Genomic DNA, 57,671 nt, shown 5'->3' on the forward strand with positions numbered 1-57,671 from the left:
GCAATTTATTCTGGAAAACTAAATGCATATCAAATTCTTCAAGATCCTATAAAGTCAATCATAAATATGATAACAGCATATCTTTTACTTCTTATGTTTACATTGTATTTTAAAAAATCAATTAAGGAATTTAAGTAATAGACATACATAAGTAAAAGAATCATAAAAAGACAAGTTCTTTATGCTTTGTTTATCTAATACATTATAGAACATGTAAAATATAAGTATCTTTAAATCTAAAAATAAATATAGAGACCTGAAGAGACGAGGTCTTCGATCAACTTATAATCGATGACTTTGCCTCTTTTTTATGTGCCAAAAAAGAAATAAACATTCTAGAGCTGTTATATTTACCAAGTGTAAATAAGATGATAACCTTATTAACTGCGAAGGGGCTATGAAACTTGGAATTAATGGAGTATTGCTATGTAGAAATAAGTTACATTATTTCATACAGAGATTGTTAAGTATAGGAAAAGATTATGTAGTAATTAAAGATCTTAAAAATTTGAAATACTATTTAGCCCCCTAACCATTTCACACGATTATAGTAAAATATAGCCAATACTAGAGGTTCAGAATAAACAAATTATTCGTCATATTTGGGTATGATAATTAAAAGTTTCAGTAGGATGATCAGAATACTACATTATTGGAGGAGGGGCTATGGGGTCAAGGATAATTCATTATTGTGTAGGCGATGCTATACTGAAAAGAGTGAAGTTTGATGAGCATCAATTCATGTTAGGTAACCTAGCGCCAGATGCATATAGTTCGGAACTAGGTGGATATTTAGTATCTCATTTTCGTATACCTGAAGAGATAATGGAGTATGAATGTGTTGATTTAGAGAGATTCAAAAATAAGTACAAACATCAAATAAAAAACGATTTTGTGCTGGGCTATTACTGTCACTTAATAACTGAATGACCGTTCATGCTGGCAGGACAGGCTCTAGAGCAGAGTCAAGGGAAGTTAAGGGGAAGTTTTGATTGACATGTTTTTAAAAGCATGACAAAATAAAAATGAATGAAAAAGTGGCAATAACTGCTATAAGAAGAGAGGATGAAAGCTATGAAATACGAAATTATACATTTACCAAAAGAAAAGTGGAAAGGAACTATTATTCCAATAAAGTATACAACAGATAAGTATTATGATGTTAATGTAAATAAAGCAGATAAAGGATTCGTTATTGAGATAGAAAAGAAAGCTTTTACAGAGCCAGTAACTCATACACCAGAAGAATATGATTTTCCAGATAAGTTATATGAAGATCACTGGGAAAATGCTTATGCTTGGGGAGTATTAGTTGATGGCGAATTAGTCGCTGCAATTGAAACTGATCAAGAATTATGGTCTAATCGTCTAAGAATTACAGAACTTTGGGTAGCAGAAAAATATCAAAAGCAAGGAATAGGTCATACGTTAATTGAAATGGCGAAGGAACAAGCAAGGAGAGAGCGTCGTCGTGCTATTATACTAGAAACACAATCTTGTAATGTTAATGCAATAGATTTTTATCAGCATGAAGGCTTTAGCTTGATTGGTATGGATACTTGTTGCTATAAGAACAATGATTTACAAAGAAAAGAAGTAAGGTTAGAATTTGGATGGTTCCCAGAAGAAAAGAAAAGATTAAATAGAGAAGATATAGAAATTAGAATGGAAACAAGATCAGATTGGTATAATGTAGAACTAATGACACAGCATGCATTTTGGAATAAACATCATCTTGGATGTGATGAACACTATCTTGTACATAAATTACGTCAAGATAAAGACTATCTTCCAGAGCTAAGTAGAATAGCGGTAAAGGATGGAGAGGTAATAGGATGTATAATGTATTCAAAAGCACGAGTTGTTGATGGGGCAGATACACATGAAATTATAACCTTTGGACCTCTTTGTGTAGAACCTAAATGGCAGGGATGTGGAGTTGGTGAGCTGCTATTAAGAGAAACAATGAAGTTAGCTGCAAATAAAGGGTATAAAGGAATTGTAATTTTTGGAGAACCAGATTATTATCCTAGAATAGGATTTAAAACATGTGACAACTTTAATATTACAACTGCCGATGGTAAAAACTTTGATGCATTTATGGGGATTGAATTAATAGAAGATGGTATGAAAGGCATAAAAGGAAAATTCTATGAATCAGAAGTTTTTGAAAATCTTCCAAAGGAAGAAGTGGAAGAATATAATAAAAAATTCCCACAACTACAAAAACTAAGATTTCCAGGACAATGGGATTAATTAAGTATTAAAAACAGTTTACAGAATTTTATTAATATAAAACTTCAATTTATCTTTACAAAAGTATAAGAATCTCTCTATTACCAATACAGAAAATAAATGAATTAAGATATCAAAATTTTTGGTGCTTTTATTTTTAGATCAAGGGCAGGTACATTGTAACCTAAGCAAATATTGTATAAACAAAACTTGTCGAAAGGCAAGTTTTGTTGTGTTTAAAATGGACAAATGTGGCAATAATTGCGTTTTTATTAGGCTATTTTAGAGACATAGAAGACTTTAAAGCTTATACAAAATAAAAAACACAGGACAGTGTTTAGAATATAATCCTAACGCTCCATACTGTCTATATTTTTAGAAAAACGACAGCATTTCCGTGATTTTCTATAATACTTTGCAAGTCTCGTGGAGAGAGCCATAATGTAGCTGTGTTTTCATTTGGATGGATTCCGACAGTATGGAGTTTCATTAATTCTTCGTCAATGACAACTTTAACTTTTCGTTCCATATCGTTCAGTATACCAAAAGAGGTAACTGAGGCTTTTTTTAAACCAAGATAGCAGAACAAATCATCTTCTGATGCAAAGCTAAGGGGGCGTGAACCAAGCAAGCAACGTAATTCTTTTAAATTTACTACTGTAAAATGAAAGTTTTTAATTAGAGTTATGACGTATTTGCATATCTCATTTTGGAGAAATGATAATGGATACAAAAAAGTTTGAAACTCTGTTCAATGTAATTAAGCATGTGAGTATAACAAAGACTGGTGAAGGTGCAAGATAATTAAAAAGTAAAGGAGATATTCCTCCCATCACAAACCTTACAACAACTGTAAGTGTTAAATGATATTTTTTTGTTGTATGGTATTAATATAAAGATATACGAGGGAGGATATTACATGAAAATTTCAGATAAGTTGCTTCAAGTTAAAGAAATTCATAAGACATATGGTGAGGGACAAAGTGAAACTGCTGCATTGAAGGGGATTACCTTTGATGTTCTTCCAGGAGAGTTTCTTGGAATTATGGGTGCAAGTGGGTCAGGCAAGACAACATTACTTAATTGCATTGCAACCATGCTAAAGCCAACATCTGGACAAATCTTGTTGGAGGGTAAGAATATATCTTCATTTAAAGGATCACAACTAGCAAAATATAGAGGAAGTAAAATAGGATATTTATTTCAAGAATTTGAGTTGATAGATAACTTAACTGCTAGAGAAAATATTATTTTACCTTTGTCAATACATGGGGAAAATCCTAAAGAGCAAGAAGAGCAGCTTCAAAAATTAGCGAAACAATTTGATATTGAGAATCTATTAAGCAAATTTCCTTCTCAAATGTCAGGAGGTCAGAAGCAGAGAGTTGCAGCAGCAAGAGCATTGATTTCTAATCCAAGCATTGTATTGGCAGACGAGCCGACAGGAGCTTTAGATACAAAAAATGCAAAAACCTTGATGGAAAAGCTATATTCTAGCAATCAGACAGAAGGGACCACAATTTTGATGGTTACTCACGATGCTAATGCAGCAAGTTTTTGCTCAAGAATCTTATTTATTCAAGATGGAGTAATCTTTCATGAACTTAGGAAGAAAGTGCCTGGAGAAACTCAGAATTCCTTCTATGAACGGATACTAACTGTTATGGCACAATTGGGAGGGGGTAGCTCCAATGTTCTTTGATTTCATCAAGCGAAATAGTCGTAAGAATCGAAAGGAAAACGGGGTTTATTTCGCTTCACTTATAATTTCTATTATTGCTTTTTATGTAATACTCTCACTTGGTGAACAAGATGTTATGGTGTATCTTAAGACAGTTGAGAGTAATGCCGTAGCTAAGCTATTGCTAATGGTCCCAATGCTCTATGCCGTATCGCTATTTTTTGTGTTTTTCCTGGTATATTTTGCAAATAGATACCAATTACACCATCGTAGCCATGAATTTGGAATGTATTTAATGATGGGAATGAGGCAAAGTAAGTTGTTTGCAATGATTATGGGAGAAACACTATGGAATGGTTTAGTTGCTTTATTCATTGGAGTTCCAGTTTCCTTATTTTTAACAGAGTTAATTAATCTGGTGACCTCTAGGCTTATTGGAATGGGCATTATTGGTCATCAATTTCATATTTCCAAGGTTGGTCTAGGATTAACGGTATTTGGTTTCATTGTGGTCCAACTATTGGCTATGTTTATTCTTAGTTTGAAAATGAGTAATAAGGAGCCTGTAGATTTGTTGAATGAACAGAAGGAAGAGTCGCAAAGAATTCTTTCGCCTGTAAAGGGTTTAGTTAGTTTGCTTACAGGAGCGGTTTTGCTACTTGGAGCAGTTTTGTTGTGTATAGCTTATGTATTGGCTGTATTATATTTACGTAGCCTTAATTATATGATATTTGCATTAATACTGTTCATGGGAATCAGTGGGACTTTTATATTATTTCGAGGATTGGGAGGTTTGATTGGAGCATGGATAAAACGTAAAAGCAGTTCATCTACTGGTCTATTCGTATTTACGGGAAGACAGCTTCAAGAGAATGTTCTGCATCAATGGAGTTCTCTCGCTATATCATCACTTTTAATTCTTATGGCAATGGTTTGTTTTGCTTATGGTATCTCTACTGCACTAAATGAAAGTGCAGCATATGAAAGAACTGTAGATTTTACTTTTAGAGGAATAGAAAAAGAAGTTGTTTCTGTACTTACCTCTGATAAATTGAAGCCTTATGTAAAGGGTTATTATGCTATGAAATTAGGAAATTTTCAGCCTCCTGATGAAGAGATATCTGAAAATACAGCTTCACGTACTTTTTCCTGGTCAGGATTAGAACAATTCATCTCTAGGGAAAAAAAATCTGAAGAAAAAGAAAATCTATTAAGGGATTTATCTACTCGGGATAGACCTTATTTAATTTCTCTTTCTAGTTATAATGCATTGCTTAAATCTATTAATAAAGCTCCTATTATATTGGAAGACGATGAGGTTGCAATGTATTCTTATGAAGAATTTTCACACTCTCACGATATATTGAGGAAAGTATTGCAGTCTAATCCAACCGTTAGTATGGGTGAAAAGCAATATAAATTGGCATCAACATTATTTACAAGCAATATTGTTGCAGATAGAGCTATTACTCTTTCATATGCTCTGATTGTGCCCGATGATATTTATGATACCTTTACAGGAGGTTCTCAGGAGTCGTACCTTTGGAATATGGTCCTAACTTCTGATTTTGTTCAGGAGAAAGGATTGATGCAGGCCATGTATGAAGTAGATAATCTGATAAGTTCACATGGCTTAGACTATGAAAGCTATCTTTCTAGCATGGGAAGACAGTTGTTTTATATAGTTGCAGGAAGCTATACCACATTCTATTTAGGCATAATGTTCCTTATTATAGCAAACACTGTATTAGGCTTAAAGTTTCTTATGCAGCAAAGAAGTACGAGACATAGATACTATACAGTAGCTATGCTAGGAGCAAGTATTGAATCTTTGTGTTTATCAGCAAGGATACAAATTTGGTGGTATTTTGGTTTAGTTATATTGGTAGCATTGATTAGTTCTATTTTTGGCATTTGGTCCATGTTGGATTCCTTCCCATCAATGACATTAAGTATAAAAAATGGTATAGTGATAGCAGTTGTTCTTATTATCTTTATTGTTTTTGAGCTCTGCTATATATGGATGATACAGCGAAAAAGTGATGAAGAAATCAAGAAATTAAAAGAAATTGAATAGAGGGTGAAAGTGTGGAAAAGATAGTCATTGTTGAAGACGACATTCCTTTACGCGCAGAATTACAAAGTATATTAGAGAAAGAGGGATACTCTGCAGAGTGTATCTCTTCTTTTGATACTTCCTTGGAAGATATCGTTTCAGCTTCTCCTTCATTAATTATATTAGATTTAAATTTACCAAAGCTATCTGGATTCGATATTTGTAGTGCACTAAAGGCTAGGGGAATAGGTCCTATTTTGGTATTGACTTCACGCAATCAACTTCGTGACGAATTGCATGCATTGGATTTAGGGGCAGATGATTATTTAACGAAACCCTGTCATCCTAAACGTCTGATTGCTAGAATTCAAAAGCTGCTTCGCCTATATTCAAATATTCATGTTCTCTTAGATGCTGGTGATTTTCAGTTAGATGAGAAGACAAATGTATTGTATGTTGGCGAGGATTCTATTTCATTATCGGAAAATGAAGGAATTATTATGAAGGCCTTGGTAAAAGCTGCCCCTTCTGCAGTAAAAAAAGAAGAACTATTTAATCTGTTGTGGGGAAGCAGTGAATATGTGGATGAAAACATACTACAAGTGAATATGACTAGACTACGTAGGACTCTTGATGAGGTTGGACTACCTAATAGAATCAAGACTGTCAGAGGAATTGGTTACCAATTAGTAGGAGGCGATTGCCAATGAAGCTAGGAGATTGGATAAACATTCTAAAGGAATCACGTCCTTGGATATTACTTATTTGTATAAGCAATGCCTTTTTTATTTTTCTGGCTTGGGTAGCATATCCAGAAGCATTTGGGCTCCTAGTTGGTATCATGATTATTTTTTCTATAGCTACCATTATATCCGGCTTGCTGCTTGTTTGGAAGTGGCAGAAGAAGAAAGATAAAGCCTTTTATGATTTTGTCAGGGAACCCTCCTCGGAACATGAATATGGATTGATAGAATCCGTTGGTGAATTGCATAAAGAAAGGGTAAGTTATCTAGCTAATAAATTACGGATGCTAAATGATCAACTGGATGAGTCCAAGCTGCAAACTATAGATTATGAGGAATTTATTGAAAGTTGGGTCCATGAAATAAAGACACCTATTTCTTTATTAACCTTGGTTTTGGAAAATCGTAAAGAAGAAATGTCAGAATTGGTGTATCAGAGACTTGAGCATGCAAGAATTAATATCAGTGATGATGTTGAACAGATACTATTTTATGCAAGATTACAAGCATCTCATGTTGACTATCGATTAGAGAAGATTTCGCTCAATCTCTGCTGTGAAGATGTACAGCTGGAGTTTCAGGCATTTCTAGATGAAAAAGAAGTTAAAGTCATTTCTCAGATGGAAGATGTCCCGATTGTATCAGATAAAAAGGCACTTCAGTTTATTTTTACACAAATTTTCGTTAATGCAGTTAAATACTCCAATGAAAAAGTTGATAGCTTTATTTGGTTAAAAACTGGTTTTGATAGCATAAAGAATCGGTATTATTTAAGGATTTCTGATAATGGTGTTGGGGTGCTGGATTCTGATCTTCCTTTTATTTTTGATAAAGGATTTACAGGAGATAATACCAATAGAAAGCAGTCCACTGGCATAGGATTGTATCTTGTAAAGAAATTATGTGATGAATTGCAGATTGAAATTGAAGTTGAGTCTGGATATGGGAAGGGATTTTCAATTCAATTATTGTTTCCAATAATTGAGACTCAGAAGACATTGTCCACTCGATTTTAGATTATATTGTTCTAGTCTTCCAATATGATGAACATCTTATGATAAAATGTATTTTGTTTGGCGGACAAAGATATAAATGATATAGTGAAATTAATTCTCGATTTTGATGCATAAAATAACAGCTTAAGTATTAAAGCTGCATAAAAAAATTAATGAAATAAGCAATAGGGGGCGCTTAAATGGGGTTGTTATCGGATTTCAGTCAATCCAAAGATAGAGCAGAGCTTTTCTTTATCTCAGAAATGAAGAAAGAAGCTGGTTCAAATTTCTACTATGAGGATTTATGTACTTACATGCTTGGTCGGATTGTAGAAAAAGTGAGTGGCAAAATAATGTTGGATTATTTAAAGCCTCGTATGTTCGATATGTTGGAAATTGTAAATCCCCAATGGAATACCTGCCAGCATGGTCATACATCATGTTCAGGCGGCTTGTATCTGAATACTGAGGAATTTTCTCGCATTGGGATAATGTTACTATAAAATGGGGTATACAAGGATAAGCAAATCATTCCTAGCGGCTATGTAAATCGCATGCATACTGAATGGGTAGATACCACATCCAAAAATGATGCCGAAACCAGAGGTGGTTACGGTTATCAGGTTTGGAAATGTACTCCACCAAACACAAGGATATACTGCGCGCAATGTGGAGTGATATTCTCCCAAAATTGTAGGATGAAAGTTGGAGGTGTAAATAGCGCAAGGGAATTGAACCATATCTGTTAGTCTTTTTGATTTTCTATGTATAGCTTAATAAAACTTTCTATGTCAAATCTACTTAGTTGAGATAAATCATCTTGAATTAAGTGAAAGAAACAGCTTGGGATTTCTCCTTGCTTTAAATTTTTCCTAATACATGGATCACATCCTAAATCGTGATTGTGAGGGTTCAATTTGCAATTTAAATCTTTACAGGTACAAAAATGAGTATGTTTTTCCGTCATCAATACATCTCCTATCTTATAGTTTTTATACTCTATTTACTTAGACAGTTATCTATATTTTTAATTTTATCAAAACTTTTAGAAAAACAAAAGGAGTTCTCTATGGACTAACAGGTTACTACCTATCGCATATGGGTAATGATTAAGAGGCCTTTGTCCAATGGTTTAAAAAAAACAATATGAAAGAATAAGTAGAAAATAGCAAGTCTTTTATTGGTTAATAGTATATATTGTATTATATAATAAAAGAAGGAGTGCGGAAATGAAGAGAGTATTTCTAATCTGTCTATGTATACTTTTGAGTGTTTCAACTTTTCATGTTGCAAGTGCTGTTGGCACAAGAGATTTGGCTTTTGAGATGGAATTAGCTTTAAATTTAAAGAAATTGGGCTTATTTAAAGGTGTTGGAGAAAATGAAAATGGAGAAACAGTGTTTGAGCTTGAAAGAAAAATGAACAGGGTTGAAGCTTTAGTTATGCTTGTTCGTGCCCTAGGGAAGGGAGCAGAAGCCGAAAAATATCCTAAAACACATCCGTTTACAGATGTACCAGCTTGGGCTGATGGTTATGTTTCGTATGCTTATGACGAGAGGATAACTAAAGGTGTTTCTAGTAATATTTTTGGTATAGAATCAGATATATCTTTAGAAATGTATTTGACCTTTATGTTAAGAGCATTGGGTTATAATGAAGGAGAAGGTAAAAATTTTGTATGGACTGAACCTTGGATTTCAGCTTCAGTAAGCGGAATATTTCCAGTTCAAGTACAAAGTGATTTTCTACGTGGAGATGCTGTTACTGTGACTACAGCTGCATTATACTCAAATTTAAAAGATTCTAAAAATAAGCTTCATGAAAAGTTGATATGGGATGGAGTTTTTTCCTTAGATCAATTTCAACATGAATATCCTGTAAATCCTCTTATCAAAGATTCTTTTTATGAATATGAGAGTTATAAAGAGGCTATTATTGAGACTGAAAAATTGATGACTGTTGTAAAAAACAAAATTGAAACCGAAGAAGTTACCATTCTGCACGGCGTGACAGACACTCCACATGGTCAGAGTACAAGGTTATATCTTGTTTATAAAGATAACTCCGAAATCAGTGGTAGTATAGTGGTTAGATTACCTTTACCGACAAAAAATTTTATTGGAGAAACAGCAGATGTAAGAGAAATTAGTTTAAGTGAAGATGGCTTAGTATTAAATTACTCTAGTTATTTTGAGGAGCGCTTAGTAGTCGAAGTTGGTACTCCAAATGAAAGAGTTATACACGAGGCTGGTACATACTCTTATACAACTGTTTTAGAGACAGGAATAACCTCACTTGTAATTATTCCTAAGTAGTTTTATAAATTTTAAGGCTGACTTAAGTGGTCAATCATATCTTAGTTAACAAAATCAGCGTTGAATTTGCAGGGTGAGAAAGAGGGAAAATAGATGGAGTATATTGGCATATCTGAACAATTTGTAGTGATGTTTGGGGGTGAACAAAATGAATATAGCCATTCCCACTATGGAATTCAACTGCTTATTCCAACAAATAGGTTAGAGATAAATGGAAACATGACAAATGGATTGGTGTTTATAGATAGCAATGTCCAACATCTTGTTTATGGAGATGGAAAGATCCTATCCCTGATATTCAATCCAGAATCAGAGATCGGACAAAAGATTAAACAATACTATTTCAAAGATAAAAGTATTGAATATTTTTATAACCTTGAAATATCTAATGCTATGAAAAGAATTGACAACATTATTACAGATATAGAGGCAGTAAAAAGACTTATAATAATGATTCTAGAGCAATTAGTGGGAGATATTGAGCTTGCTGAACAATTAGATAAAAGAGTAAAGGATATGATTAATTATATTAAATTCAGTGACTTTGAACATTTAAGATACGAGGATGTTATTAATAATGTTTTTTTATCAAAATCACGGGTAACTCATTTGTTCAAAAAGGAAATGAGGATTCCTCTTATGAAGTATATAACTTGGAAAAGATTAATTAATGCATCTAAGACATTGATTATTTCTCAAAAAACTATTACAGATACTGCCTATTTATATGGATTTGCTGATTCAGCACATTTCTCTCGTGTATTCAAAGAAAACTTTGGAATTAGCCCCAGTCAAATAATTCAGAAAAAGCAAAAAGATAGCCGTCTCGTTCATGTTTTTAATATGGATTTCCTTTAAGATAGATATTAAAGGAGAGGATATTATGTCATTTGAAAAAATCTTTGAAGATATTAACTTTAACTTTCAGGTGAACCGTGTATTGTCCTTTGGAGATGTAGCTTGTGATAGGGAAGAAATATATAAAGCTGCCACAAAAATATATGACTTTTACATGGTATATAGAATGGCGGAATATTGCAGAGATTGCTGAAAGAGAAGGCAGATATATGCATAGCATGTATTACTACAGAATGTCAGAATTTATGTTAACAGATGATAATCCGGATAAGGATGCTATGTATTATAAATGTGTTGAAGTATTTGATAAAGCTATGCCTAAAGCTATTAAGCATAAAGTCCCATATAAAGATGGATATTTACCATGTCTAGCAACTGAATTACATCCTTCTAATAAAACAATAATAATTCATGGTGGATATGATTCTTTTATTGAGGAATTTTATATTGTAGCTGAATGGTTTGCACAATCTGGATATAATGTAATTTTATTCGAGGGCGAAGGACAAGGGGGGACTCTTAGGCAAGGCATGAGATTTAATGAAAAATGGGAAAACTCAGTAGGAGCTATATTAGATTACTTTAAGCTTGAGAAATCAGCATTAGTTGGAATATCATGGGGTGGGTATTTTGCTTTAAGGGCAGCAGCTTTTGATAAACGCATTACTCATGTAGTATGTTATGATGGACTAGACGTTATGTTCCACCTAGTAGATGAACCAGTAAGGACTTTGTTTAAGTTCATGTATAAATTGTAGCTTAAAGCTATTATAAATAGTTTAGTCAAAAGAAAAATGGCAAAAGATAGTTTAGCAAATTGGGGAATATCTCATGGTATTTATATTACAGGAACCAATACCCCTTTTGATTTTAGTTTTTGGCATATAACAAGGTATTTTATTTATCAATTCAAGGAAATTGGCGGGAGTATTTTCTAACGAAGATACCCCGTTTTTTATGCCCTTTTTAAAAAATGCTTGGATACAATCTTAGGGAAAACCTTAGATTCCTAACACATATAAACAGTAGTAAGGCTTGAAAAGATAATAGAATAAATATTATATTAAGGGATGATATGTCAATATATGCTAACATCTTCTTTTTTGCAATAAGAATAATTTTTAGCATGTAGTACAATATGATTAGATAAATATTTTAAATATATTTATTATTTTTGAAACTTTTAACTTTTGCTATACGAATATAATTAGTAAGAGGATAAAGAAGGGGAAGATGGTGCTTTGGTTAGAGAAAACAGATTAATAAGTAGTATACAAAGAACAGGAAATAGAAAATCGGCTGATGAACTGATTAGAAAATATTATGATGAAATCTATACTTATGCATATAAACAGATTTTAGACAAGCATACTGCCATGGATGTGACTCAGAATATTTTTATATCTATGCTCCAATCCCTTTCAACCTATGATGAAAAAAAGGCCGGATTTCGTACTTGGCTTTATAGAATTGCTACGAATAAAATCATTGACTATTTTAGAAAAAATTCAGCTGAAAGAAAAATGATAGTTGATATAGGAGAATATGAAATACAAGATCAAATTATGTTTACATTAAATATTGAAAATAAGGAATTATTATTTAGATTGCAGGATTTTATTAATTCATTTGACATGAATTCACAGCAAATTTTTCGGTTAAAGATATTTGGAGAATACAGTTTTTCTCAGATTGCAGCAAGCTTATCCTCGCCAGAATCAACGATAAAATCAAAGTATTATAGATTGTTAAAAATAATAAGAGAGGAGTTTAAGGATGAATATAATTAAGCCTACAAATAGTGAAAAGGATAGGGCTATAGAAAATATTTTATCAGAGGGATTATCTAAGCCAGATAGTATTTGGCATTTCTGCGACAGAATGTATCATTCACTTGGACTTAAGTTTATTTTCTTCGATATAATACAGGCAATAATAATGGCAGTTGCTGTAACAATTGGATTTAACCTGCTTTACCCTCTATCTCCACAGCCAAATATGTACTCAATATTATTTGCGATATCCCCATTGTTTTTTATTACAGTTGTATTCTTTACAGAATTTATTGAGAGAAATGACAGTCTTTATGAACTGAAAATGACGCTTAAATATACTATTCAGCAGGTAATTATCTTTCGGATTTTGTGCTATTCACTGATAAGTATGTTAATATGCATTTTCATAAGCAGTAGCATACCAGATACCTATAATTTTCTTAGAGCAGTTTCCATTGCTCTAAGCGGATTATTTATATGTGCTCTTATGACTATCTATATTATGAGGTGCTTTAAAGGACGCTGGATTCATTTTACTTCATTGGTGGCATGGGGAGTAACTGTATTTTTGCCGGTTTTGATTTTTGGTGAAGGCTGGGAGTTATTATTATCACAAATTCCCATAGGTATAACTATTGTCGTAGCTGTAATCGGATTTTATTTGTATATTAGTGAAATAAAAAAACTAATTAATATGAGCAAAAAGGAGGTTGAATATTATGTTGGTAGTTAACAATGTTACAAAAGAATACAATGGATTCACTGCACTTGAGGATATAAATATTGAGTTCCAAAATGGAGTATATGGTCTTCTTGCACCAAATGGAGCTGGCAAGACTACTTTGATAAAAATGATTACCACTCTTCTTTTCCCTACAAAGGGGCAGATACTTTGGGAAGGTACAGATATCAGGGCGCTAGACGAAAAATACAGAGATATTATTGGATACCTTCCACAGGACTTTGGATATTATAAAAACTATTCACCAAGACAGTTTCTTGAATATTTGGCAGCATTGAAAGGTATTGAAAGGCATATTTCAAAGAGCAGGATAATAGAACTTCTGGAAGTGGTTGCTTTGGGGGATGTAATTGATAAGAAAATGCGTAAGCTTTCAGGTGGGATGATTCAGAGGGTTGGCATTGCTCAGGCACTTTTAAATGATCCAAAGATTCTTATATTAGATGAGCCAACAGCAGGTCTCGATCCAAAGGAGAGAGTTCGTTTTAGAAACATGATTTCCAGTCTATCAAAGGACAGGATTGTTATATTATCAACTCATATAGTTTCTGATATAGAAACAATTGCAAACCATGTAATCATGTTTAAGGATCATAGACTGTTTTACAATGATTCTCCATCTAATATATGCAATACTCTCATGGGAAAAATCTATGAGACCTGGGAAATCGAAAATGTTAAAGTGCCTCATATTATGTTGACTCAAAGACAGGAGGGTGACAATACTCTTGTAAGATTTGCCTGTGATACAAAATATACTGGGGAAGCACGTAGAGTTACACCTACATTAGAGGATGTATTTTTATATGTGTATAATGATGGGGTGTAAGTATGAGAATTTATAAGCTTGAATTTAAAAAGTTACACTCATCATTCACATTATGGGCCTTAATCATCCTATTTTTGACTTTCAATATCCTTTTGGTGGTTAACAGCTCGTGGAACAGGTATCCAGATTTTATAGGAAAAACATCTTATAAAACAGGATATGTATTAAATGAAAATTTTTATGACAAATTATTGCAAACACAGGCAAGTGATATGGAAACTAGCTATTTAGAACAGCTTAAGCTAGATGTTCATCAGATTGGAGATGTATTTGATGATTATATAATAACTGACGTGGGTGAGAAGTATATAGCAGCATCGGGTGCACCAGATAAATTTGCAGAAACCATACGCAGCAAATACTCTGAATTACAAAAGGTAGTGGATAAAAAAGCAGAAAGTAATGAATCCATGACACTGTACTTTGCTACTGCTACTTACAATATGCATCAGCTATTATTTAAAAATCTTACAGGTTGGTTGATTATTGAAGGAATACTTATATCAGTACTTTTGATTTTACTTTCATTAGGATATGAAAATAGCAACAGGACAGAAAGCATAGTATATTCAACAAAGACAGGAAGAAATATCCTAAGGGCTAAATTTGCTGCTTCAATATCGGCTGGGCTGGGTGTTTATTTGCTTTTAGCTATTATTACTTTTGTAATATATTTCAGTATCAATGATTATAGTGGAATTTGGGGCAGCAGTGTTTCAAGTGCTTTTAATTATAGATACGATATGATTGCAGGATTAAGACCCTTTGTTACATGGCACAGCCATAGTGTTTTTACTTATTTACTTGTAACCGTATGTATGAGTGTAGGATTGATTTTTTCTTTTGCCCTCATGGCTTTTATCGTGGGAATTATGATAAGAAACAGCTATATAAGCTTTTTTGTATTTCTAACTGTAAATACTTTAATGGTTGCTATACCTTTAAGGATATCAAATGCTACATTAATTAGCTATTTTATTAAATACTATTCAATGCTTTCACCAGTCTGGCTGTGGCTTAAGCATAGCCTGTGGTTTACTGACGGAGATTTTGATATCCTGTGGAAACATTTTGAGACTAAGGGACTAGGTATATCAACGCTTATTTTAATAGCTATTACTATACTAGCTGTTAAATTATTTAAGAGGAGGGATATCACATGAGAATAATTTTAAATGAGTTTAAAAAAATATGGAATATAAAGCTTCTTCTTGTAGCTATTATAATTGGTGCTTTATTTTACATGATCTTTATGGCAGATTTTATAGAGGGATTTAAAAGAAACCATTCCTCGATTGAAGAAGCAGAGTATGCCATGAAGATGACACGAAGCTATGGTGCCATGATTACAGATAAGCAACTTTTCGAGTTCATGAAAAAAGAAAGAGAAGCTCTCATATCTGAAGCAGAAGGATATATAAATACATTCCCTATTTTTTCTGAAGTAGGCATATATAAATTTAAAGATTATGAAGATACTTATAGTAAGGAGGATGTAACAGAAAGAGAGTATGAGGCTATTTGGACATTGCTTAGAGAGAAAGGTAATTTTGTAAGATTTAAATTACAGGCATTGGACGTACTCGAAGAGCGATATTATAATTATCCTAAATACACATTAGAAAGAGCTTTAAATTCGCAAGATACACCTAAAAGAGAATCAGTTCGTTTACAGGAGATAAAGGAAAAAGAGGAATATAGAAATATTATGGATGGGTATTCCCTTGAGAATACAGTCTCATATTCAATCTATTTAGCTATTTTGACTGTATTAACAGTACTTGTGTTAGTTTCGCCACTTATTGCTAATGATCGTTCAATTAACATTAACCTGCTACAATACAGCTCCAATAATGGAAGAAGGATTTTGCTCCAGCAGTTTATTTCTATTATTATCTCAGCATTTATGGTCACTACATTATGTGTTTTAATTTTTGGAGCTATTTATACTAAAAATGGTACATTTGTTTTCTGGAACAATGGACTTACCTCATTTTTGAATTTTAGAGCAGATTTTTTCTGGTTTGATTTATCTTATGGACAATATATTATACTTTATATTTTACTCTTATATACTTTGGCTATAGGATCAGCAGCATTGGCATTTGTCGTTTCAAGATTCAGTCAGAATCTGATAGCAGTGATAATGAAGCTTATTCCAATATTTGGCATAATTGCATTTACTAGCTTTGCAGTATTTCTTTATACCTTCAGCGATAAAAATTTCTTTTACAAATTTACTGGAATTCCATGGTTGGAGCCAATTGCATGTGGGATTATACTACTAGCAGGATTGACTTTATCCATGTATATATTGCATAGAGAGAAAGAAATTGATGTATTATGATATAATGCCAGTAAGATTAGTATTCTTCAGGGATTCATATAAAAAGGGAATAAGGAATGACAAAGATTTTAAACTGAACAGAATAGGGTGAAAAATCAATATCGAATGTTGACGTATTCTAATATGAAAGGATAAGGAGTGCTTTGAAGCCCCTATTTTTAAGTTCAGGGAAAACATATCAAGGGCTTAAGCGTATGTGATTATGTTGACAGATAATATAATAGCTGTTTTATAATAAGTCATATGATGATGGATTATTTGCAAACAACTTACTATGTATTATATTCTTGAATACAGATGAAGAATTAAGGAGGTGGTAACTTGGCACAGCAATATACCAGAAAAGTGATACGCGAGGCATTCACAAAGATGTTGAATGAGCGTCCACTTAACAAAATCACAGTTAAAGATATTGCTACAGCATGTGAGATCAATAGAAATACCTTTTATTATTACTATACAGATGTATATGCACTTTTGTCAGAGCTTTTCCAAACAGAACTTCAGACGGTCATTGATGAATACAATGACACGCTTTCTTGGGAGGAGAGCTTTATTGTGGCTACTAAATTTGCTTTAGAAAACAAGACAGCCATTTATCATGTATATAATTCTATGCAAAGAGAAGAATTAGTAAATTATATATACAATGTATCAGGAAATGTCATGATCCGGTATGTTGAAAAAGTTAGTGATGGTATTTTAGCTTCCTCAGAAGATAGAAAGCTGATTGCTTCCTTTTATCAGGGTGCTCTCACTGAAATGGTACTGCGATGGATTGCTTCTGGAATGAAGGAAGACCCTAATACTATAATCAGACGAATAGGGCAGCTTTTCGATGGAAACATTGAATTATCCCTTAAGCGAAGTGCTGATTTGAATGATGACTAGTAAAAACAATAGGAAATTCCTTCTTATTAGACATTTTAACCTAAATGCCTAAAGATTAAGCAAATAAACTGCGGTGTTCAAATTTTGGACACCGCAGTTTATTTATCTAATGAAAAAGGCATAGAAAAACTATATTATAGATTTATACAAATCCTACAGATAATAAGTACTTACAAAGTTAAAGAAAAACTTATTATTTATTTACACCATGTGGGCATACTAAAGAGTGGATATTAAAGAACTCTAAACATATATAGTAGCCTTTAGAAGACTATTAAAAATTAAGAAAGAGGGAGATAAAATGAAATTAAAGACACATGATGATAGACTTACGCTTACAAATGGAACTTATCATTCTTTAGTAAATGCGAGAAAGCCTAAAGGAATTGAAGACAAAAAAGCTTATTTAATTGGTACAGGAATTGGTGCTTTGGCTGCTGGTTGTTTTTTAATTCGTGATGCTCATATGGATGGCAGCAAGATTACTTTCTTAGAGCAATTAGATATTCCTGGTGGATCTTTGGACGGTGAGGTTCGTCAAAATATGAATTATGTAGCACGTGGCGGACGTGAAATGGGTCATCATTTTGAGGTTTTATGGAGCTTGTTTAGTTCATTACCATCTACAGAAGATCCTAATATGACTGTTTTAGATCATTTTTATTATACAAATTATGATGATCCAAACTTTAGTAATTGTCGTATTACTAAAAATCAAGGTGAACGCTATGACAATGGAAAATTTAATCTGGGTCAAGATTTAGCAAAAGAATTAGCTGCTTTTGTAAGCATAAGTGATGACGAACTTCAAAATAAATCTATTGAAGATGTTCTTTCTGAAGAACTTTTAAACACTGATTTCTGGACATATTGGAGAACAATGTTTGCATTTGAAAACTGGCATAGTGCTTTAGAGATGAAATTATATATGAATCGTTTTATTCATCATGTTGGAGGCCTACCAGATCTTTCTGCTTTACAATTTTCAAGACATGATCAATATACTTCATTTGTAAAACCTATGGTTAAATATTTGGAAGACAATGGTGCTAAATTTGAATATGGAATTACTGTAGACAATGTTGAGTTTTCAATTTCAGATGATAAAAAGGTTGCAAAGAAAATAGTTGCAACAGATAAAACTGGAAAGGATATTTTTATTGACTTAACAGAAAATGATCTAGTATTTATTACTAATGGTTCTATGACTGAAGGTTCTGGATATGGTGATGACAATACTCCTGCTCCATTTAATAGGGAACCAGAAGGATGTTGGAGGTTATGGAGAAACATAGCGGCTCAATCAGATGAATTTGGAAACCCAGATAAATTCTGTACAGATACAGAAAAATCTAATTGGGAGTCTTGTACAGTAACCTGCCATGATGAACGTGTTCCTAAGTATATTGAAAAGATCACAAAACGTTCGCCATATGGAGGACGTACTGTAACAGGCGGTATAGTTACAGCTATTGATTCTTCATGGTTGATGAGCTGGACAATAAACCGTCAAGAACAATATTATGGACAACCCGAAAAAGATGTTGTAGTTTGGGTATATGGTTTGTTTTCTGATGTTCCTGGAGATTACATTAAAAAGCCTATGAGAGATTGTACTGGTAAGGAAATCACAAAAGAGTGGTTATATCATATAGGTGTTCCTACTGATCAAATTGAAAAGTTAGCAGAATCATGTAGTTCAGTTCCTGTTATGATGCCATTTATTACATCTCAATTTATGCCTCGTGAATTTGGAGATCGTCCATATGTTGTACCAAAGAATGCAGTAAATTTTGCTTTTCTTGGACAATTTGCTGAAACATTGGATGATCCGGGACGTGATACTGTGTTTACCATCGAATACTCAGGACGTACGGCCATGGAAGCTGTATATGTTTTGACTGGAGTTGAAAAAGGAGTTCCTGAGGTATTTTCTTCGAGATACGATATCCGTTATTTGTTAAATGCGGGTAAGTGCTTACTAGATGGAGAAAAACCAGAAATTAATTTATCACCATTAGCTAAGCGTAAAATTATAAAACAAATAGCAGGAACAGATATTGAAAAGTTGTTGAAAGAATATGAAATTATTTAACGACATTCCGAGTTAGATAGCTTGATTAAAATCCCGATTGTTTTAAAATTCGGGATTTTAATTTATATTTATTTATTATTCATATTGTAGCTTGATATGTTGATAATATAATAGAATACTATACAAAGGAGGAAGCTTCTGTGAAAGAGCAAGAAAGTATGAAACAGGCTCATATTCCTACTATAGAAGAAATGCAAAGCTGGTATGAAGAAGATTTGCGAAGAGAAGCCTTAAAATCATCGGGATATGAGAATGATAAAAGAATAGATGAACAGGGAGCATTTTTTAGGGCTTTTCGAAAATTTGAAAAAATGGACAGCAAAATCCTTTCCGATTCTAGGAAAAATAATTTGTATTACGAAAAATATAAAGCATATGTAGAAGAGGAAACAATCAATAAGGGCAAAAAGATACAGGAAGTTGAAAATTCGATTGAATATGAAAGGTTTTTTCTCCGTTGGGAAAGGAGGGTCAATAGCGAGAGTAACAATTACAGTCATTATGGCAGTAATTCAGCTACAAGATATCGAGTTGACTGCATAGAAAAATTGGAAAAAGAGTTAGAAATAATCCTGAAAAACTCTCCAGAAGCATGGGAATTTTATTATAGACGTCAATTGATAAGCGATATAGAAACTCAACACGAGCAACGTCTAGTAACTGTTCCTTACGTAGTTAAAGCAAAACAAAAAGTAATAGAATCATTAAATTTAGGTGTTCCTGTATATATTGTAGGACATTTAGGAAGTGGCAAAACACAATTAGCAACTGAGGCAGCCTTGGATTTTACTATTCAAAATAAAATACAAAGAGAATTAGAGGAAAAAATGGAGGATTGGTTTTCTGCAAATCCAAATGCTACAGAAAAAGATGCCATTCAAAAATTTAGAGAATTTAATGAAGAAAGAAATCTCTACTATAAAAATATTTTAACTAATGGAAGTAAAGAGGAAATAAAATCTTTACAGCCGTTGTTCATATCTGGTTCGCATAATTTAACTTACGAAGATATGTTCGTAGAAAAAACCTTGTCTCTCAAACACAGTTTTTCTCAAGGCTCCTTTGCAGATTATCTGAATATGATTATAGGAGATTTTTATGAGTGGATGGATGATCACAGAACAAGACTAGAGCAGATGACTGATGAGGAGCAGTTGCAGCTTAAGATTCAAATATGGAAAAGCTTTTCTGATTTATTGGTAGCAAGTAACAGTGCTTTTGGTACTGAAATCAAAAAAATAGAAAGAGAAATTTTGATTGCAGTAAAAGAAGGTCGTCCCGTAATTGTAGACGAATTAAATACAATTGCAATGCAAAACTTAATTGCTTTGAATGATATATTACAACGTCATGCAGGAAATACAGCATACATTACAGGTGTTGGTCCTGTTTTGATTAAATCAGGATTTGGATTTATTGGTACAGGAAACCTGTCAACTCAAATGGTCAATTATGAAGGAACAAATGAGTTAAATCCGGCCTTTAAGTCACGTTTTGTAACTATTGAATACAATTATGTACCTCAAAAGATAACTGGTTCCTTAGAAGACCAAGAGTTTCCAGAAGAAAATGAGCTTTTTAGAATAATAATGGCACAGTTAGCTGATAAAAATGGAAATATTCATATTCCTGATTCCAGAAGGACACTAGAAGAGTTATTTCGCCTCTCTCAGCTGTGCAAGGTTACTCAAAATGTTTTTATGGGTAAGTGGAGAGATAATGAAGTTCAAAAAGAATCTGGAATGGATGAACTAGAGTTGAGAGAATCTGTATTATCAATCCGAAATATTTTACACGTTTTAGATAATTGGAATCAAGGCGAAGAAAAAGATTTGAGCAAAGCTTTATGGGATGGTTTTATTAGTTCAATAACCTATCCCGATGATCAAAACTATATTCTCTCACAAGCGGTGCGTTTTGGATTTTTCCCTATAGAAGAAGGGTGGAATATTGAAACTAAAGGTATAGGAGAGGCAACCACAACCTATGACGAGATTCGTACTCGTCCATATCACTATGTTCGCCCATCAATGGAAACTTTAAGCTATTTGGATGTAGTTCATCTGATATTTGGGAAGGGAACCCCCAGAAGAACTTTGCCAAAAGAGCTAAAAGAAACTTTTGAAGCTGAAATTGGTGATTCAATACGAATTGATGTGAAAAAATATCAAAAATTAGACCAACAATTATCTCATTTAGAGCATTCAAAGGATATACTTGAATACTTAGAAGATAATGGAGGAGAAAAATGAAAATGAATTTTTCAGTAGATGGAAAGAGCTTTAAGAGTCAAGTTAAGGCTCTAAGAGAAAAACTAAATGAATGCCGAAGAAATGGAATTTTAGATGATGGCTTTGAAGAACAACTAGACAAACTTTCACAAATAGAAGAAGAGTTATTGGCTGATTTAATTCCGTATTACCGAGTTTATGCAAATAATATCAAAAAGACTTCAATGCAAATAAATTCGATAAAGCAATTAGGTGCTTTTACTTTTGACAGTTTTTTAAAAAGTACATTGAGGATTAATAAAAATCTTTTTATTACAAGTGGTATAGATGGTAAAGTTCAATTTTTTTATATAGATATTGGAGATGATTTTTCTAATCACAATCGAATTGAAGTGGAGTGGAGCCCTCCCATTAAAGAAATAAAGGAGACAATTTCGTTTATATATAAATTGAGTGATAAAGAAATTTTGATTTTAGGAGTAAGAGGGGGTTGCTATATACTTTCAAGCAATAACTTTGATAAAATACCCGATTTTAATGAAGAAATCAAAATTAAAAGGATTCAAACAGATAATGATTTTGACGGATTTGGAAGATGTTTAGCAATTAGAGATAATTTATTTGTAGTGGAAAATGGAGAAGAAAAGTTAAATCTATTTGAAATTATAAAAGAAAGTAGTGAGTATCGTTTAGTTTTTCATAAAGAAATATATTGCACTATCCCAAACTGGACAGCATTGGAAAAAATAAATGATGATTATTTTGTAGCTGGGACAAAGATGGGGGAATTCTATTTTATAGAATATGAGAACAAACAGCTTACTATTAAAGAAAAAATTGAATTTCTAAATTATGAAATAAGACAAATTAGATGTCTAGAGGATGAAAATGGCAATAGAAATTCTCTTATAGTGACAGGCAACAACGGTAAGCTTAATATATTTTCTTTATATGAGGATTCAAAAACTATAAAAATAGAATTGAACGATTTGAGAGGAAATTTATTTGATGTTCAATCTGAAAGAGGCACAGCTGTAGTTTTAAGTGAAGATGGAATTATATATTTACTTGAGGAGAATTTTGGGGATTGGTATCTAAATGAAGAGGTGACTATCAAAGATATCTTTTTTACAAATATCTTCAAATTAGATATTTCAAAATACTTGCTCATGGATATAGAAGGTAAATTAAGTTTGCTACACATTGATAGAATTGATACACCAAAAGCTTTGTGGGATTTACCACTTTATCAATAGTCAGGAGGGATGAGTATGTTTGACTTTGATGAACAAGCTCTAGTTGAAGAATCTAAAAAACATTGCGAAGAATTTTTGCAAAAAGAAAAGCGTTCATTAGCCACATTTACTGTAGATTCTAGTTTGCTGTATATTCCTGATTCAAAATTACAGAGATTTCTATTAGATCCTTCCAAAGGAGTTTTGTACTTGCCCTTGGAAAGTTTTTTGGATAGAAAATTAGATGACAATCAAATCATGTGGCATATTTACTATGAGCTAGCATTATATCATGATTGGAAAAAGCAAACTAAAAAATACCTTAATAGAAAAAAAGATTGGCAGAAAGAAATTGATCGCATGACAAGCTATATTCTAGCTAGAATAAAAAAAGAAGGACTGGAAAAGGATCCTGCATATCAACCTAAAATTATTTCGAATTATGTGAGAAAAGAAATTCTAGATTTTTTATATCTATTGGATAAGTATACATCTTTTTTGAGAGTTTTCCAGATGTGCCCTATATACAGAGATAAAGAAAACTTTGAAAAAGTTGTTTCACATATGAAGCAAACAGGCAAGACTACTGAGTCAATTTCACAAAAGCCTAGACATAGAGCTTTTGTGAACAGCTTTTTAATTATTGAATTATATGAAATTGAACCTAAAATTGAAGGATGTGTTGAAAATCCTTTTGATAGAAAAGTTTTAAATCAGCCTTTTTTTGAGTTTATTCATTATCAATTAATCAGACAGATAAATAGTGATGAAGGAATTTTAGAAAGAGATCCATTCATTCGCTCTTTTATATTTCCAACTTTTGAGCAATTATGGAAACAAGAAATTGATGAAATGATGTTTTATAAATCAAAAGGACAGAAAGAAGAGCGAGTTGAAGGAAATAAAAATCCTTTTGAACAGTCTAAAGCAGATGAAATACCAGATTTACTAGAATCTACCCAGGAAGAAGTGGAGAAGATTTTAGAAGAAATGCTAGATCAGCAGGATAAAATAAGTACCAGCGTACAAAATATTATGCAAGGTAAAGTAGATTTAGAGCCTTATGGGATTAGTCAAACAGATCAACAATTGTTTCAATTTTATTCGAATAAAATGAAATCGGAAAGGGAACAAATGCGTCAGTTTTGGAAAAAGCTAATAGGAGATGCTAAAAAAGAAATAAGTGTGAAAAAAGATGGTCAAATAAAGGGAAAGCTAGATATAAGTAGCTTTATTAACTATTATCCAGATTTTGTGGAAGCTGAAAAGAAGGGAAATTACAAAAACCTTCCGATTTTTAATAGATACTTATTAGAGCCTCAAACAGATATATTGCCTGAAAGGATAGAGATTTCTTTTGTAATAGATAATTCAGGCTCAATGAATGTGTCAAAAATTGAGGCGGCGAGAAAAGCTTTAGCAGTGACATTGCTATCAATAGATGATTTTAATCGATATTTGAGAAGCAATGCAGAACAATTGAATCAAAAAGTAGAAGTTTTAAGTGAAACCTGGTTTTATGGAAGTAAGTACTATAATGTTAAAGAATTTAACGATAAAAATGCGAAGGTAAAAGAAAAAAGCGACATAATTCGCTCAATTGTAAAGCTAGATGCAGCAGATGGAGCAACTGACGATGCAAGCTGTCTTAAAGAAATATCTAATAGAATTACGTCCATGCAGGAAAGTGAACTCAAAAAAGGAAAGCAAATAAAAATAGTATTTGAAATTACAGATGGTGCATCAAGTTTTCCAGGATCAGCAAAGGAAGCTGTACAAGAATTATTATCTAAAAATGTCGAAGTCTATGCATTTCAAATAGGAAAAAATAGTGAAACAAATGAAAAGATTTTTAATTTCGTATGGAATGAAGGATACAAACAACCGCATGGAGTAATTATTGGTGAACAAGTAGAAAAACTACCTATAGAATTGTTAAAAGCAGTAGGGAAAAATATGCAATCTATTTTCAATAATTAGTTGGGTAAACGTAAAATCTAACCCGCATTTACTGTTCCCTGTGTAGCAGGAATTCTTGCTATAACAAGCCTTTCTGTAATACAATACACAAAGATACTTTTCTCATTTTATAAAATTTCTATCAAAGCTGTGTTTTTATTTGTTGATATCATGCTATAAATAGCAGCTTTTTTAATCGTAATTATACAAGTTTTGACTGCAGATATTCGAAATGTAGAGAAAAATAAGGAGCAGTTCATATGAATCGCTCCTTATCTACAAACCACATTATTTCTTAATCTGCTGTAAGATATCAAACATTGCCTCTGATGAAGCACCTTTTATTCTGAGTTCCACTAAGATATCTCCATACAGTACACTGAATCGCATTCGCGGACCTGGCTCATCGCCTGAGTCTGAAACCTCATAAGTTCGTGACTTCACTGCCTCAAGTGTCAGCTCCTCACTAAGAAAGATAGGATTATCTACGATCTCCCGTAATTCGTTAGGAACAGAATCTGCACGAGGAATAGGATATAGTGAGAGGTCATAATTGCCTGTGTCTTCAATAGAGGTAATTCTCATTTTGTCGCTTTCATCTAGTGTTGAAACATGCCAGTCTATATATCCCATGCCTTTTACCCAATAGGCGCTCAGTTCATCCCCCTCTTGATTGATAAAGCGCAAGGCCTCCTCGAAAACAAACCCGTCTGGGATTGTTGCCGGTAAATACTTTCCGAAATCAACGTCTGCACGAGCCTCATCCAGATTGAGTTGATCGTTGTGCAGCTCGGGTACGATAGGATGGAATACGCTTAGATCAGCTGTTCCTCCCTTAATGAGTGTGCCAATGAGGGCGGAGAATTCTTCCTTAAGGGTTTCCTTTTCTGTTTCTTTGCCGCCAAGCTCTACATAATAGGCTATATCCGAAAGCTTGAAGGATGCAAAATAGATGATGTTTTTCTCACCCTTGCTGTTCGGCTTGGTCTCAAAATATCCTGCTGCGACTGATGTTCCAAAGACATCTGAGTTTTTAATATCGCCCTCCATTATATAATCAATTATTATCTCATTAGGTGAAATCTGGATATACGTCTTAAGGCCAGATGCAGATACTGCGTGAGCATCAATATTAAATAAGGAGACATCGCTTTCATTGCTCTGAAAATTTGCAGTGGCTGTAACGCTATGTGTATCTGATAGGTCGGGAAAAACAGCCTTAAGTTCATCAATAGTTAGCTCTTGCCAGAAATGTCCCTGTATTACACAGTTATCGGATGTGGAAAATAGATTGTTAGTTTTATTGAAATACAATTCGTAATCCTTTGATGTATCAGGTGTATATATATTTAGGTCAGATTGTGAAGCTAACAGATTATTTTCTGGCGTAAGTTCTGCATTACGTTGCATTAATTGAGGTATTACAATTACGCTCAGCAAGACTACAGCAAGGCAGGCAAAGACTGTGGCGTAACGCTTAGCCATGATATGGCTACGAATAGGTCTGGTATTGGTAGTGCAAGACACAAGTTTCTGGTGCAGTGTGTCTGAAACTGATATTTTATTCATATATTCGTTATATGCTTTCATAGTCATCCTCCTTTAAAACAGATTTGAGCTTTTGACGTGCACGAGTCAGGTGGCTTCTGATGGTAGATTCCTTTCGCCCGGTTAGCCCAGAAATATCCTTAATAGAATAACCTTCGTAATAAAACAAATGGATAACAGCTCGGTATTTAGGTGGTAAGGCCATAATCTGCTCCAACAATTCATACTGCTCTGCTTCCCCAGCAGGATATGAATCGAGAAGCTGCACCGTGCGTTTTCGCCAAGGAGATCGCAGGAGGCTATTACAGAGGTTCACTGTTACCCTGATAAGCCATGCTTTTTCATGATCTTCTGACTCGAATTCTGGAGTCTTCTCATAAGTACGAAAAAATGTCTCCTGCACCACGTCCTCGGCATCAGATACGTTTCCCATAATAGCTAGTGCAGTACGATAAAGTCTATTTTCATGTTTTGTTACAAATGCTTCAAAGTCCTTCGGCCGATAGGACTTATATGCCATTTGTATCACCTCCTTTAACTCTTTCAACCTATATACGCTTTAGACGATAAAAAAGCTGCAAAGTATCCTGAAAAAATATATTAGCTACAAATATTGACCTAGAAAGAATGACTATAAACTGAAATTCTATTTTGCATAGATATGATAGAATGTTTTAGATTGTATGTCCTAATTATGAAAGTACTATGGCTATATTTCGTTGAGCTGTCCTCCTGTGTTATATTTATACTATTTTATATCATTTATCAGCATTCCTAAAGGTATAAATAAATAGGTTAGTATCAAAGCTGCAGCTATTGTACCTGTATCATTAAATAAGAAGATAGCTATTCCGCCTAATAAAATCACAATAAATCCTTTAAATAAATTAGGATAGCTCTCACGGATTTTTATTAGAACTTCATTTTTACGTCTATATAATAAAATCGTTAAAATAGCTTGCAAAAATAAAATGATATTCCACGAAGCATGAATTAAGTTCCAAAAGACTTGACCTAGCTTGGAACCAATTATCTCAAAAAACTTACTCCAACCACCTGCTATTAAAGATTCCAGTGCTTTTCCTGCATGAGTGGGGCTTGGATTAAATAAGGCATCCAATGCGGCTAGCATAATGATACCTACAAAGACTCCAGCAACTATAGCTGTTATTTTTGTTAGAGAAATTTTTTTATCAAAGATTGCCAGTAAAGCAAATAAAGAAATTAACATAGCGGACAATGTTCCACCCATATTAGCTCCTAAGAAAGGGCTAAGAGCTACTATTACCAAAGACATATAAAAAGTTATAAATACAGCCATAATAGATCTATTAATTTTATATAGATGAAACAATGAAAATATACTTAATAAAGTAGAACCCAGCAATATCCCCATATAGTCGTTACCTATGCCATAAAACCTTCCGCCTGCAATAGCATCTGATCCCAAAGGAGAAATAATCATCAACTTTTCCACAAAATAAATATCTATCAACAGCAGTACGCTAGTTGATAATCCTAAAATAGCCATAGCCATTAAATTTTTTCTGAAGATTTTATTTGAAATATAAGCTATAATAAATGCACCGCCACAGACATAGATAAGATCAAAAATTATGGATTTATAGCCAAACAGCGAGACAGTCATCATTGTTAAAGGTGTTGCTATTATTGCTAGACTTAGATAATTAAGAATCTTATCTGGCAATCCTTTCCACCTTGTAAATCGAGGTAAGTAAAATCCAATTAAAGTTATACCTGTTAAAATAATAAAAGACCAGTGAAAAATACTTCGATATTTCCTCAAATATAAAAATTGCGCTTGATTGCTAAGTAAAATTTGTATGGGATTTTCATTGCTTACTGCTTGCATTGGTTCTCCAATAAAACCTTCAGGTGAAGTAATGTCAAAAAAATTTAGAATAGTAGGTCCAAAATCAAAATTGGTGACTAATCCTTCTCTACGAGTTGTGATTGAGGTTAACAATCCTTTTTTGGTGTTAGTACTTGACATAATGACAGGAGTTAAAGCAAAGTTACCTTGATTAATCATTTCTCTTGAAGGATTAGGGGCTATGACCATAAATAAGGTTTTTTCTAGATCGACTTTTTTGATAACTTGACCAAGGAATGTATCAGCTCTCTCAATAGCTCTAATCTTTTGTTCCTCTCTAACATAATCCGTAGTTAATCGGTCAGTTTTCTGTATTCTTGCAGTATCCCCATAATCTATAAATAACATATCCACGTGGGGTAAAATACGCTCTAATTCCTCTAATAACTTCTCCTGATTCAACTTGATTCCACCTAAAACATTAATATCACTAATTAATAGGTCAGAGCCTACAGAGCCAAAGGGAATTACACCATTTTCATCCATAGCCAGCATGGTGACTTCTCTGGCTGGTGTATTTAAATCACTATTTCCTGCAACACCAATGACAAGACCTTTTTCCTTAGCTATTTTACCCAGAAGCCCAACCTGGTTATTAGGGGTAATATCTAAAGCAGTTCTTTTTATATCTCCAATGGCAACATTTATTATTTCACCATCTGGAGGGGTTTTACCAGTATATAATTTGTAAAGGTCGCTAGCTGCAATATATTCTGGTGTCGAGTTATAGTTCGATAGAGGATACATCTTATTCCTTTCGAAAGCTAATCCACCCTGAGTAGATGCCAAGGTTCTTACACCCATCCCCAAGCTAAGATAGGTGCTTCCTTTATTAAGTGAACTTGATCTTGCTCGTGTATTCATAAGCCCTATAGCTCCATGTTCAAGCAATAGGTCAATGCTTGGAGTGTTGCTATTAAGTATTTCTTCCAAGCTGACTTCATCCAATATTAATATAATGACTTTTTTGCCTTCGATATTATCAGAGGCAGCCACTGTTTGGGGAATTAGCATACCTAAAACAAGGCACATCATTAAAGCTAAATGCAATGTATATTTAAAGATAATCTTCCAACTTTTTTGCAAACTAATGTTCCTCCCTTAAAGTGATTTATATAAGGCAATCTATTTGAATCAACTTAAGATTAATATGATATCTGAGACAATAATTATTGTAGTATTAATAGTTTTATCAAAATCTTCAGTATTATTTTCAAGATTATTAATTTTAAAATCACCTAAAATTATACTAGGATAAAAAAATATCTTGAACCCTAATGAATCAAGACATTCACTTTTGTCTTATAATTTTCCAGAATCGTTTAAAGAGCTAAAATTATATTAGCATAAGATAATTTCCATTTCAATTTGCTATTTATTATTAGAGTTTCTCCATTTTTGGGAAAGTTAAAAGCTAAATCACAAAAATTTTCATATTACCCGTTTTTTAGGAGCAAAAGACAATTGATATAAGGTATTTTGATGATGATAGCCTTGGTGTCGTTGGACAAATGAAAATATTGAAGATATAATAAGGATATTATATGATAAATAAAGAAATATTAGTCATTTTAGCAGTTAATACCGCGATGCCCTTCTCAGTATGAAATATAGTAAAATAATTTAGTCTAAATTTACCCTTAATTTCAATATTAAGAGGCATATACTATGAAAAAGAAACTACACATTGATGATTATATTTCTTTTTATATAGATGAAGAAAAAATACATATATTTGATTATGAGACAAGCATGAGAATTTTTAATAAACAAGAGGTGTAAAACAATTTACAATAAGAACATGGAGATATAAAATGACCAGATTTAATCGAGGATATCAGGTTAAGAGAAGGGAGTTGTAAACTAAATTGAAATATAAAATAATACGGAAGATTATTGTAGTCTGTATGGTAGTAATTATATTATCTGGATGTTCAAATGATGTAAAGATAGACAATAATCATCCTGTTATAAAAAGCAATAATGAATTAAGTGGAAAATTGACAGTAACGACTGTTTTCGATGGATATATTGACATATTTGCAGAGGAATTTATGGATATGCATCCTAACGTGGAGATTGTAGTAGAACGACCAGATGAGAATAAGGCTGCATATATGTATCGAGTCGCTATAGACTTGTTAAGTGGTACAGCTAGTGATTTGATAGATTTAAGCGGTCTAGATATCAACTATAAAGCTCAAAGCGGTCTATTAGTCAATATATACGACTTTATGGACAATGACCCGGACTTTGATAAATCTGATTATTACACCAATATTTTTGAAGCTATGGAATATGAAGGAGGCTTATATGCCATGCCTTTATCATTCAATTATGATATGGTGTATATTAGTAAGCCTTTATCAGAAAGTATAGGTTTAGACTATGAAGGATATAAGAACATAAGCTATACTGAAATGCTTGATATCTATGAAAATGTAAAAAAGATCCATCCTTCACCAGAGGAATTTTATCTTATGCCTGGTGTTTCAAAAGAATCTTTTTTTAAGTATGAATCTGTTGATTTTTTCGATATTGAAACTGGAGATGCTAATTTTGATAGTGAGGAATTTATCCAGCATTTAAAGCTTACAAAAAAGCTGAATACAGTTTATCATCCAGACACTCAGGAGTGGGATTTTACACGTGTAGGAGTTAGAAATGAAGATTTTTTAATAAGAGATTTTATGTTCGCTAAATTTACAACTACTGACATAGATTTGAAAAATATGATGGTTGAATTTGAAAATACCATAAGTCCTATACCATTTATAAGTAGTAAAGGAAAGGCGCCATTCAGCAACTTACTTTCAACATATGCTATTTCTAATAATAGTGAAAATAAAGAGCTGGCATGGGAGTTCTTAAAATATTGTGCATCTGCTAAGGAACTACCTGTATTTGAAAGCGAAGAAGATGAATACAAATACTCTTTTATGTTTTGGGGAAATATACCAATAAATATTGAGAATTTTTATACCCATTTCAGACATAGTTTTGAATCCGAGATTAAGTGGTATAAAGAAAACGGACTTGATGGTAATTGGAAATTTACAAATGAAGAAGAGAAGGAAAAAATGTTTCAAGATACTTTAGATCAAATACATAAATGGAATCAAGAAAGAAATGTATTAGTTGGAAATCTGGAATTAACACATCTACTAAGAGAAGAACTGGATAACTATTACTATTATGACTTAGCAACGGCCGAAGAAACAGCGAAAATTATTCAAAACAAGGTTTTTACCTACCTTAATGAGTAGAATTTTATATAGTGGGGAGGAGAAGCATATGAAAATAAAACATATACTCAGAGAGATTGCCGTTGTTTGCATTGTAACAATTATGCTGTCTGGATGTTCTTCTTCAAAAAATAATACAATAACAAATGATAATATGATGACAAAGGACAACAACGAATTAAGCAAAACGATGACAAAAGACAATAATGAATTAAGCGGAACATTGACAGTCACAACCTTTTATGACGGATACATAGATATTCATGCAAACAATTTTATGGATATACACCCTAATGTGGATATTCAAATTATAAGCCCAGATGAAGATGGATTTGAGACATGGGAGGGGTATGCTAATAGAGTAGCCGTAGAGATTATTACAGGAAAATCAACCGATTTAGTAGATTTATCCAGTTTAGATGTAAATCTATATGCTGATAGTGGATTATTATGTAATTTGTATGATTTTATGGATTATGATTCTGCATTTAACAAATCGGATTATTATACTAATATATTTAAAGCTTTGGAATATGATAATAATCTTTATGCAATACCCTTTACATTTTTTTATCATATGGTGTATATAAGCAAGCCTATGGCAGAAAGATTAAAATTGGAATTAACAGACCAAGTAGGGATAGATTATAAAGAAATGATAAATATATATAAAAAAGCCAAAGAATATCATCAGTCGCCAAATAGTTTTGGACTTATGCCTGGTGCCGTGAAAGAGAGCTTTTTTAACTATGAAGTTATAGAGTTTTATGATGCAAAAAATAAAACGGCTTGGATTGATGGAGAGGATTTTATACAGCATTTGAAAGTTACAAAGGATATCTATACGGGATATTCTCCAGACAATCCAGGAGGATGGAGCATGACACGTATAGCGAATGGCGATGATGATTTTATGAAATCAGACTATATGTTTTCAAAATTTGAATCAAATGCTATAGATTTATATAATATGATGATAAAATATGAAAACGTAAGTAATCCTCCTATACCCTTATTAAATAGTGCTGGCAATTTACCATTTACTACTACTTTTTCTTCTATGTATGTAATACCTCAAAGTAGTTCAAATAAGGAACTGGCTTGGGAATTTTTAAAATACTGTATATCTGAGAAGGAAATATCGGATTTTGAAAATGAGGAAGAAGAAATGTTATACTTTATGATGTATCAAGGATGGATACCTATAAATATAAAGAATTTTTATACATCTTTTAGATATAATTTTGAAAAAGAGATAGAACTTATAGAAAAAGCAGGATTTGATGTTAAATGGAGATCAGATAATAAAGAGAAGTTAATAAATGAAACTTTAGACCAAATTAACAAATGGAACTCAGAAAGAAATAAACTGATTTCGGATTTTGAATTCTGGACTTTGTTAGAATCAGATCTGAGAAATTATTACTATTATGATTTAACGACAGCAGAAGAAACAGCCAAAATCATTCAAAATAAAGTAAGTTCTTATTTAAATGAATAAAATTTAAATAAATGAAAGGGAAAGCATATGAAAATAAAACGTGTGAAAAAAGATAGGCTATTACCATATATATTACCTAGCTTATGTGGGATATTGTTTTTTTATGGTATCCCCTTTATATTGTCCTTTTATTATGCCCTATTAAATAATATGGGTGAGAAAAAGCTTATAGGTCTAAAAAACTTTTCAAATACATTACAAAATCCAATGTTTCAAAGGGGTTTAAAAAATCAAAGCCTTTTTATAGCTATTGCCGTTCCTTTATGCTTTATTTTAGCTTTATTTTTTGCATTGCAAATAATGAAATTAAAAAAAGGTAAAAAGCTTATATTCTTAATATCAATAATACCCTTTGTTATTCCATCAGGTACAAGCATATATTTTTGGAAGTGTATTTTTGATGTCAATGGACTTGCTAATAAAATTCTTTATTCCTTAAATATCCCTATGGTTAACTGGTATAATAGCAAATGGGTCATGGCTATTGCTGTGATTATATTTATTTGGAAAAATGTAGGGGCTACAAGTTTGATATTGTATGTAGGTCTTAATCAAATACCTAAAGAGTATTATGAAATATCTGATATAGAAGGAATAAATAGATTTCAGAAATTCTATAAAATTACTTTAGTATATCTTACACCGATTATTTTTATTTCTATAATATTGTTAGTAGTTAATTCATTTAAGATTTTTAAAGAGATTTACTTATTGTTTGGGAACTATCCAGGTGAGAACATATATCTGTTACAGCATTATATGAACAATCATTTCTTTAGATTAAATCTACAGAAGTTAACTACAGCAGCATATCTTCTATTTGTAATAATTGGAGTTTTCATATGCTTAATGTTTTTATTGCAAAAACGCTATTCAGATACTTTTAATACGCTTAATTTTGACGGGAGCTATAAAAATACATATAGTAAAAGAAATAGCTACTTTGCTAGTAGCTTCTCAATTATAATGGGATTACTTTTTTTATTGCCTATAATATTTATTATATCTAATTCATTTATGGGTGAATTAGAGATTATTAGTAGGTATACAAAAGATATTACACAATATAATGTGACTGATTTGACAGCAAATGGTATGCATTTTGTCAATATAGGATTTATTTCAGATAATCCTACTATTAGCAGCTATTTAAATGTATTATTTAATAATCCTAAATATCTAAAAGCATACCTGAATTCTATACTAATCATTGTGCCTATTCTAGTAGGTCAGAGTATTATTTCTCCATTGGCTGCATATGCCTTTGAGTATAGTAAATGGAGGTATAAAGAAATATTATTTTTTATTTATATATTAATAATGCTAATGCCTTTACAAGTCCTTTTAGTGCCTAATTATCTTGTCGTAGATTGGTTAGGGCTTGTAGATACACATTGGGCAATTATACTTCCTGCTATTTTTAATCCAATAGGTGTGTTTATTATACGATTACAATTAAAAGGCTTTCCTAAAGAATGTATTGAAGCAGCACAAAATAATGGAGCTACACATTTTCAAATATTTAAATATATTGTTTTACCAAATATGAAGTCATCCATAGCAATATTGGTAGTATTAATATTTACAGAGTATTGGAATGTGATAGAGCAAGGAATTGTATTTCTTAAAACTTCGAGCTTAGAGCCGTTATCAATATATTTATCGCAAATTGTAGATGAGAATCTAGGTGTGTTTTTTTCCACTTCATGCTTATATCTGATACCTGTTTTCATAATTTTTTTTATTGGGAGCAAGCTTTTGTCAAGTAATGATAATAAAAGTGTTTTATAATAGTGTATTAAAAAAGAATTGAAAAATAGAGAGGCATAAAATATGGATTTTATTCATCTAAAGAAAAAGAGGTGATAGTATTGGCTAAACATGAATTAAGTATATTAAAATCTAAATGAAAGTAAATCATTATCCAAAATAAAAATTCTAATGCACCTCCAAAAGCTAAAAATTATTGTCTAACTTTTGGGGCGCACTTCAAAAGTAAATATACTTGATACCATAAAATATATATTATATCTTTAAGTTCTTGCTAATAAGATTTACTAAGGCTTCGGCCCCCTTAGAATTTAAATGTACACCATCTTGTCCAAAATATTCAGGATGTTTAGAAGCTATAGAATACCAGTCAATTAAGGTTACATTTTTTCGTTCTTCAGCTTTTTCTTTTAAGGTTTTGTTGACCTTACTTTCCCAGGAACGTGGCACACGGGTATTTATTAAAAAGATATGTGACTTTGAGAAAGAGTCAAGCAGTTTATTAATTTGTTTACTTGTAAAGTAGCCATTTGCTCCTAGTTCAATGATAACTGCTTTATCAGAAGCATTAAATGCAGTATACTTAGCAGCTAAAGTTATTGCTTCAGACATTTGCCTTCCAACTTTTCCATCGATTGTGATGTTGTTATACTTTTCATTAAGGCTTTGAGTAATATTTAGCATAATAGAATCTCCAATAGCCAATATTTCCTTATAAGCTTCAACTGCTGTTGATGAAGTGTCTTCATTATTATTATTATTAGAAATTACCGAACTTTGTTCGTTAGAATTTACTTCTCTATTCTTACTAGAACTCAGTTCATTTTTTTCAGTAGATATGCTTTTATCTTTTTCATCAAAACTTGTATTAGAAGCTTTGTCTTCAGAAACTTGATTTGTATCTATCTCAGATGGATGTGCTTCGGCTTTCCCAAAGCTTGGCCTTACTTTTGTCATATTAACAACGCCAATCACAAGTGATATAGCCACTAGTACTGATACTACAGCTGTAGTTTTTTTTGCAAAGGTTAAAGATCTCCTCTTGATGAAATTTACAGCTAAGTAATTACAATATTTTCTAAACCCAAGCTTTCGTATTGGAAGCTCTATAAAACGGTATGAATACTCTGCAATGATACATGTAATAATCAGCTGAAAAAAGACACGTAAATATGATGGATTTCCTATTTCATAAATAGGAGTACTTAAGACCATAATAGGATAATGCCAAAGATATATTCCATAGGATCTTGTACCAATCCAACGCAGAGGCTTCCATGAAAGTATAGGGCCTAAAATCCCTTTTGGATGACACACACATGCTATAAGTAAAGCCGTGTTCAAGCTAAACAAAAACAATCCACCTCTATATAAAAAAGAGTTATATTCATCTATAAATATAGCGCTAAAAATAAAGATAGAAAAAGTAACAATACTTATGAGCTTTAACGCATTTTTGTGCTTTATAGAAGCTTCCTTAGTGAAAGGTTTACTGTTTGCCAAAACAGCTGCTAGGAAACCCCCTATTAATAATTCAAAAGCACGAGTATCTGTCCCATAATATACACGGCTTGGATCAGCAGTTGGATTATAAAGTATACCCATCAAAGTTGCTGAAACTAAGGCTCCGATAAAAATCATATTTGAAAGCTTGTTGGCTTTTTTACTAATTCTTAGTCCTATTATGAGTATAAATGGCCATAAAATATAAAATTGCTCTTGTACTGCCAAAAACCAAATATGCTTCAAAGGAGATGGAGAGCCAAAGCTATCAAAGTAAGAAAGCTTATGATAAATAAACCACCAATTAGTTGTGTATGAAATAGAAGATATTGTATCACCTAAGAGGTTTGCTAAAAGTCCATGGTTAAAAAGTACCACCCATAAGAAAGTGACTATAATCATTAAATAAGCAGAAGGTAATAGTCTGCGAAGACGACCTTTCCAAAAAGTTATTACTTTAAAGTTTTCTTGTGACAATAAAATCTTAGAGGTTACTAGATAACCAGATAAGACAAAAAAGATATTAACTCCTAAGAATCCTCCTCTAGCCCAGCTAAAGCTGAAGTGATAAAAAACCACAAATAAAATTGCAAAGGCACGAAGCCCATCTAATCCTGTTATATAACGACGACTGTGTATAGTACTCAATATAGACATCTCCTCCTACTTCCTTAATTTGAACAGATATTAGAGATAAGCAATTTCAAATTTAAGCAAAATATTTAGAACAATTTGTGATTTTAGTAATAAAATTCAAAAATGTTTAATTAAATTGTGAGGTTGCTTATCTATAGTTATAATCTCTAACTTAAGTATACTAGTTTAAGGGTTAGAAGAAGTTTCAAATAGGTTATATAAGGATTACAATACAGTTACAAAAATATTATTGCTTGATTATTCATCTAAGTAATGCCCTGAGCATATATAATATCTTTTGAGGTATAAGATTATGGCGAGATTTGACAATAGACCTGTTACGACAAATAACATTCTGATTACCATAGAAGAGCTACTGACGAGAGTAAATGCACAAATTAACGGGCATATCAGAGATATAAGTTCTTCCTAAGAATAGAGACGAAGCAATTCAGAAACATTTTTCAATATCTGTACCATGTGTAGGCATTTTAAAAATATTTAAGTTGTTTACTATATATGACGAAAATGGCAATTAAATTATTTGTTATGCAAAACACGGATAAACAGCGAGACCATATTTGCGATGGTTCGCTGCTTATCTGTTTATCTCTAAGATGTTTATAAGTGGACGTTCTTTTTTGTTACTAGATAAAGAATTACATCCTTTTTGAATAATAGTTACTAAGCGTAATGGCCAACATAATTTCTAACAACAAAACCGAGGTTATCATTATTATAGCAATGATATTGACTTGTAAAAAAACCATAGCCATAATATCATAGTAATAATTTAATATCAAGCAAGCTTTCCATTTAAAAAAATACCCGCACATTTTACATTGCTTAACCGTTATACATATTGAAAGGAGGTTTTTTCGTGTCTTTAGAGCTCAAAGACCAGTATGACAAAATATATAAATACTGCTATTTCAAAGTGAAAAATTTACAGCTTGCAGAAGATTTGACACAGGAAACCTTTCTTAAATTTTTTAGCCAAAATTCCTATATTAGTCGTGGAAAGCCACTTGCATATCTTTATACAATAGCTAAAAATTTATGCATCGATACATATAGAAAAACTGAAATGATGCCATTAGATGAAAGTATTTCTTCAGAAAATACACTTGAAGATTTTGAAACATATTTTACTATAAGACAGGCTATATACACTTTACCAGAGGATTTGCAGGAAATTGTGTTCTTACGGTTTGTCAATGAATTGCCAATGGTAGAAATCAGTAACATCATAGGTATCTCACGATTTAGTGTGTATCGAAGAATAAATAACGCATTAAAAGAATTGAAGCTTATTTTAAGAGAGGAGGATTTTTCTTGAATAAAAAATTTAAAATGCAAATAAAATCGGCATTTAATATACCATCGCCTGCAAGAAAAGATGAATTTTTGCAAAGTATCAATTTCCCGAAAGCAAAATATAGTGATTTCATTTTCAGTCAAATAGGTTACATCAGAAAACGTATTTGGATAATGTCAGTTTCCTTGGTAATAGTTGTCTTGCTTGGCTTGAGATTAGTTCATATTGAGAACATATTCAAGCTTCTATGGATCATATCTTCTGTGCTACCATTTATAGCCTTGGCTGCTGTCATGGAGATTTCTCGAAGTACCTCTTATAATATGGCAGAATTGGAGATGAGTTGTAGGCATAGCTTGGCTGATATTGTGCTGGTACGTTTAGGGGTAATAGGGAGTTCAAATTGTATTGCTTTTTTAGTGCTTTTATTACTATTAAACGGAAGTACAGATTATAGCTTCTGGCGTTTGGGAATCTATATGCTTGTTCCCTTTATGCTAACCTGTACACTATCACTATCTATATTAAACCATGGGAAAGTAAAGGAAACAGCCTATGTTTGTGGAGGTATCAGCTGCTTTGTCAGTGTGTTAAACAGTGTTTTAGTATATTTAACACAGGATGCATTTACTGATCGATACTTATATTTATGGGAGATTATATTCTTTGTTTTACTCATCCTAACTATTTTACAGACAGTTAAACTTATTAAGAATATGGAGGAATTACAATGGAGCTTGCAATTGACCGCTTAACAAAGCAATATCAAAATAAAATTGCCGTTGATAGAATTTCTTTGACATTAACGAAAGGTGTTTATGGACTTTTAGGTGCGAACGGTGCAGGAAAAACAACCTTAATGCGGATGATGTGTGGGATTTTAAGACCAACAAATGGAGAGATTAAATTTAATGGAATAGATGTAACTCACGAAGACTATCGTGATGTACTCGGATATTTGCCACAGGATTTTGGATACTATCCTGAATTTACAGCAACAGAATTTTTGTGCTACATGGCGAGCCTTAAGGGCTTAACAAAGCATAGGGCAAAAGCAAAATCGGCAGAACTTTTAGAGATTGTATCCCTATCCAATATGGCAAAACGAAAAATCAAAACCTTTTCAGGAGGAATGAAGCAGCGTCTTGGAATTGCTCAGGCAATGCTTAATAATCCTAAAATTTTGATTTTGGACGAACCAACAGCAGGGCTTGATCCCAAAGAGCGTGTACGTTTTCGTAATATTATTTCACAGCTTGGGACTGATAGAATTGTATTGTTGTCAACTCATATAGTGTCTGATATTGAAAATATTGCAGGAACTATTTTAGTAATGAAGGATGGTCAAATTATCCACCAAGGCAGTTTAGAGGAAATTATCAAGGCTATTGATGGCAGGGTTTTTGAGTGCATTGTTGATAGTAAAACAGCAGAAAAATTAGCAGCTATATATCCAATTATCAATATAAGACAAGAGAATGACAAAACGTTTTTGCGTATTGTATGTGATAAAAAACCTTCTGAAGATGCTATTTGTGTAAAAGCAACCTTAGAGGATTTATACCTATACTATTTTAGTGAGGTGAGTCAAAATGAGTAGTTTTTTTGATATAATAAGCTTTGAGTATAAAAAGCTTTTTAAAAGAAAAAGTACTATGATTAGTTTATTTTTGCTTTTAGTTGTTGTAGTGTTTTTAGGCATTATATCGGTTAGTGGTGCCAGCTATTGGCATTCAGAGAGTGGAGTATCCGCATTTGAAGCTATGAAGCTAGACAGAGAAGTTATTCGTTCAAAAGCAGGACTAATGGATGTTGCTTTTATAAAAGAAGCAATTGAACAAAATGCTATTATGATTGCTAACGATGAAAACTATATTATTAACGATTATGGCAGATATTTAAAAGGCGATGCCTATATAAAATATGTTTTGCCATATAAAAATGCTGTTAATATGTTAAATATCATGTACGAGGTAAACACTGAAAATCTTAGTACGGATGGCTTGCAATTCTTTAATATGGACAATGTAAAGCCCATAGATACACTTACAGTTAAAGATGCTGAAAGCTTTTATGCAACTATAAATCAGGCTTCGGCTTCATATATTAATAGCTTACCTAATTTGTCTCAAAACGAAAAAGGAAGGCATATTGATATGCTCTCACAGGTAAAAATACCTTACTACAATGACCATTATGACGGATATTTGAATTTTTATAAGCGTTTAAAAGTAATAGCTTTGATTTTGATGATTGTTATTGCAATTTGTATTTCACCCATTTTTGCAAATGAATATTATTTAAAAACAGACCAGATTATATTGTCATCAAAATACGGAAAAAGCAAAGTTATCTCTGCAAAACTGTTTACAGGAGTGACATTTTCATTGAGTGTGTCAGTCGCTACACTATTTGGTTTTCTGCTATTGATGTTATTGATACATGGCTTTAGTGGAGCTAATATGGCAATTCAGACAATAGCTTTTTATTCAACATATCCTCTTACTATATTACAAGCAAGTTTAGTAGCTATTGTTGTTACTGTTTTTGTAATTTTGTTTTTTGGAATGTTAACTATGCTATTTTCATCTTGGTTTAAATCTCCATTTTTTGTTATTACAATGTCATTTTTACTTTTATTTATACCTGGATTATTTAATGTATCCCATAATAACCGATTAATATATCAGATACTTCAGATATTTCCTGCAAAGGCAACTGAATTTTCTAATATTTATTCTAAGTATTTGTTTGAAATTTTGGGTTTTGTGTTTATTCCAGCAACATTCTACATTATCTTTTCACTAATTAGCTCACTATTGATTATTCCGCTTACTAAGCGTGCTTTTAAAAATCATCAGATAGAATAACGAAAAAAAGCGAGGGTGGCAAATGAATGATGTTATAGTAAAACAGCTAGGCAATGATGATAAAATTCCATACGAACTACTTCTTTTAGCAGATCCATCAATTGAGGCAATTAATGATTATGTACATAGAGGGGGCTGTTATGCTGCGTATGTTAATAATATTGCTATTGGAGCTTATGTAATAATAAAAACAAGACCATTAACTCTAGAGCTTGTAAATATTGCAGTTAGTGAAGCATATCGAGGCAAAGGAATAGGTAAGATGCTAATCCTCAGTGCAATAGATATGGCAAAGAATGAAAAAGCAAAGGTTTTAGAGGTTGGGACAGGAAATTCTAGTATATCTCAGCTAGCACTTTATCAAAAATGTGGATTTCGAGTAGTCGGTGTAGATAGAGATTTCTTTAAAAAACACTATAAAGAAAAGATAATAGAAAATGGAATTGAATGTGTAGATATGATTAGATTAAGCATGGATTTATAATCATATATTTAAGTAAAAATATTGTTTAAATGAAAAGAGTGATGATCTCTTATTTGGTAAAGGTGGGTTTACTTTAGAGGTGTAAAGCAAATAATTTCAGTCATTAAAGGACCTATGCTTTAACTATGGTTTTAGCATAGGTCTTTGCATTTAATTCGTTATTGCTGAATAATATAAGAATAAAGGGAAGGAAAGTTAGTTAGTTGTTACTGTAATACTATATTTGTACAGATATTCATTTTTTTCTTCATCAAAAACAGTTTCTAATAATCTACCATTGTTCTTTTCTATAATTTTCTTAGAGCCCATATTGTCTATATTACAAGTTAAAACTGCTTCTTTTATTCCTATATTTATGGCCTTTTCCAATGACAGTTTTAAAATCTGAGAACCATAACCTCTATTTCTGTAATCTGGTGATATGTCATAACCTATATGTCCAGAATATTTTTTCTCTTGGTGTCTAATTCTCACTACTCCTACAACTTCTTTTTCATCAATTAACCAGAATGTTGAAGTTACAACCTCTCCCTGAGGTAAATCGCTTCCCTTTGAATAATTGTGCAAGTCGTTTAAATAATCTTGGAAATTTTCTAAGGCCTTTTTATATTTATTAAAATAATGTTCATCATTTATTTTTCTGTATGTTAGAGCATAATTTTCAAAACTCTTTTGATATTGTTTATTAGGTTCAGCTAAAAATAAATTTTTCATAAATTATCCTCCATTATATCATTGCTCATTACTTTCATTTTATATAGTATCATACTAAGAAAGAAAATACTTGCACTAAGTGCTATTTTAACTAATACTATAGCATAAGAAAAAATTAAAATAAAGAATAAAAACTTCATAATTTCTTATTATTGAAATGAAGGAATAATTATGTAATAATGTGCTTGGGAGGTGTTGAAATGATAGAAGTAAAAAAAGGAATTAGAAGCTTTTATATTGGAGACTCAGAAGAAAATCCGTTAGCAGAAATGACCTTTGTTCCTACAGGTAACAATCTTATTATAATTGATCATACATATGTGTCAGATGAATTAAATGGACAAGGTGTTGGGAAACTTTTACTAAAAGAATTAGTTGAGTGGGTAAGAAGTGAGAACAAGAAGATAGTTCCCCTTTGCCCCTATGCAAAAGCACAGATGGAAAAGAATGAAGAATATCACGATATGATATATTAATGATAGTGTAGATGGTTTCAAAGCTGTAGAAGGAGTTAGAAATTGGACAATATAGATAAGCGAAATAAGCTTAAAGAAGAAATTTTTTCGTATAGGGTATCAAAAGATAATAAAGTATTTATTTTCTGGCATGAAAAACAAGTAATGATTTTAAAAGGAAGAGAAAGCGAAAAGTTTTTATCGAAAATATCAAAAGCAGATACAATGGAAGCACAATTAATAATGGCTAAAATCACTGGTAATTTTAAACGTGGAAATGAAAAATAATCAAAGTAAGATTATAGCTATGGAAACGGATTAGAATCCGATTAATTGATTTCTTGCACTAAGTTTAGCTTTACTACATTCAGTAGGTTTCTTATCATAATTATTTTCAAGAAAGCTCTGGTACGTGGAGTATGGACATGCTGTATACATTAAAGTCGGATCAGGATTTAGATTATTATTTGGATAATAATATGAATTCATCTGTTTTACTCCTTTCGATAAGAAATATTTAATATATTCCTTTCTATTTTTATATTATTCAGTTTTATATCATAAGTTCCAATAAAGCTGGAGTGACAAGCCTGCCTTTAGATAGTAGTGTATATTCCAATATGTAAAAGCTATTGCAGAGAAAAGATAAATGACTCAATTGGACAGTGCCTTTATTACTAAAGACATAATTTAAAAGTATAAAACATAACCTTTGAGATAACCTTCTAAAAGAGGGTACTATATAGATATTGTAATAAAATTTTTAGGAGGTATTTTGATGGATAGAAAAATTAAAAAATATTTTATTGGTAGACCTTCTCAAGATGGAGCAGGAGTAAAGCTATACCGGACCTTTGGATATTATGAAATTCCTGAGTATGACCCATTTCTAATGATGGACTTTTTTGACTCTACTAATCCTGATGAATACATAAAAGGATTTCCGTGGCATCCACATAGAGGAATAGAAACAGTTACTTATTTGATATCAGGCAGAATAGAACATCAGGATAGTTTGGGAAATAAGGGTGTTATTGGGGATGGAGACTGTCAATGGATGACTGCAGGTTCAGGTATTCTCCATCAAGAAATGCCTAAGGCAAGTTCAAGAATGCTGGGAGTACAAATTTGGTTAAATCTACACAAAAAGGACAAAATGACTTCACCGAAGTATGGTGATATTACAAAGGACATGATACCAGTTTATAGGGATGATAAAGAGGCTGTTCATATAATAGCTGGCAGCTATAAGGGTTTAATTGGCCCTATGGAAGGTGGAAAGGAGATCGAACCAACATTCTTTGATGTAGAGCTTAATCCTAATGAGGAATTTGTATTTAATATAGATTCTTCCTTTAATGCCTATGCATTTTTAATTGAGGGTGAAGCAAATTTTGATGTAGAAGAAGAAAAAATAATTTCTTATCCTAATGGAGTATTATACGAAGATGGGGATACAATAAGAATTAATACTAAGGATAAAGCAGCAAGATTTTTATTGCTGGCTGGTAAGAAGATAAATGAACCAGTAGCTTGGGGTGGCCCTATAGTAATGAATACAAAGGAAGAATTAAGCTTAGCATTTAAAGAATTAGACGAAGGAACATTTATTAAAAAGTAAAACCATACATATTAATCACATGGCCTAGTTAAAAATATAGTTTAGTGGAGGTTAGAATGAAGACAATTGCAATTGCAGGGACCTTTGACACAAAGGGGGCTGAGTTTTCTTATGTAAAAGAATTACTTGAAGGCTTAGGGTTAAGTACTTTTACAATTCATACAGGAGTATTTGAGCCAGCCTTTAAGCCAGACATATCAAATTGCGAAGTTGCAAAAGCAGCTGGAGCAGACATAAAAGCTCTTGCTGCAAAAAAAGATAGAGCATTAGCAACTGAAATATTGTCAAAAGGTATGGAAAAGTTGGTGCCTGAGTTATATAAACAGGGTAAATTTGATGGAATTATATCCTTTGGAGGTAGTGGAGGAACTTCACTAGTAACACCAGCAATGAGGGCACTGCCTATTGGCCTACCAAAAGTTATGGTATCAACAGTTGCCTCGGGAAATACTGCTCCTTATATTGGCACAAGTGATATTGTTATGATGCCATCTGTAGTAGACGTCTCAGGGGTGAATTCAATTTCCACAAAAATTTTCACTAATGCGGCCTTTGCTATAGCTGGAATGGTTAAATTCGAAAATTCAAAAGTATTAGAGAAAAAGCCTTTAGTAGCAGCCACTATGTTTGGTGTAACAACTCCATGTATAAATGCAGCAAGGGAATATCTTGAGGATAGAGGATATGAGGTTCTTGTCTTTCATGCTACAGGTATAGGCGGCCAAACAATGGAAGCGCTTATTGAAGCCGGGTTTATTGAAGGCGTTTTAGATATAACAACTACGGAGTGGGCAGATGAAATCATAGGAGGCGTTTTAAATGCTGGTCCGCATCGTTTGGAGGCAGCAGGTAAAAATCATATTCCACAGGTTGTTTCGGTAGGTGCTATTGATATGTGTAATTTTGGGCCTTATGATACGGTGCCTAAGGAGTTTGAGGGACGTAAATTATATAAGCATAATCCTACAGTAACGCTTATGAGAACAACTGTAGAGGAAAATGAGGCCATTGGTAAAAAAATTGCGGAAAAATTAAATATGGCAAGGGAAAAAACAGCATTGTTTTTACCTCTCAAGGGTATATCAAGCATAGATGTAGAGGGTCAGCCATTTTATGGACCTGAGGAAGATAAAGTGCTTTTTGATGCCTTAAGAAATGGGGTAAACAGAAATGTAGTAGAGATAGTCGAAATGGATTGTGCCATAAATGATGTGGAATTTGCAGAAACTACGGCACAAAAATTGATAGATTTAATGAGTATATAGTGAATATGAAATAAAAAATACAATATTAAGATATTGGAGGTTTTTATGAATATAATGACAAGAAAAAAGATTATGGCGAAATTTAGAGAACAGGTTAAGAATGGAAAGATACTAGTAGGAGTTGGAGCTGGAACGGGTATTACTGCTAAAAGTAGCGAGGCTGGCGGAGCAGATATGCTTATTATTTATAATTCTGGAAGATATAGAATGGCAGGTCGGGGTTCATTAGCAGGTTTATTATCATATGGAGATGCAAATCAAATAGTAGTTGATATGGGCTATGAAGTACTTCCAGTAGTAAAAGATACACCAGTACTTGCAGGAGTTTGTGGAACAGATCCTTTTAGAATCATGGATGTATTTTTAAAACAATTAAAAGATCAAGGATTTAGTGGAGTTCAAAACTTCCCAACTGTTGGTTTGATTGATGGTGTTTTCAGACAAAACCTAGAAGAAACAGGTATGGGATATGGTCTGGAAGTAGAAATGATTAGAAAAGCACATGAATTAGATATGCTTACTACCCCTTATGTGTTTGATCCAGAGCAGGCAAGGGACATGGCAGCAGCAGGAGCAGATATTTTAGTAGCTCACATGGGTTTAACTACAAAAGGTACTATTGGAGCCCAAACTGCTCTTACATTAGACGATTGTGTGAAGAAAATAGAAGCAATTATAAAAGCAGGAAAACAAGTAAATTCAGATATTATGGTAATCTGTCATGGTGGACCAATTGCAGAACCAGAAGATGCAGCATATGTAATTGAAAGAACAGAAGGAATTGATGGTTTCTTTGGCGCATCTAGTATTGAAAGATTTGCAGCCGAAAGAGGAATAAAGGCACAGACGGAAGCGTTTAAATCGATAACAAAGAAATAAAAATATACTGGGTTCTAATCCATTTAACTAAAGGGACGAAGCACAAGCTTTGAGAATTTACGTACAGGAGTTTTTATCATTAGATAAAAAATGCATGATTTTAGAATTATGCATTTTTTGTTTTTTCATAATGTATAAGCTATAGCAGTGTTAATATTATTGTGAAATAGATATAATTATCAAATATGACATACATATGCCTTATTTATAATGTATGATTACTTTATAGATATATAATGTTATAATGAAGATAAATCGTAAAAAGACCGTAAGCTTTAAGGAAACATAGAGTATTTTGATGAGAAGATTATAAAAAATTGGAGAGATGACATGATAGAATTACCAGAAGCTATTACTATAGCTCAACAGATTAATGAAACTATCAGTGGAAAAAAAATTAAAGATGTTATTGCAGCTCAGTCTCCTCATAAATTTGCATGGTATCATGGTGATCCACAAGAGTATTATGATTTGCTTGTGGACAAGGTAATAGGAGAAGCAGCAGGTTTTGGAGGTCTTGTAGAAATCAATGTAGAGGATGCTGTGATATTATTGGGAGATGGGATAAACTTGAGGCTTCATGGAGAAAAGGAAAAACGGCCTCAGAAGCACCAACTATTAATTGAGTTTGAAGATTTTACAGCAATAAGTGCATCAGTTCAGATGTATGGTGGAATATGGTGTTTTAAAGAAGGAGAATTCAAAAATACATATTTTCTACAAGCAAAGAGTAAGCCTTCACCACTTTCAGATAAATTTGACAAAGCATATTTTGACAGTATTATTTCAGCCCTTGAGGTTGAAAAACTTAGCGCAAAGGCATTTCTTGCAACAGAGCAAAGAATACCTGGCCTTGGGAATGGCGTGTTACAGGATATTCTCTATAATGCTAGAATCCATCCAAAGAAGAAGATAAGAGCGTTTACTGCAGAGAATAGGGATAATCTTTATGATTCAATAAAATCTACTCTTGCAGAAATGACTTTCCTTGGCGGTAGAGATACTGAAAGAGATTTGTTTGGATGTTTTGGCAGCTATAAAACTAAGCTTAGTAAAAACACTGTCGATAAACCATGTCCAATATGTGATACTATCATTAAAAAAGAAGCTTATATGGGTGGAAGTATATACTATTGCAGTGAATGTCAGAAAAACTAGAGAACATTTTGTATTCATGAAGTGGAGGAATGTAGATAAATTTGACATTAGATAGAGCAGAGGTGAATCAAATGAAAGTATATTATAATTCCAGTATATGGAGTAAAGGTAAAGGGCCTTGCGGATTGGCACAGAAGACAAACTGGGAATTTGAATATGCAGGGACTAAACGCATTATTCCTGCCATATATCGTTTTTCTCAAGGTATTGTTTTTGATATTATCACTATTTTAGATGAGAAAAAGCTTCGTAAATTTTTTGAAAAGTACGAAGCCATTGAAGAGACATTGACACCATTACAGCGGCGTTGTGCAGAGCAGGAGCATCCTTATCAGTCTGTACCAATAAAAGAAATATTTATAAATGAAAAACAGGTGGAAAATGGTTATTCATCTAGCGGTGCAATGAGTATACCGTGGGAAAAACAAAATGATGAGTTGATCTCCTTGCAAAGGGCATATTCATCAATTTTAAAAGATACATCCTGTTTTGCTTGTGAACGCTTTTGCGTGCCGTATCCTGAAACAGATTCTAAAATCCAAAAACTACTGCGTTTTTTGAGATTGATTAAAGTAGATAAAATAAAGTTATGTACCTATCCTATGGAAGAATTTTTTCCTTTGGATATACACTTTAAAATGTCAGTAAATGAAGAGCAAAAAGAGTTATGCTTTAATCATCCTATAACAGGAATAAAACATACGTTATTTTTTCAGAATGCAGAGACTACAGAATTTCCTATTACAATAAACAGAAACCGTATCCTTTATAATATGCATTTAATGTATGAAATAGAGCCTGCTTTACCACAGGGAGACACTTTGCAGTTTGGCACTAGTATACAATATACAGAGCCAGAGCCCATAGTTGATGGATTTAGTCCTGATTCGGCTTCATCTATTGGTATTATCGGTGGAGCTGATGGTCCTACGGCGATCTTTATTTCATCAAGTGACAAGGGAAAAAAGATACCCTGTGGTCATCATGGATTACCTCTTCATAGCTGTTTATCTGTACTGAGTTTTCAAAACGAGGATGCTTCGAATTTTATCATAGAGGGAATTAATATAGAAAAATATGGTAGCTATGAGTATAACCTTCAGTAACCTGAGCAAATTATACATAATGGATATTATAGGCATTGGAAATTTACAAGTTATCAAAAATAAATAAAAAATGCACTGAGATTTTCAGTGCATTAATTTTAATATTTTATAAAGTTTACTGCTTTGCCAATAACTTGATTAATATGTCTCTACAAAAAGCTCAAAATGTGCTTGTGGATGGATACAAGCTGGACATACTTCAGGTGCATTTTGACCTTCGTGTACATATCCACAATTTCCGCATTTCCATAATACTTTTTCTTCTTTTTTGAAGACTCTATCATTTAATATATTATCAGCAAGTTTATTAAATCTAATTTCATGTGCTTTTTCAGCAGTAGCTATAGCTCTAAAAGCAACTGCTATCTCTTTAAAACCTTCTTTTTCAGCAACATTTGCAAATGCTGGATACATATCTGCCCATTCTTCATTTTCCCCGCTTGCTGCAGCTTTTAGATTATCTAATGTACTGCCTTGAGCAACAGGGAATGTAGCTTCTATATCTATAGTAGCTGGAAGCTCATCCTTTAATCCTGCAAGCAAAAACTTATAAAATCTTTTTGCGTGTTCTTTTTCATTGTCAGCTGTTTCAATGAAAATATTTCTAATTTGTTTAAAACCTTCTTTGTCAGCTACAGAAGCATAGTATGTATAACGATTTCTAGCCTGTGATTCTCCTGCAAATGCCTTCATTAAGTTTTCTGCAGTTTTTGTCCCCTTTAAATTACTCATTTTTTCCTCCTCATATCAGTGATTTTTATTATTAGGGCATCTAGGACAGATGCTTTTAAAATAAACATTTTTCATTAGTTTTAAAATTACTTAGTTGATTATAATTGGAATCTTGCCATTTTTGCAAAATCCTGTTCAAAATTTTATATATTTTTTTTAACAACTCTATTTTACTGGAAGAATCAGTTCTTGTCCAATTTGAATCATATTAGGATTTCTGATAATATCCTTGTTAAGATTATAAATTTCAATGTAACGAGTACCGCTTCCAAGTTGTTTTAGAGCAATATTCCATAAGCAATCACCTTTAACAACAATATAAGTTACTATTGTTGTGTCTTCTTTATCTATATTGTCTGTATTGCTTATCTCATCGGTTTTATCTTCTTTTTCAATTATTAACTCTGTAGAAAGATTAGTTTTTAATGTTTCAATTTGTTCATTTGTCATACCACCAGAAAGAAGATAGTTCTTTGCGCTTTCTTCAAGGCTTGTTTTATCTAAATCATCGGTTCCTGAAATAAATTTAAGCATTGCAAGTACATCCTCAGAAATCAGTTTGTATTGTTGGGTATCTTTTTGAACATCGTAATAATTAATGTAGCTTAGCATATAATCTTCAACAATTTCATCCTTTGATGCACCCATTAAAGAGCCAAGCAATGCTGCAAAAAAGCCTGTACGATCCTTACCCTCAGTACAGTGGAAGAGGTAAGGTCCTTTATTCTCTGACATGAATACTAAACCTTTAATAATACTTGATTTAAATTCATTACTTTTATATGCAAGCCCCATATTTAGAGGTAATACATGACTGTTTTTATAAAGCTCTGCATAATATGGTGATGCAAAATCATCTGCTTCAAGATAAGTACTAATGTTTTCAGGCGAATCAGCAAGATTAACAACAGTATTTACTTTAGCTTCCTTAATTAGATTATCTGAATAGGATGCACGTCCAAGTTCATTATTTATTGGGCTTGAGCTGCGATAAAGAATGCCTTTTGTGATGTTACCCATTGTAATATTACGGAAGTTAGCAAATACATCATCAGAGGAATAATCTTCACGATTATTTGTACGTTCTAATTTACGAATCTCGTACTGAACAAGGTATTCCTCAGGACCAGTGAGCATAATAGTTACTTTGTCGCCAATTTTTACATCGGCTATTTCGTTAAGCTTTCCATAGTTGATACATATTCCTATATTGGTATGTCCTGGATATGCACGAACTAGTGGATATCCACTGTCTACATAGTAACCATCTAGAAATGGAGCTTCAAGTACAAAACCGTTATCAAATATAGCCGTTACCATATCACCAGCTTTAAAGCCTAGATTATAGAAATCTTCAATTGAAATATCAGTTAAAGCATGACCGTATTTTTCAATTTCTGTAACTGTAGCTGATACATTTGGAGTTTTATAGATTGAATCAACTGAAAGCTTTTCTTTAAGGGATTTAATCTCAGCCGAAGTCATGCCAATTTTTTGAAGATAGTTCTCAGCAGATGCCGCAAGGTCAACTTCTGAAATATCAGCTCCTTTTTCATATCCACTGACAGTAGTAGTTAAGGAAGCTATGATATTACTTTTTGCTATAGAAGTATGCTGCTCACTGCCTTCTTCAACTCCGTAATAGTTCTCGTATGTAGTCATATAATCAGCAACTACTTCATCAAGCTTTGCACCCATAAGGGATTCTAATACAGCACTTACGAAGCCTGCACGGTCTTTACCCTCAGTACAGTGGATAAGATATGGTCCATCATTTTTGCTTAAGAAACGAAGTCCCTCAGCTAATTTTTTCCCGAAGTCTTCTCCTGAAATATCAACACCCATATTCAGACTTATAACCTTACCTGCTTCATAAAGAGATTTGTAATATTCAGAATCGAAATCATCTAATGCTATATAGCTTTCAATTTCTTCCTCAGAATCAGCTAAATTAAGTACTGCTCCTATTCCAACAGCTTCAGCTAGTGCATTAGAATAAGCTGCACGACCTAGTTCATTATTTATAGGACTGCTGCTCCTATATAAAACAGCAGGCTTAATTCCTGTAGTTGTAATATTGCGAAAGTTAGCAAATATAGAATCAGTTGCATAATCAGAGCGTACATTTGTACGTGTCAATTGATGGAGCAGATACTCCGAAAGATATCCTTCTTTTTCTAATAATGAGAATGATACTTTGTCGCCTACGTTTACATTGTATGTAGTGGAAAAGTTACCCATGTTTATAGCAACAACGAGTAAATTGTTTTTCTGGTCATCACGCACTACAAGACTTCCAGTATCTACATCACTATAGGATGTACAGAAAGGAATTTCAAGTACGTTATCACCTACTGTAACTTTGAGTATATCACCTAACGCATAGCCTGCATCATAGAGGGCCTTAGGTTCAATATCCATTGTAAGGTTGCCATATTTTTGTACCTCAGCAACAGTTCCTAATACATCTGCATAGCTGTTTTCTGCTTTTGCTATGACAGGAAGTGAAAATGCCATAACAGTAACCAAAAGCAGTGCAATAATTCTTCTTGTCTGTTTCATATTTCTCCTCCTCATAAGATTATTTGATAATCTTCTATGTACAAGCTCATTTAAATTAGAAGATCAATTTAATTATACCATTTCTCCGTTAATATTACCATAATAGCCCAAGGAATTCAGAGGAAAGGGAAGGGAGAAACTATATATTAACTACTGAAATAAAAAAATGCACTGAGACAATTTCTCAGTGCATTAATTTTAATATTTGATAAATTTTGAACCTGGTACACCACAAATGCTGCATTTTTCTGGAACGCTTTTCTCGATGTTTCCACATACAGGGCAAAGATAGTAGAATACTTCTTCTGATTCATCAATATTTTCTAGTGCTTCTTTATAAAGCCTTGCGTGTACCTTTTCAGCTTCCATAGCAAAAGTAAATGTTCTAATTGCTGCTTTGTCGCCTTCTTCTTCAGCAACCTTTAAGAATCCTGGGTACATGCTTTCAAATTCATATGTTTCACCATTTACTGCATCTTGAAGGTTTTCAGAAGTAGATAATATTTTGTTAGCTACCTCTAGGTGCTTCTGAGCGTGTAGAGCCTCAGCATCGGAAGCTGCTCTAAATAATTTAGCTGCATTGGTTTTTCCTTCTGCCTCAGCCTTCTTTGCGTAAGCTAAGTACTTTCTGTTTGCTTGAGATTCACCAGCAAATGCATCCATTAAATTGTTAAGTGTTTTGTTTTCTGACATTATATCTCCTCCATTTATTTAAATTTATTATATATTGGCTATTTAATTATTTTGATTAGTACATTTTGGACAAATACCTTTAAAATACACATCTTTATTATCAATTCTAAAGCCATTTAAATCCTTAGAATTAAATGAATCTATGTTTATTTCAAAATCATATATAGTTCTACAGGATTCACATTTAAAATGTCCATGATTTTCTGTGACTATATCATATCTAGTTTCATTATCTTCTATGGTTATTAATTTTACCAATCCAGCTTCTATCAAAGTATTTAATGTATTATAGACAGTAGTTTTTGACAAGGTAGGGATTTCTTTATGAAGATCGCTATAAATCTGATCTACAGTAGGATGGCACCTATGATTAGCGACATATTCCAATACCTTAAGCCTTTGATGTGATAAACGAATATTTTTATTTTTCAATTTTATTGATAAATCCTCAAAAGCTGTTTTCAATTAACTCACATCCCCAATAATTGAGTGATTAATAAATGTAATGGTTATCAACATGTAATGATTACAATATAATTATAAATTCAAAATTAAAATTTGTCAAGCAGAAAATATATTTTTTATGAAAAAAGGATATAGATATGAGTATTAAGTTTAAAATATTTATTTTACTACTCATCAAATACGTAATTATAAAGGTAATCGATATATGTAGTATTAATCTTTTTAAAGAAATTATTTCTACTGTAACTTTTTGTTTTTTCAAACGAATAATATATGAAAGACAATGGAGGCCTCTATGTTAGATGATAAAATTCTTTATAAAAACTTTCTTGAAGGCAGTATAAATGCCTTTGAGACACTTGTGCTTACACACAAGGACAACTTAATATATTTTATTTCTCGATATACTGGTTATATCTTTGCAGCCGAAGATATTGCTCAGGATGTATTTGCCTATGTCTATGTTTATAAGAAAAAATATAAATTTAACTATTCTTTTAAAACTTATATATATACATTAGGAAGGAATAAAGCCATAGACTATGTAAGAAAGCAGTCAAAGCTAAGTATAGTTTCATTTGAGCAAGATAATGAAATGCTGTTTAGTGAAGACAATTTAGAAGAAAATATAATAAAAGACGAAGAAAAAAGACTATTACTTAATAGCTTGAAAAAGTTAAAGCCTGATTATGAAAAAGCCATTTATCTTGTAGATTTTGAGGATTTATCTTATGGAGAAATATCAAAAATTCTAGGAAAAACTCTAGGCCAAACAAAGGTATTAATTCATAGAGCTAGAAAGGCCCTGAGAAAAATATTGGAGGAAGGAGCTGGACAAGATGAAAGATAACAGAGGCTTCCTAGAAGGTGTGTATAATAAGGCTAAGCTATTAGAAAGAAAAAAAGCTAAAAGAAGCATGGTCTACAAAAGATATGCGAGGTTATCAACTGTGGCAGCTGCTATAGTTATAGCAATCCCCCTATTGCTATATAGAGGCCAAAGTTCAGTTCCAAAAGGTTACACTGAGATTCATCAAATTCAGACACCGAGGGTATACAGTATAGATGATCCTATGCTTAATTTCTATACCGCAGAGTATATAATAGCGGGAGAGACTAGGGAAGTCGGCAAAAGTCAATTTGCAAAAGAAGATAATTATATATATACAGATATTACAATAAGAGTAGAACAAGTTTTTTTAGGAGATATCCATAAGGATGAAATAATACTTAGAGTCAAAGGAGGAAAGGTAAAAAAAGAAAAAGTTTTTTCTGTAATGGAAGGTGAGTTTAAAAAAGGGTCAAAATCCCTATTATTCCTTCAGGAGAGAGAAGGAATATATTATCTAGTAAATGGTAGCGAAAGCCAATTTTTAGAGGCGGAAAAAAATATATTTATAGATAAGCAAGGAAACAAATACAAATTAGATGACATAAAAAATTATATAAATCGGAGGTAGAAAAGTGAAAAAAGTATTTGGTCTATTTTTAGCAATAATAATGATGGCTTCATTCTTAGTTGGATGCACCTCTAAGAATGAAGCAAAAGAAGTGGATTTAAAGGAAATACATTCTGCAGTAAAAGAAGCTTTTGGTGAAGATTATCATCCAAATAGAGAGTTGACTGCAGAAGAGATAGAAAACTTTACAGGTATAAAGGAAGCAGAGATAGAATCATTTATAGCAGAGACACCAATGATAAGTGTTAATATAGATACATTTATGGCAATCAAAGCTAAAGAGAATAAAGGATCTGAAATAGAAGAGAGCTTAGAAAAGTACAGAAAGTTTCTTGTAGAGGAATCTGTACAATATCCTATGAATATAGCCAAGGTAAATGCTGCTAAGGTAGTTAGACATGGAGATTATGTTTTCTTTTTAATGCTTGGAAAATTAGATGATAGACAAGAGGCAACAGATGAAGAAAGGCTTGAATTTGCAAAAGCAGAGGTGCAGAAGGCAGAAGAGGCTATCAATAAGTTTTTTCAATAAATGCACCGAGCTCCAAATTTATGTGAGTGAAAACGAGCAAATAAATTTGAGTTGCGAGACTGCTTATTACGGAGGTTTAATATGGTTTTTAGCAGCATATTGTTTTTATTTTATTTCTTACCCTTTGTTTTAATAGTGTATTTTATATCTCCTAGAAAGTACAGGAATTTTATTTTATTAATAGCAAGTCTCTTTTTCTATAGTTGGGGTGAGCCTAGATATATATGGATTATGATATTTTCAACAGTCCTTGATTATACTTGTGGCAGGCTTGTTCATTATTATAAGGGGAACAAAGATCAAAACAAGGCAAGATTGTGGTTAGGAGTATCAGTATTTGTTAACCTAGGGCTATTAGGTTTTTTCAAGTACTCTGATTTCATCATATCTAATATAAATGAAATATTAGGCTTCAGTATTCCATTATTAAATCTTACTCTGCCTATAGGAATATCTTTTTATACTTTTCAAACCATGTCCTATACTATAGATGTTTTCAGAGGAGATACAAAGGTGCAAAACAACATTATTTCTTTTGGAACCTATGTAACTCTATTCCCACAGCTTATAGCAGGTCCTATAGTCAGATATCAAACTGTAGCAGAGGAGTTAAACCAGAGGACAGAATCCTATGATTTATTTAGTGAAGGCATAAAAAAGTTTTTATTAGGGCTGGGAAAGAAGGTATTATTAGCTAATAATATCGGCTTGCTATGGAATAATATATCTAATCAAGGGATATCAAATATTCCAGTATTAACAGCTTGGCTTGGTATATTTGCTTTTGGTTTTCAAATATATTTTGATTTCTCAGGATATTCAGATATGGCAATAGGCCTTGGAAAAATATTCGGATTAAATTTTTTAGAAAACTTTAATTATCCATACATGTCTAAAAGCATTACAGAGTTTTGGAGAAGATGGCATATATCTTTAGGTACATGGTTCAAGGAATATCTATATATCCCTTTAGGCGGCAATAGAAGAGGAAGATTTAAGCATATTAGAAATATACTGATAGTTTGGATTCTGACAGGTATATGGCATGGTGCTAGTTGGAACTTTGCCCTATGGGGACTGTTTTTTGGAATTATATTGATTTCAGAAAAATTGTTTCTACTAAATCTATTGAATAGAATACCTTCATGTCTGGCTAGGATTTACACATTATTTTTAGTCCTTATATCCTGGGTAATATTTGCCTTTGATTCTATAAAGGACGGGTTAAATTATATTAGAGTTTTATTTGGATTGGGAAGTGTTGGTGTTTTTAATCATACATCTTTGTACATGCTATATACGAATGTACTGTTATTTTTAATTCTCGCAATAGGTTCAACAGATATACCTAAAAGATTATGGAATCGTGTGAATAATAGATTTAATAAGATATCATGGGTAGCAGAGAATGTATTTTTGTTCTTAGTGGCAGTATTATCAATAGCATATCTAGTAGATCAATCTTACAACCCATTTTTATATTTTCGCTTTTAGGAGGAACTTTATGAGAGAAAAAGCAAGAGTAATAATATTTATGGGGCTACTATTATCCTTGTCTATAGGGAATATAGTCTCACCTAAAAATGTGTTTTCAAGTAAAGAGAACAGATATTTACAGGGGAAGCCCAAGTTTAACCTCAGCACCATAATATCTGGAGATTATAGTAAGGACTTTGAAGCTTATACAACAGACCAATTTATTTTGCGAGACAATTGGATAATGCTAAAGACAATTGGAGATTTATCTTTGTTAAAGAAGGATAATGGTAGAATATACTTTGGAAAGAATGGATATTTGTTTGATGCAGATAAAGAAATAGACGAAGATCAATTGATTAAAAACATAGATAGCATCAATATTTTTTTAGATAAGATGAACAAGTATGATATTCCAGTTACTTCCTTACTGATACCTAGTAAATCCACAGTTCTGCATAATGAGTTGCCTCTATATGCACCAGTAGTAGATGAAGATCATATTAGAAATAAACTAGAGTTCTCCTTGAACAAAAATATTAGGCTAATAAGCTTAGTAAAAGCCTTAAGCAAAAATTCTAATAAATATATTTATTATAAGACGGATCATCATTGGACTACACAAGGAGCTTTTTATGCTTATGAATACTATATGAGAGCAATAAATGAAAATCCTTTAAGTGAGGAGGATTTTATAATAAAAAAGGTATCCGATGATTTTTGGGGCACCAATTATAGAAAAGCTAATTTTTATCAAGGAGAACCAGATGAGATATACATTTATGAACCAAAAAAAG

The 57,671-nt window shown here is 32.4% G+C and carries 51 protein-coding genes (1 of these 51 only partly in view); 40 read left to right on the forward strand and 11 right to left on the reverse strand.

Annotated features, from left to right (window positions below; all coding sequences use genetic code 11):
- Positions 1 to 666 precede the first annotated feature (666 nt).
- Entirely contained in the window at positions 667 to 930 is a 264-nt protein-coding gene (locus QO263_RS08355) for a hypothetical protein (RefSeq protein WP_285628739.1), read from the forward strand.
- A 144-nt stretch (positions 931 to 1,074) separates the two neighbouring features.
- Positions 1,075 to 2,256 (forward strand): GNAT family N-acetyltransferase, encoded by a 1,182-nt coding sequence (locus QO263_RS08360; RefSeq protein WP_285628742.1) that lies wholly within the window; start codon positions 1,075 to 1,077, stop codon positions 2,254 to 2,256.
- A gap of 346 nt (positions 2,257 to 2,602) precedes the next feature.
- On the opposite strand, the gene QO263_RS19035 is transcribed toward QO263_RS08360, so the two are convergent.
- A complete protein-coding gene (locus QO263_RS19035) occupies positions 2,603 to 2,968 on the reverse strand; it encodes a YbaK/EbsC family protein (protein ID WP_352169623.1) in 366 nt (121 codons plus the stop codon).
- Positions 2,969 to 3,154: 186 nt separating this feature from the next.
- On the opposite strand from QO263_RS19035, the gene QO263_RS08365 reads away from it, so the two are divergent.
- The 5 genes from QO263_RS08365 to QO263_RS08385 all read left to right on the forward strand — a co-directional run bounded on the left by QO263_RS08365 (position 3,155) and on the right by QO263_RS08385 (position 8,213).
- Entirely contained in the window at positions 3,155 to 3,937 is a 783-nt protein-coding gene (locus QO263_RS08365; protein ID WP_285628745.1) for an ABC transporter ATP-binding protein, read from the forward strand.
- On the forward strand, positions 3,927 to 5,993 hold the full coding sequence (locus tag QO263_RS08370) for an FtsX-like permease family protein (protein ID WP_285628748.1): 2,067 nt from the start codon (positions 3,927 to 3,929) through the stop codon (positions 5,991 to 5,993). Before QO263_RS08365 ends, QO263_RS08370 begins: the two co-directional genes overlap by 11 nt.
- An 11-nt stretch (positions 5,994 to 6,004) precedes the next feature.
- Positions 6,005 to 6,682: a response regulator transcription factor gene (locus QO263_RS08375; RefSeq protein WP_285628750.1), complete on the forward strand. Its 678-nt coding sequence runs from the start codon at positions 6,005 to 6,007 to the stop codon at positions 6,680 to 6,682.
- Positions 6,679 to 7,731, forward strand: a complete 1,053-nt coding sequence (locus QO263_RS08380; RefSeq protein ID WP_285628753.1) for a sensor histidine kinase — start codon at positions 6,679 to 6,681, stop codon at positions 7,729 to 7,731. Before QO263_RS08375 ends, QO263_RS08380 begins: the two co-directional genes overlap by 4 nt.
- A 179-nt stretch (positions 7,732 to 7,910) precedes the next feature.
- Entirely contained in the window at positions 7,911 to 8,213 is a 303-nt protein-coding gene (locus QO263_RS08385) for a serine hydrolase domain-containing protein (RefSeq protein WP_285628756.1), read from the forward strand.
- A 242-nt stretch (positions 8,214 to 8,455) separates the two neighbouring features.
- Here the strand turns inward: QO263_RS08385 and QO263_RS08390 are convergent, their stop codons facing one another.
- Positions 8,456 to 8,677 (reverse strand): DUF6485 family protein, encoded by a 222-nt coding sequence (locus tag QO263_RS08390; RefSeq protein WP_285628759.1) that lies wholly within the window; start codon positions 8,675 to 8,677, stop codon positions 8,456 to 8,458.
- 262 nt (positions 8,678 to 8,939) lie between these two features.
- Between QO263_RS08390 and QO263_RS08395 the strand changes: the two genes are divergently transcribed.
- The 13 genes from QO263_RS08395 to QO263_RS08455 all read left to right on the forward strand — a co-directional run bounded on the left by QO263_RS08395 (position 8,940) and on the right by QO263_RS08455 (position 25,008).
- Entirely contained in the window at positions 8,940 to 10,025 is a 1,086-nt protein-coding gene (locus QO263_RS08395; protein WP_285628762.1) for a hypothetical protein, read from the forward strand.
- Between the two features lie 93 nt (positions 10,026 to 10,118).
- Positions 10,119 to 10,883, forward strand: coding sequence for a helix-turn-helix transcriptional regulator (locus QO263_RS08400; RefSeq protein WP_285628765.1), 765 nt, complete (start codon positions 10,119 to 10,121; stop codon positions 10,881 to 10,883).
- A gap of 104 nt (positions 10,884 to 10,987) precedes the next feature.
- A complete protein-coding gene (locus QO263_RS08405; RefSeq protein ID WP_285628768.1) occupies positions 10,988 to 11,641 on the forward strand; it encodes an alpha/beta hydrolase in 654 nt (217 codons plus the stop codon).
- Positions 11,642 to 12,124: 483 nt separating this feature from the next.
- Positions 12,125 to 12,673: an RNA polymerase sigma factor gene (locus QO263_RS08410; RefSeq protein ID WP_285628773.1), complete on the forward strand. Its 549-nt coding sequence runs from the start codon at positions 12,125 to 12,127 to the stop codon at positions 12,671 to 12,673.
- Entirely contained in the window at positions 12,660 to 13,391 is a 732-nt protein-coding gene (locus tag QO263_RS08415; protein WP_285628776.1) for a hypothetical protein, read from the forward strand. The genes QO263_RS08410 and QO263_RS08415 overlap by 14 nt, the downstream gene beginning before the upstream one ends.
- Entirely contained in the window at positions 13,378 to 14,229 is an 852-nt protein-coding gene (locus QO263_RS08420; protein WP_285628778.1) for an ABC transporter ATP-binding protein, read from the forward strand. The genes QO263_RS08415 and QO263_RS08420 overlap by 14 nt, the downstream gene beginning before the upstream one ends.
- Before the next feature lie 2 nt (positions 14,230 to 14,231).
- A complete protein-coding gene (locus QO263_RS08425) occupies positions 14,232 to 15,392 on the forward strand; it encodes a hypothetical protein (RefSeq protein WP_285628781.1) in 1,161 nt (386 codons plus the stop codon).
- Complete coding sequence (locus QO263_RS08430; RefSeq protein ID WP_285628784.1) at positions 15,389 to 16,576, forward strand: hypothetical protein; 1,188 nt, start codon at positions 15,389 to 15,391, stop codon at positions 16,574 to 16,576. Before QO263_RS08425 ends, QO263_RS08430 begins: the two co-directional genes overlap by 4 nt.
- 321 nt (positions 16,577 to 16,897) lie before the next feature.
- Entirely contained in the window at positions 16,898 to 17,467 is a 570-nt protein-coding gene (locus QO263_RS08435; protein ID WP_285628788.1) for a TetR/AcrR family transcriptional regulator, read from the forward strand.
- Between the two features lie 301 nt (positions 17,468 to 17,768).
- On the forward strand, positions 17,769 to 19,562 hold the full coding sequence (locus QO263_RS08440) for an oleate hydratase (protein ID WP_285628790.1): 1,794 nt from the start codon (positions 17,769 to 17,771) through the stop codon (positions 19,560 to 19,562).
- A 158-nt stretch (positions 19,563 to 19,720) separates the two neighbouring features.
- Positions 19,721 to 21,814, forward strand: a complete 2,094-nt coding sequence (locus QO263_RS08445) for a P-loop NTPase family protein (protein WP_502928713.1) — start codon at positions 19,721 to 19,723, stop codon at positions 21,812 to 21,814.
- Positions 21,811 to 23,049, forward strand: a complete 1,239-nt coding sequence (locus tag QO263_RS08450) for a hypothetical protein (RefSeq protein ID WP_285628796.1) — start codon at positions 21,811 to 21,813, stop codon at positions 23,047 to 23,049. Before QO263_RS08445 ends, QO263_RS08450 begins: the two co-directional genes overlap by 4 nt.
- 15 nt (positions 23,050 to 23,064) lie before the next feature.
- On the forward strand, positions 23,065 to 25,008 hold the full coding sequence (locus QO263_RS08455; RefSeq protein WP_285628798.1) for a vWA domain-containing protein: 1,944 nt from the start codon (positions 23,065 to 23,067) through the stop codon (positions 25,006 to 25,008).
- A 267-nt stretch (positions 25,009 to 25,275) separates the two neighbouring features.
- On the opposite strand, the gene QO263_RS08460 is transcribed toward QO263_RS08455, so the two are convergent.
- The 3 genes from QO263_RS08460 to QO263_RS08470 all read right to left on the reverse strand — a co-directional run bounded on the left by QO263_RS08460 (position 25,276) and on the right by QO263_RS08470 (position 29,515).
- The gene (locus QO263_RS08460) at positions 25,276 to 26,577 is read right to left on the reverse strand and encodes a hypothetical protein (RefSeq protein ID WP_285628800.1); all 1,302 of its coding nucleotides are present in this window, start codon (positions 26,575 to 26,577) and stop codon (positions 25,276 to 25,278) included.
- Positions 26,564 to 27,055 carry an RNA polymerase sigma factor gene (locus tag QO263_RS08465; protein WP_285628803.1) on the reverse strand — a complete coding sequence of 164 codons (492 nt, stop codon included), beginning with the start codon at positions 27,053 to 27,055 and terminating at the stop codon, positions 26,564 to 26,566. The genes QO263_RS08460 and QO263_RS08465 overlap by 14 nt, the downstream gene beginning before the upstream one ends.
- A 228-nt stretch (positions 27,056 to 27,283) precedes the next feature.
- Complete coding sequence (locus QO263_RS08470; RefSeq protein ID WP_285628806.1) at positions 27,284 to 29,515, reverse strand: alkaline phosphatase family protein; 2,232 nt, start codon at positions 29,513 to 29,515, stop codon at positions 27,284 to 27,286.
- 782 nt (positions 29,516 to 30,297) lie between these two features.
- On the opposite strand from QO263_RS08470, the gene QO263_RS08475 reads away from it, so the two are divergent.
- Genes QO263_RS08475 through QO263_RS08485 form a run of 3 tightly spaced genes read left to right on the forward strand, consistent with a single transcriptional unit; the run spans position 30,298 to position 34,966 of the window.
- Positions 30,298 to 31,695: an ABC transporter substrate-binding protein gene (locus tag QO263_RS08475; protein WP_285628812.1), complete on the forward strand. Its 1,398-nt coding sequence runs from the start codon at positions 30,298 to 30,300 to the stop codon at positions 31,693 to 31,695.
- A 28-nt stretch (positions 31,696 to 31,723) separates the two neighbouring features.
- A complete protein-coding gene (locus QO263_RS08480) occupies positions 31,724 to 33,175 on the forward strand; it encodes an ABC transporter substrate-binding protein (RefSeq protein ID WP_285628815.1) in 1,452 nt (483 codons plus the stop codon).
- Between the two features lie 27 nt (positions 33,176 to 33,202).
- Positions 33,203 to 34,966 (forward strand): ABC transporter permease, encoded by a 1,764-nt coding sequence (locus QO263_RS08485; protein ID WP_285628818.1) that lies wholly within the window; start codon positions 33,203 to 33,205, stop codon positions 34,964 to 34,966.
- Positions 34,967 to 35,200: 234 nt separating this feature from the next.
- On the opposite strand, the gene QO263_RS08490 is transcribed toward QO263_RS08485, so the two are convergent.
- Entirely contained in the window at positions 35,201 to 37,105 is a 1,905-nt protein-coding gene (locus QO263_RS08490) for an acyltransferase family protein (protein ID WP_285628820.1), read from the reverse strand.
- 859 nt (positions 37,106 to 37,964) lie between these two features.
- On the opposite strand from QO263_RS08490, the gene QO263_RS08495 reads away from it, so the two are divergent.
- The 5 genes from QO263_RS08495 to QO263_RS08515 are packed head-to-tail and all read left to right on the forward strand — an operon-like array spanning position 37,965 to position 41,756.
- The gene (locus QO263_RS08495; protein ID WP_285628823.1) at positions 37,965 to 38,423 is read left to right on the forward strand and encodes an RNA polymerase sigma factor; all 459 of its coding nucleotides are present in this window, start codon (positions 37,965 to 37,967) and stop codon (positions 38,421 to 38,423) included.
- Positions 38,420 to 39,157 carry a hypothetical protein gene (locus QO263_RS08500; protein WP_285628825.1) on the forward strand — a complete coding sequence of 246 codons (738 nt, stop codon included), beginning with the start codon at positions 38,420 to 38,422 and terminating at the stop codon, positions 39,155 to 39,157. The genes QO263_RS08495 and QO263_RS08500 overlap by 4 nt, the downstream gene beginning before the upstream one ends.
- Positions 39,133 to 40,002, forward strand: coding sequence for an ABC transporter ATP-binding protein (locus tag QO263_RS08505; RefSeq protein WP_285628828.1), 870 nt, complete (start codon positions 39,133 to 39,135; stop codon positions 40,000 to 40,002). Before QO263_RS08500 ends, QO263_RS08505 begins: the two co-directional genes overlap by 25 nt.
- Complete coding sequence (locus QO263_RS08510) at positions 39,995 to 41,272, forward strand: ABC transporter permease (protein WP_285628830.1); 1,278 nt, start codon at positions 39,995 to 39,997, stop codon at positions 41,270 to 41,272. Before QO263_RS08505 ends, QO263_RS08510 begins: the two co-directional genes overlap by 8 nt.
- 22 nt (positions 41,273 to 41,294) lie before the next feature.
- A complete protein-coding gene (locus QO263_RS08515; protein WP_285628832.1) occupies positions 41,295 to 41,756 on the forward strand; it encodes a GNAT family N-acetyltransferase in 462 nt (153 codons plus the stop codon).
- Between the two features lie 195 nt (positions 41,757 to 41,951).
- On the opposite strand, the gene QO263_RS08520 is transcribed toward QO263_RS08515, so the two are convergent.
- Entirely contained in the window at positions 41,952 to 42,470 is a 519-nt protein-coding gene (locus QO263_RS08520) for a GNAT family N-acetyltransferase (protein WP_285628835.1), read from the reverse strand.
- 200 nt (positions 42,471 to 42,670) lie between these two features.
- Here QO263_RS08520 and QO263_RS08525 point away from each other — a divergent pair, with 200 nt between their 5' ends.
- The 7 genes from QO263_RS08525 (at position 42,671) to QO263_RS08555 (ending at position 48,954) form a co-directional block, all read left to right on the forward strand.
- Entirely contained in the window at positions 42,671 to 42,946 is a 276-nt protein-coding gene (locus QO263_RS08525; protein ID WP_285628836.1) for a GNAT family N-acetyltransferase, read from the forward strand.
- A gap of 42 nt (positions 42,947 to 42,988) precedes the next feature.
- Positions 42,989 to 43,213, forward strand: a complete 225-nt coding sequence (locus QO263_RS08530; protein ID WP_285628839.1) for a hypothetical protein — start codon at positions 42,989 to 42,991, stop codon at positions 43,211 to 43,213.
- 490 nt (positions 43,214 to 43,703) lie between these two features.
- Entirely contained in the window at positions 43,704 to 44,546 is an 843-nt protein-coding gene (locus QO263_RS08535) for a pirin family protein (protein WP_285628841.1), read from the forward strand.
- A 56-nt stretch (positions 44,547 to 44,602) separates the two neighbouring features.
- Positions 44,603 to 45,811 (forward strand): Tm-1-like ATP-binding domain-containing protein, encoded by a 1,209-nt coding sequence (locus QO263_RS08540; protein ID WP_285628843.1) that lies wholly within the window; start codon positions 44,603 to 44,605, stop codon positions 45,809 to 45,811.
- A gap of 45 nt (positions 45,812 to 45,856) precedes the next feature.
- A complete protein-coding gene (locus tag QO263_RS08545) occupies positions 45,857 to 46,690 on the forward strand; it encodes a phosphoenolpyruvate hydrolase family protein (protein WP_285628846.1) in 834 nt (277 codons plus the stop codon).
- Positions 46,691 to 47,020: 330 nt separating this feature from the next.
- Entirely contained in the window at positions 47,021 to 47,848 is an 828-nt protein-coding gene (locus QO263_RS08550; protein ID WP_285628848.1) for an endonuclease VIII, read from the forward strand.
- Positions 47,849 to 47,919: 71 nt separating this feature from the next.
- Positions 47,920 to 48,954, forward strand: a complete 1,035-nt coding sequence (locus tag QO263_RS08555) for a sodium ion-translocating decarboxylase subunit beta (protein WP_285628849.1) — start codon at positions 47,920 to 47,922, stop codon at positions 48,952 to 48,954.
- 138 nt (positions 48,955 to 49,092) lie between these two features.
- Here QO263_RS08555 and rbr read toward each other — a convergent pair whose 3' ends face one another.
- The 4 genes from rbr to QO263_RS08575 all read right to left on the reverse strand — a co-directional run bounded on the left by rbr (position 49,093) and on the right by QO263_RS08575 (position 53,406).
- Positions 49,093 to 49,686 carry a rubrerythrin gene (gene rbr / locus QO263_RS08560; RefSeq protein ID WP_285628850.1) on the reverse strand — a complete coding sequence of 198 codons (594 nt, stop codon included), beginning with the start codon at positions 49,684 to 49,686 and terminating at the stop codon, positions 49,093 to 49,095.
- Positions 49,687 to 49,851: 165 nt separating this feature from the next.
- Positions 49,852 to 52,248 (reverse strand): tyrosine-protein phosphatase, encoded by a 2,397-nt coding sequence (locus QO263_RS08565; RefSeq protein WP_285628853.1) that lies wholly within the window; start codon positions 52,246 to 52,248, stop codon positions 49,852 to 49,854.
- A 198-nt stretch (positions 52,249 to 52,446) separates the two neighbouring features.
- On the reverse strand, positions 52,447 to 52,941 hold the full coding sequence (locus QO263_RS08570) for a rubrerythrin family protein (protein ID WP_285628856.1): 495 nt from the start codon (positions 52,939 to 52,941) through the stop codon (positions 52,447 to 52,449).
- 42 nt (positions 52,942 to 52,983) lie between these two features.
- Entirely contained in the window at positions 52,984 to 53,406 is a 423-nt protein-coding gene (locus QO263_RS08575; protein WP_285628857.1) for a Fur family transcriptional regulator, read from the reverse strand.
- Between the two features lie 295 nt (positions 53,407 to 53,701).
- Between QO263_RS08575 and QO263_RS08580 the strand changes: the two genes are divergently transcribed.
- From QO263_RS08580 to QO263_RS08600, 5 genes are all read left to right on the forward strand, one after another.
- Complete coding sequence (locus QO263_RS08580; RefSeq protein WP_285628860.1) at positions 53,702 to 54,256, forward strand: RNA polymerase sigma factor; 555 nt, start codon at positions 53,702 to 53,704, stop codon at positions 54,254 to 54,256.
- Positions 54,246 to 54,866: a hypothetical protein gene (locus tag QO263_RS08585; protein WP_285628862.1), complete on the forward strand. Its 621-nt coding sequence runs from the start codon at positions 54,246 to 54,248 to the stop codon at positions 54,864 to 54,866. The genes QO263_RS08580 and QO263_RS08585 overlap by 11 nt, the downstream gene beginning before the upstream one ends.
- Before the next feature lie 4 nt (positions 54,867 to 54,870).
- A complete protein-coding gene (locus QO263_RS08590; RefSeq protein ID WP_285628865.1) occupies positions 54,871 to 55,398 on the forward strand; it encodes a DUF4358 domain-containing protein in 528 nt (175 codons plus the stop codon).
- Between the two features lie 81 nt (positions 55,399 to 55,479).
- Positions 55,480 to 56,892 carry an MBOAT family O-acyltransferase gene (locus QO263_RS08595; RefSeq protein WP_285628868.1) on the forward strand — a complete coding sequence of 471 codons (1,413 nt, stop codon included), beginning with the start codon at positions 55,480 to 55,482 and terminating at the stop codon, positions 56,890 to 56,892.
- A gap of 10 nt (positions 56,893 to 56,902) precedes the next feature.
- Positions 56,903 to 57,671, forward strand: partial view of a DHHW family protein gene (locus tag QO263_RS08600; protein WP_285628869.1) — the 5' portion only. It continues 356 nt past the right edge of the window; 769 of the gene's 1,125 nt are visible here — the first part of the coding sequence; its start codon is at positions 56,903 to 56,905; its stop codon lies off the right edge, out of view.

The organism is Proteiniborus sp. MB09-C3 (assembly GCF_030263895.1).
GTDB lineage: Bacteria > Bacillota > Clostridia > Tissierellales > Proteiniboraceae > Proteiniborus.

What these genes read in the sequence shown, in the direction of transcription:
- QO263_RS08355 (WP_285628739.1), top strand. Translation starts at nt 667, where the DNA reads ATGGGGTCAAGGATAATTCATTATTGTGTAGGCGATGCTATACTGAAA.
- QO263_RS08360 (WP_285628742.1), top strand. Translation starts at nt 1,075, where the DNA reads ATGAAATACGAAATTATACATTTACCAAAAGAAAAGTGGAAAGGAACT.
- QO263_RS08365 (WP_285628745.1), top strand. Translation starts at nt 3,155, where the DNA reads ATGAAAATTTCAGATAAGTTGCTTCAAGTTAAAGAAATTCATAAGACA.
- QO263_RS08370 (WP_285628748.1), top strand. Translation starts at nt 3,927, where the DNA reads ATGTTCTTTGATTTCATCAAGCGAAATAGTCGTAAGAATCGAAAGGAA.
- QO263_RS08380 (WP_285628753.1), top strand. Translation starts at nt 6,679, where the DNA reads ATGAAGCTAGGAGATTGGATAAACATTCTAAAGGAATCACGTCCTTGG.
- QO263_RS08385 (WP_285628756.1), top strand. Translation starts at nt 7,911, where the DNA reads ATGGGGTTGTTATCGGATTTCAGTCAATCCAAAGATAGAGCAGAGCTT.
- QO263_RS08390 (WP_285628759.1), bottom strand. Translation starts at nt 8,677, where the DNA reads ATGACGGAAAAACATACTCATTTTTGTACCTGTAAAGATTTAAATTGC.
- QO263_RS08395 (WP_285628762.1), top strand. Translation starts at nt 8,940, where the DNA reads ATGAAGAGAGTATTTCTAATCTGTCTATGTATACTTTTGAGTGTTTCA.
- QO263_RS08400 (WP_285628765.1), top strand. Translation starts at nt 10,119, where the DNA reads ATGGAGTATATTGGCATATCTGAACAATTTGTAGTGATGTTTGGGGGT.
- QO263_RS08415 (WP_285628776.1), top strand. Translation starts at nt 12,660, where the DNA reads ATGAATATAATTAAGCCTACAAATAGTGAAAAGGATAGGGCTATAGAA.
- QO263_RS08420 (WP_285628778.1), top strand. Translation starts at nt 13,378, where the DNA reads ATGTTGGTAGTTAACAATGTTACAAAAGAATACAATGGATTCACTGCA.
- QO263_RS08425 (WP_285628781.1), top strand. Translation starts at nt 14,232, where the DNA reads ATGAGAATTTATAAGCTTGAATTTAAAAAGTTACACTCATCATTCACA.
- QO263_RS08430 (WP_285628784.1), top strand. Translation starts at nt 15,389, where the DNA reads ATGAGAATAATTTTAAATGAGTTTAAAAAAATATGGAATATAAAGCTT.
- QO263_RS08440 (WP_285628790.1), top strand. Translation starts at nt 17,769, where the DNA reads ATGAAATTAAAGACACATGATGATAGACTTACGCTTACAAATGGAACT.
- QO263_RS08445 (WP_502928713.1), top strand. Translation starts at nt 19,721, where the DNA reads ATGAAACAGGCTCATATTCCTACTATAGAAGAAATGCAAAGCTGGTAT.
- QO263_RS08450 (WP_285628796.1), top strand. Translation starts at nt 21,811, where the DNA reads ATGAAAATGAATTTTTCAGTAGATGGAAAGAGCTTTAAGAGTCAAGTT.
- QO263_RS08455 (WP_285628798.1), top strand. Translation starts at nt 23,065, where the DNA reads ATGTTTGACTTTGATGAACAAGCTCTAGTTGAAGAATCTAAAAAACAT.
- QO263_RS08460 (WP_285628800.1), bottom strand. Translation starts at nt 26,577, where the DNA reads ATGAAAGCATATAACGAATATATGAATAAAATATCAGTTTCAGACACA.
- QO263_RS08465 (WP_285628803.1), bottom strand. Translation starts at nt 27,055, where the DNA reads ATGGCATATAAGTCCTATCGGCCGAAGGACTTTGAAGCATTTGTAACA.
- QO263_RS08480 (WP_285628815.1), top strand. Translation starts at nt 31,724, where the DNA reads ATGAAAATAAAACATATACTCAGAGAGATTGCCGTTGTTTGCATTGTA.
- QO263_RS08485 (WP_285628818.1), top strand. Translation starts at nt 33,203, where the DNA reads ATGAAAATAAAACGTGTGAAAAAAGATAGGCTATTACCATATATATTA.
- QO263_RS08490 (WP_285628820.1), bottom strand. Translation starts at nt 37,105, where the DNA reads ATGTCTATATTGAGTACTATACACAGTCGTCGTTATATAACAGGATTA.
- QO263_RS08505 (WP_285628828.1), top strand. Translation starts at nt 39,133, where the DNA reads ATGGAGCTTGCAATTGACCGCTTAACAAAGCAATATCAAAATAAAATT.
- QO263_RS08510 (WP_285628830.1), top strand. Translation starts at nt 39,995, where the DNA reads ATGAGTAGTTTTTTTGATATAATAAGCTTTGAGTATAAAAAGCTTTTT.
- QO263_RS08515 (WP_285628832.1), top strand. Translation starts at nt 41,295, where the DNA reads ATGAATGATGTTATAGTAAAACAGCTAGGCAATGATGATAAAATTCCA.
- QO263_RS08520 (WP_285628835.1), bottom strand. Translation starts at nt 42,470, where the DNA reads ATGAAAAATTTATTTTTAGCTGAACCTAATAAACAATATCAAAAGAGT.
- QO263_RS08525 (WP_285628836.1), top strand. Translation starts at nt 42,671, where the DNA reads ATGATAGAAGTAAAAAAAGGAATTAGAAGCTTTTATATTGGAGACTCA.
- QO263_RS08535 (WP_285628841.1), top strand. Translation starts at nt 43,704, where the DNA reads ATGGATAGAAAAATTAAAAAATATTTTATTGGTAGACCTTCTCAAGAT.
- QO263_RS08540 (WP_285628843.1), top strand. Translation starts at nt 44,603, where the DNA reads ATGAAGACAATTGCAATTGCAGGGACCTTTGACACAAAGGGGGCTGAG.
- QO263_RS08545 (WP_285628846.1), top strand. Translation starts at nt 45,857, where the DNA reads ATGAATATAATGACAAGAAAAAAGATTATGGCGAAATTTAGAGAACAG.
- QO263_RS08550 (WP_285628848.1), top strand. Translation starts at nt 47,021, where the DNA reads ATGATAGAATTACCAGAAGCTATTACTATAGCTCAACAGATTAATGAA.
- QO263_RS08555 (WP_285628849.1), top strand. Translation starts at nt 47,920, where the DNA reads ATGAAAGTATATTATAATTCCAGTATATGGAGTAAAGGTAAAGGGCCT.
- rbr (WP_285628850.1), bottom strand. Translation starts at nt 49,686, where the DNA reads ATGAGTAATTTAAAGGGGACAAAAACTGCAGAAAACTTAATGAAGGCA.
- QO263_RS08565 (WP_285628853.1), bottom strand. Translation starts at nt 52,248, where the DNA reads ATGAAACAGACAAGAAGAATTATTGCACTGCTTTTGGTTACTGTTATG.
- QO263_RS08570 (WP_285628856.1), bottom strand. Translation starts at nt 52,941, where the DNA reads ATGTCAGAAAACAAAACACTTAACAATTTAATGGATGCATTTGCTGGT.
- QO263_RS08580 (WP_285628860.1), top strand. Translation starts at nt 53,702, where the DNA reads ATGTTAGATGATAAAATTCTTTATAAAAACTTTCTTGAAGGCAGTATA.
- QO263_RS08585 (WP_285628862.1), top strand. Translation starts at nt 54,246, where the DNA reads ATGAAAGATAACAGAGGCTTCCTAGAAGGTGTGTATAATAAGGCTAAG.
- QO263_RS08595 (WP_285628868.1), top strand. Translation starts at nt 55,480, where the DNA reads ATGGTTTTTAGCAGCATATTGTTTTTATTTTATTTCTTACCCTTTGTT.